Here is a 57671-nt window from a genome sequence, read left to right as displayed (position 1 = left end):
AGACATAAGGCATCGCGGTCGGCATCGACTGATTTTTCCGCTTGATAGCGTGTGGAGCGCTAGAATTGCCGGCTTTGCCCGCTTCGGGCGCGCGACAAGGCAAAATACGGGTTTTGCGCGTGTAGAACGCGCCGCCGACCGGATGAATCAGACTTTGGCGGCTTACCTGCCGCCGACCCTCGCAATGACGCATGACAACGGCCCAGCACGCCAATCTGGCAAGTGGAGCCCGCCGCATGCGGCACAGCAAGGACAGCTCGTCCTTTAACAGAGCCCCTCAGGAGCATTCATGAACGATTCGACCCCCTCTTTCCTCGGCAGGATTTCACTTGCCGTGAGTACGTTTTTCGGCATCCTCGGCGATGGCGAATTCGCCGCCGGAGTGCTGCGCCTGCGTAAGGGCACCGCGGGCAGCGCCGCTGCCGCGAGCGCCGCACCTCCCGCCGCCACGCCCGCGCCTGTCGCGGCACCGGCCCCCGCGCCTCAGCCGGCGCCCACGCTGAAGGAAGCGAGCCCGGACGCCGCGCTCCAGTTGCTCGGCCTGCTGCAACGCGACGCGCGCTTCATCGATTTCGTCGAAGAAGACATCAAGGGCTATAGCGACGCCGACATCGGCGCCGCCGCGCGCCTCGTGCACGCGGGCTGCCGCGCGACGCTGCGCGAGCATTTCACGATCCGTCCGGTGCGCGACGAAGCCGAAGGCAGCCGCGTGACGCTGGCCGAAGGTTTCGACGCCACCTCGATTCGCCTGACCGGCAACGTCGTCGGCAAGGCGCCGTTTAACGGCAGCATCAGCCATCGCGGCTGGCGGGTCGACGAAGTGCGTCTGCCGAAACTGGCCGGCAGCCATAACGCCAAGGTGATCGCACCGGCCGAGGTGGAGCTATGAGCGACGCGCGTTTTTCAATCGGTATCGATCTGGGCACCACGCACTGCGCGCTGTCCTACGTGGACACCACGGCCAGCGACGGCGAAAAGACCGCCCAGGGCGTGCTGCCGATTGCCCAACTCACCGGCCCCGGCGCGATCGACAACCTCGATCTGCTGCCCTCCTTCCTCTACCTGCCGCACCCGGACGAACTCGCCTCGGGCGACCTGTACCTGCCATGGACCGGCCAGCGTGAATTCGCGGTCGGCGAATTCGCCCGCAGCCGCGGCGCGGCCACACCGATCCGGCTCGTGTCGAGCGCCAAGAGCTGGCTGTGCCATCCAGGCGTCGACCGTCGCGCGGCAATTCTGCCGAACGATGCACCGCCTGAAGTCGCACGCGTCTCGCCGCTCGAAAGCTCGGTGCGCTATCTGACGCACCTGCGCGAAGCGTGGGACCACGCGCATCCGGACGCCCCGTTCAGCCAGCAGGACATCACGGTGACGATCCCCGCGTCGTTCGATCCGGCCGCGCGCGAGTTGACCGCCGAAGCCGCCGAGGCCGCCGGTTACGGCCGCATGACCCTGCTCGAAGAACCGCAAGCCGCGCTGTATAGCTGGATTCAGAAGAGCGGCGGCCAGTGGCGCAAACAGGTCAAGGTCGGCGACATCATTCTCGTGGTCGACGTGGGCGGCGGCACGACCGACCTCTCGCTGATCGCCGTGGTCGAGCGCGACGGCAATCTCGAACTGCATCGCGTCGCGGTCGGCGAACACATTCTGCTGGGCGGCGACAACATGGATCTCGCGCTTGCTCACGTCGTGGCGCGCAAGCTTGCAGCGCAAGGGACCCAGGCCGACGCGTGGCAACTGCGCGCCCTCACCTATGCCTGCCGCTCGGCGAAGGAAACGCAGCTTGGCGACCCGTCGACGGATACCGTGCCGCTCGTCGTGCCGAGCCGCGGTTCGAAGCTGATCGGCGGTTCGATCCGCACCGAGCTCACGCGTGCGGAGTTGACCCAGACGATTCTCGAAGGCTTCTTCCCGCAGGTCGACAGCGCGGCGCGCCCGGTGAGCCGCGCGCGTGCCGGCCTGACGCAGCTCGGCCTGCCGTATGCGCAGGATGCGGGCATCACGCGGCATCTGGCGGCCTTCCTCGGCCGTCAGGTGGGTGCGCTCGCCGAGCTCGAAGGCTTGCGCGAGATCGCCACCGCGGAAGGTGCGACCTTCCTGCATCCCACCGCCGTGCTCTTCAACGGCGGCGTGTTCAAGTCGCCGCTGCTGGTCGAGCGGATCATGGGCACGCTCCATGGCTGGCTCAGCGCCGAAGGCGCGCCGCAAGCACGCCTGCTCGAAGGCGCGGATCTCGATCTCGCCGTCGCGCGCGGCGCGGCCTATTACGGCTACGTGCGGCGCGGCCAGGGCGTGCGCATTCGCGGCGGCACCGCACGCGCGTACTACATCGCCATCGAATCGGCGATGCCCGCCGTCCCCGGTCTCGAGCCGCCGGTGCAGGCGCTGTGCGTCGCACCGTTCGGCATGGAGGAAGGCACGGACGCCGAATTGCCGGCGCAGGAGTTCGGGCTGGTCGTCGGCGAGCCGGTGCACTTCCGCTTCTTCGGCTCGTCGGTGCGCCGTCAGGATCAGGTCGGCACGCTGCTCGACTTCTGGGGCCCGGAGGAATTGCAGGAGCTCGAAGAAATCCAGGCGACGCTGCCGTCCGCCGGCCGCACCGCCGGTGAAGTCGTGCCGGTCAAACTCCATGCGCGCGTCACGGAGGCCGGTACGCTCGAACTCGAAGCCATACCGCGCGGCACCGACGAACGCTGGAAGGTCGAGTTCGACGTGCGCGGCAGCGCCAATGCATGACCGAGATGAAGCGCTACCGCGTCGGCATTGATCTCGGCACCAGCAACACGGTGCTGGCGTATGCCGCGCCGGGCGATCCCGCGGCGGGCGATCCCGCGGCGGGCGATCCCGCGGCGGGCGATCCCGCGGCGGGTTCGCAGGACATTCGCGTGTTCGAGATCGATCAGCTGGTGAGTCTCGGCGAAGTCGCCGCGCGGCCGCTCCTGCCTTCAGTACGGTATCACGCCGCGCCTGACGAGCTGAGCACGGGCGATTTGCAGTTGCCCTGGCGCGCGGCCGATGGCTCGGACGCTAGCGCGCCAGGCCAGGTAGATCAGCCGGTCGTGATCGGCCGGCTCGCGCGTACGCTCGGCGGCCAGGTGCCGGGGCGGCTGGTAGCGAGTGCAAAGAGCTGGCTGTCGCACGCGTCGGTGGACCGGGTCGCGCCGATTCTGCCGTGGGGCGCCGCGGACGATGTCCGCAAGGTCTCGCCGGTCGAAGCCAGCGCGAGCTATCTGGCGCACGTGCGGGCGGCCTGGAACCAGCGCTTTCCGGATGCGCCGCTCGAAGCGCAGGACGTCGTGCTGACGGTGCCCGCTTCTTTCGACGAAGGCGCGCGCGCGCTGACGGTGGAAGCGGCGCGGATGGCGGGCCTGCCCACCTTAAGGCTGCTGGAAGAGCCGCAGGCCGCGTTCTACGACTGGCTGTTTCATCATCGGGACAGCCTTGCAACTGAACTGTCGGACACCCGGCTCGTGCTGATCTGCGACGTCGGCGGCGGCACCACCGACCTCACACTGATCGAAGTCCGCATGCGCGACGGCGAGCCGGAGCTCACGCGTATCGGCGTGGGCAACCATCTGATGCTCGGCGGCGACAACATGGATCTCGCGCTCGCGCATCGGGTCGAGGCGCGTTTGCCTCAAGCGGGCAACGAGCGCCAGCGTTTGTCGGCGGCGAGTCTGTCGCAACTCGTCGAACGTTGCCGCGGCGCGAAGGAACAACTGCTCGGCCCGCACGCGCCGGAATCCGCTTCGATCACGCTGCTCGGCGCGGGCTCGAAGCTGATCGGCGGCGCGCGCACGGCGCAGGTCACGCGCGAGGAAGTCGAACAGATCATCGTCGACGGATTCTTTCCGGCGGTGGCATCGCACGAACGGCCCGGAAGGCCGCGCGGTGCGATCGTCGAGTTCGGCCTGCCCTATGCCACCGATGCGGCAGTGACGCGTCATATCGCGGCGTTTCTGAGCCGTTTCGCAGCGCAGTCGCGTAAAGCGCTGGATTCCTCTGCCGGTTCCTCCGCGCATTCCTCCGATACAGCCGAAGCTCAGGACGAGTCCTTGCCGGTACCCGACACGCTGCTGCTGAACGGCGGCGTGTTTCGCGCCGAGGCGCTCACGCAGCGCCTGTCCAGCACCTTGGGCACATGGCGCGGCGAGCCGCTCAATGTTCTGCACAACGACAATCCGGACGTCGCCGTGGCGCGCGGCGCGGTCGCTTATGCGCTCGCCCGCGCGGGCCAGGCGCCGAAAATCGGCGGCGGCTCGGCGCGCAGTTACTTCCTCGTGCTGGACGACACCGGCGCGGGCGAACGCGACGCCGAACCGGCGCAACGCGGCATCTGCCTGCTGCCGCGCGGCACCGAAGAAGGCCACGAGATCCGGATCGAAGACCGCACGTTCGCACTGCGCCTCGGACACCCTGTGCGCTTTCACCTGGCCTCTTCAAGCGCGGACACGCTCTACCAACCAGGCGAACTTGCCAATCTTGCGCAAGGCGACTTCGTTCGGCTGCCACCCATCGCGACGATCGTGCAAGCACGCGGCGCGAGCACGGTGCGTGGCGAAACCGCGGTACAGATCGCCACCTCCCTTACGGAAGTGGGCACGCTCGAAGTCCACTGCATCGAGCTCGACAATCCGGCGCAGCGCTGGCTGCTCGAATTCCAGTTGCGCCACGCAGACGCCGAGGCGAGCGCCCAGGCGAACCTGTCGGCGGATCCGGCGCAAGCCCGGCACCCCGCGCTCGGCGAAGCCATCGACCATATCGACCGCTGCTTCGGCTCGCGCGCGCAAAAGGTCGACCCCAAGGAAGTCAAACGCCTGCGTTCGCAACTCGAACAGCTGCTCGGCGCGCGCGAGGGTTGGAACAGCGCGCTGCTGCGCGAACTGTTCGGTGCGCTATGGGAACGTGCGCGCCGCCGGCGGCGCTCGGCGGACCACGAACGCTTGTGGCTGAATCTGGCCGGCTATTGCGTACGGCCGGGCTTCGGCTATCCGCTCGACGAATGGCGCGTCGCGCAACTCTGGTCGCTCTTCGACGACGGCATCCAGTACGTCAACGACAGCCAGGTCTGGTCGGAATGGTGGACGCTATGGCGCCGCGCCGCGGGCGGCCTCGACGAAAGCGCGCAGCTGCGCGTGCTCGACGCGATGGCCTATCTGCAAACAGCCGCGCAATCGCGCCATAAGCTGCCGTTCGACGTGTCGAAAACCGGCTTCACCGACATGGTCCGGCTCGCTGCATCGCTCGAACGCATTCCGGTCGAACGCAAGATCGAGCTCGGCGAGTCCGTGCTCACGCGGCTGAAGAAGCCCGCGGAAAACCATCAGAGCTGGTGGGCGGTCGGCCGCATCGGCGCGCGGCGGCCGTTCTATGGCAGCGCGCATAGCGTCGTGCCGCCGGACATCGCGGCACAGTGGCTGGACGCAATCCTCGCGCTCGACTGGAAGAAGGTCGACCCCGCGGCATTCGCCGCCGTGCAGATCGCCCGGATGACCGGCGACCGCTCGCGCGACCTGCCCGAGGCGTTGCGCCAGACGGTAGTGCGCAGGCTCGAAACGGCCAATGCGCCGCGCGCGTGGATCACGATGGTCAGCGAGACCGTAGAGCTCGATGACGCCGACGAAGGCCGGGTGTTCGGCGAATCGCTGCCCGCCGGGCTGAAGCTGATCGCGGCAACGCCGTGACGGCTCGAGCAATTCGTCAGGGACGGTGAGCGGATCGTGCTCGACGCCGCGCGCAGCACGGTGAGACCCACCGAAGCCCGCGCGTCGACAACTTAAGGCCGCTCGCCTCGCGCCAGGCGCGCATCGATCTCACGCACGACAGGCATCAGATCGGCAACGCTATCGATCACGTAATGCGCCCCGGCGGCCTGCAACTTCTGGATCGCCGCCTTGCGCCGCCATGCAAATTCATCCGGCGCCAACGCTTTGACATCCTCCTCGGCCATGCCAAAAGCATTGCCGCTCACGGCGACACCCACCGCCCACGTGCCGCCGTTGATGCCCTCCTCGATGCCGACCTCGGTGTCGTCGACCTTGATCGCGTCCCTGGCGCGCCACACACCCAGTTCCGGCAACGTCCTGTAGATCATGTACGGCGACGGGCGCCCTTCCGGCGTGTCACCGGTGCACACAATACTATCCGGCGAAAAACCCTGGGCCGCCGCGCCCGGCACGATCTCGGCCATGATTTCGCGCGTATAGCCGGTGGTCGTGCCAATCCTGATGTCGTCGCTGCGCAGCGCGCTCGCCACGTCCGCCACGCCCGGAATCACCGAACTGTAGCTCGCGGCCACCGCGATGTTTTTCGGCACGAAAACGTCGTACACCGCGTCGATGTCCGCTTCGCCCGGCGCGCGGCCATACTTGTCGGCCCATGCTTGCGACACGCGCGGAAGCGCCATCAACGCGGCGATATGCGGGCGCTTGGCCATACCCATCGGGCCGCGTGCTTCGTCGATCGTGATCGACACGCCGAACTGCTCGAACGTCTCGACAAATGCGCCCATCGGCGCCAACGAACCATAGTCGACCACCGTGCCGGCCCAGTCGAAAATCACTGCTTTTACGTGTTTCATTTACTTCGATACTCAGGAGGTTGTAAAGCGCGCGCGGCGCGCCGCGCGTATATATGGCTGTGTACGACTGCTTGTGGGGCCAAGACTTGATCCGTGCATCACCGATGCGCGGCCCACGCGCCACGCGCCCAGGCCGCCCTGTTCACGCCGCTTCGGCCAGCGTCTTGCGTTCTTCGATCGCCATCGCCGGCGGCGCGGCGTGGTCGACGCCCATCGCCTGCAACGACTGCGCACAGGCCTGCACCACGCGGCGCATCACATGCTCATCCACCTGACCGATGCAGCCGATGCGGAAGCTGTCCACTACGGTCAGCTTGCCCGGATAGATGATGAAACCCTGCTCCTTCATCAATTCATAGAAGCGCTCGAACTTGAACGACGGATGCGCCGGCGCGAAAAACGTCACGATGATCGGCGAGCGCCAACGCGCGCTCAGCAACGGCTCGAAACCGAGTTCATGCATGCCCGCGACCAGCACGTCGCGGTTATTCGCATAACGCGCGAGACGCCCGGCCTGGCCGCCTTCGAGCTTATGCAGACGCAATGCCTCGATAAACGCAGCCACCGTATGCGTCGGCGGCGTGAAGCGCCATTGGCCGGTGCGGTTCATCACGTCCCACTGGTCGTACACGTCGAGCGAGAGCGAATGGCTGCGGTCCTTGGCCTCCTGCAACGCGCGCTTGCGGGCGATCACGAAACCGAAGCCGGGCACGCCCTCGATGCATTTGTTCGCCGACGACACGAAGGCCTCGCACGGAATCTGGCGCACATCGAGCGGCACCGCGCCGAATGCGCTCATCGAGTCGATCAGCAGCTTGCGGCCTTTTTTCGCGGTGGCGGCGGCGATTTCTTCGATCGGATTGAGAATGCCGGAGCTGGTCTCACAATGCACCGCGACTACGTGAGTGATGCGCGGATCGACGTCCAGCATGCTTTCGACTTCGGCGCCGCGCGGCGGCAGGTAGTCGCCCTTGTCGAGCACCGTGCAGGCACGGCCGAGATAGCCGAGGGTGGTCGCAATGCGCTTGCCGTAGGCGCCATTGGCCAGCACCAAGGCGTGGCCGTCGCGCGGAATCAGGCTGCCGAGCATCGCTTCGACGCAATAACTGCCGCTGCCCTGGAGCGGCACGCAGTCGTACTCGCCCGCGGTATCGCCGGCAATCTCCAGCAGGCTGCGGCGCAGCTGGGCGGTCATTGCGCGGAAGTCGCCGTCCCACGAGCCCCAGTCGCGCAGCATCGCTTCCTTGGTCGAGAGCGCCGTGGTCAGCGGTCCCGGGGTCAACAGATACGGCTCGCCTCTCGCCGGCGCGGTGCAGGTCACGGTTGACGGCATTGCGGACACTGCCGGGGAACTGTCGATCGCGCTTTCCATGTTCGGAATCTCCGATATCGCTGTTTCGGTGCTTGACACAGTACAGAAACGCTGCCCATCGGTAAAATCGATATAATTGATGAAGGTATCGTAAAAACTTATCTATCGACGAGGCAAACGTGCAATACGCGCAATTGCGGGCGTTTCATGCGGTCGCGGAACATGGCGGGTTTTCCAGGGCGGCGCAGGCGCTGTCGCTTACGCAGCCGGCGGTGTCGGATCACGTGAAGCGGCTCGAGCAGGACTTCGGCGTCAAATTGTTCGAGCGCGGCCCGCGCGGCGTCGAAACCACCGAACTCGGTCTGCGCCTTTTCAGCGTGACGCGGCAGATGCTCAGTTGCGAGCGCGACGCGCGGCAACTGCTCGAATCGGCGGGTGGGCTCGAATCCGGCTCGCTCTCGCTGGTCGCCGACGCGCCCGATCTGGCGGTTGCGTTGATCGGCGCGTTTCGCAAGCTGCATCCGGGGATCGTCGTGACGCTCTCGATCGCCAATGCCGCGGACTGCATGCAGCGTGTGCTGTCGAGCGCGGTCGATGCCGCCATTACCGCCGCCCCGCAGGTGCATAGCCGGCTCGAGTCGCGCGTGCTGCGGCGCGATCCGCTGGTGGCGATGGTGCCGGCAAGCTATCCAGTGGCGAAAAAACGCAAGCTGAGCTACGCGGAACTCGTGCAGCAGCCGATGATTTTTCGCGAGCCGCAATCGGTCACGCAGCAGTTGCTGGAGATCGAACTGGTGCGCGAGTCGTTGCAGGTCGAACCGGTGATGTATGTGGACGGGCGTGAAGCGCTGGAGGAAGCGGTTGCGCAAGGCATGGGGGTGGGCGTGATCGCGCGCGCCGAATTTAACGAATCGCGGCGGATCAGGATGATTCCGCTTCAGGATTGCCAGGTGCAGATGATCGAATCGCTCACGCGGCTCGCCGGGCGGCCGGGGTCGAATCTGTTGGATGCGTTGTTTGCTGTGGAGTTGACGGGCGTAGCCGTGACGGTTCAATCAACGGCTCGATGAACAGCTCTAACAACAGCTCCAACAACAGCTCCAACAACAGCTCCAACAACAGCTCCAACAACAGCTCTAACAACAGCTCTAACAACAGATGGCCGACGTTATGTTCGGCCGGATATACGTTGCGCCGCTGAGCCCGCTTCGGCGGCTAACGGCGAATCGAACGCGCTCGATTCATTCGACGTGCGCATCATCCGGCACGTGTTGATACGGATTGCGCTTGTCCGCTGACCTCGAAAGCGTCCGCGCGGACTCTCTGCCACGTTATCGACGACACGCCCGCTCACCGGGCAGCGCAGCTAGGCCGCAGCGGCACCGCCAGGTTGGCGGATGGCTAGGCCGCAGCGGCACCCCCAGGTTGGCGGATGCCGCGATTGTCGGCCAAGTAGCTGGATTGGTCGCAATAAATGCCGCGCGGGTCGTACAACGCGCACGGCCACGACGTGAAGTGCGCCACCGAATCATGCACGTATTCCGCCAGCAATCCGTCCACCGCGGATGGCACTGCGTTTTGCTCATCCCACGCAGCAAGAATCTGTTCTTCATAGGCGCTTCGTGGACGCGGTGCCGGTGGCGGCCAGTCGCGGCTGCCGGCGCGCGGATCGACGGGGTTGCGCAGAAACGCGACCCGCTGCACGAGGCGGCGCTGCTCGGCAAGCAGTTGCCGCGCCTGTTCTTCAGGACGGGGCGGGACGTCATAGACCCACCTGTTGGGCGAGCAGGCGGGATGATCGCTATCGGTGGCGGGTGGCACGCTCGCGCAGGCTGTCCGACTGACCTTGCCATAGAGCTGCCCGAGTACGCGCGTGTCGGTGGACTGCCGGGTCATCATGCTGCGCCACTGAAAGTTCAGACGGCGATGGGCCTGGATCAGTGATTCCACGTCGCTGCCGCTCGCAGCAGGCAGGGCCGCCATGTAGCCGCGATACAGGCTCACCACCGGATCGTCGTCCGGCAGTGTGTAATCCTCACGAAAGTCTAGCGTCAACTGCTCCGGCAATCGCAGCGGTACGCCAGCACGCAGGGCCTCGGCAAGCATATGGCGCAGCGGGATGCGCGACAGCCGGTTGCTGCGGCCCTGCTCGTCGGGTGCATAGCCGCCGCCCACGTCCGAATGCACGCCGGGGTAGACGACTTCCTCGCAGTTGGCGGGATAGGCGCGGTCTACCCGCACGGAGTCGAGTGGAAATGCCTGTCTTACCTCGTGCGCGGCGACGTAATGCACGCACCGCTCCACTTCGGGCGGGATCGCCAGTTCCGCGCCCCAATCGAGATGCAGTGCGGGTCCGCCGACCGACGCGACCGTATCGAACAGGCCCATGAACCTGATACGCAGCGGCACGCGCTCGCCATCCGGCGCTTTCCACCGCAAGCCACCATCGGTGCGCTCGCACCGGGTTTCAATCAGTTTTCGCACGAAGGCACGCGCCTCAGTAGCTCCACGCGAGAAGCCGAAGATGGCGAGGCTGATGAACTGCATGTATTTCCATGAAGGTGGACTCCACTCGCGTTCGAGGATTTGGGAAAACTCGGCGAGCGCAAACTTGATGCGCATGTCGCCACCGGCGCCCAACCCGAGTCCGAGCATGCCGCCCTGATCATCCTCGAGTGTGTCGGTGTAGCCCATGATCTTACGAATCTTGAACGGTGTGCCAACGCCTGGAATGTAGGTTGGCGAAGCGCCTCGTTTTTGCCGGTCGTCGACAGCGGTGCGATAGAGTTTGGCCACATTCGACAGCCGGTTAAGTGGAGTGTCCCGCTCCAGATTGTTATTGGTGCCGTCGAAGAAGAAGCTGAGCTTGGGATACAGGCGGCATTTGGCGTCTTTGAAAGAGTGCGGGCCGTCTTTGTTATCCGGGCGAAAGAGTTCACCAATGAGCTTGTCTCCGCCCTGACGGGCGGCCAGCTTGAATTCCTGGTCGGCAATTGGTGCGCCGGCTTGGCGAACAGTCATTGGCTCTCCTGTAGTCGTGGGTTACTTGTCGGCGCAGCCCAATCTGGAGGGCGAAAACGCAAGTTCTGCCTTGTCGAGGTCACGCAGAATCACGCAGACGTAGGCGTCGTCCTTCATCGGATCGTGATCGCTGTGCGGGCCGCTTGCCGGGAAACGGGCGACAACCGTGCGCTGTTCGCGGAGCTTCGTAATGGCCTTGGTCTTCGGATCTTCTTTGGCGCCCCACGTCCACGTGACTGTGACGGGTTGGCTCCAATCCTTAAGACCCGGGTAGCAGCAGGCGGCGGCTCCGCCACCTGCATGGTCGGCGACGTCTCCCGCCCAGTACTTGTCGATAAAGATGTTAAGGAAGCTCTGCACAACTAGCTTTGAAGCGTTACCTTTCACATCGAGCGCAACCTCGGCGTTCAGATCTTTGTTGGTGAGCTGATTGCGAGGGGTTTTCCGCGCTCCGGAGCGCTCCAACCAGACATATGGCCTTCATCGGCCCGGTGTTTCAAGCTTTGCGCAAAGCTCTGCGAGCCATCCATAAATTGCCCAAAGCAAACAGCGTGGTGATCTGGGCGATGTTCTTCGGCAAACCACGATAGCGCGTCTTCATGTAACCGAACTGCCGCTTGAGGATGCGAAACGGGTGTTCGACCTTGGCCCGAATACCCGCCTTCAGGCGTTCGATCTGATCGTATATCGCGTCCAACGAATCACTCAGATCCAGTTTCCTGCGCTTTGCCGGTCGCATTGCAACATGCCAACGCACCGCCTCAGGCTCACAACGCTTTTCGATACCCTGATATCCGGCGTCCGCGTACACATCCGTTTCTTCACCATGCAGCAACGTCTGGGCTACGGTAATGTCGTGAACATTGGCCGCCGTTCCAATGACCGTATGGACCAGGCCCGAATCGGCGTCCACGCCGATATGCATTTTCATCCCGAAGTACCAGTTGCCACCTTTCTGCGTTGATTGCATTTCAGGATCGCGCGTGCCGGAGCCATTCTTTGTCGAACCGGGCGCGGCGATCAGGGTGGCGTCGACTGCCGACCCAGCCTTAAGCATCAGGCCTTTCTCCGTCAGGATTTCATTGACCAGCGCCAGCATTTGCACCGCCAGACCGTGCGTTTCCAGCAGATGGCGGAACCGGAGAATCGTGCTTTCATCCGGCAAGCGGACCATCCCGCCGTCGAGACCCGCGAACTCGCGATACAGCGGCACGTCATAGAGTGCCTCTTCCATGGCAGGGTCTGACAGACCGAACCATTGCTGCATGAAATGAATCTGCAGCATCGTCGCAATCGGGAACGGCGGCCGACCGGTTTTGCCCGTGGGATAGTGCGGCTCGATCAGCGCAATCAGCTTCAACCAGGGCACAACGCGTCGCATCTCATCGAGAAATTCCCGCTTGCGCGTGCGCTTCGTTGACAGATCCAGACCAAGACCAAGTTGCGTCATTACACTGCTCCCCACCTAATTGGCTCTGCTTCCAGGATAGCTCAGCAGCAACGCAATGCCAGGACTTTTGCAGACCTTCCTTAACGGCGTAACGGTCCGTATGATTGATCGGCACCATCGCCATCGCCGCGCCCTCTCCGGCAAATGGGTCATCAGGCAGTCCGGATCCCGCGCAAGCCGACAGGGTCAGCAATGCGCCAATGGCCAAACCGCTCACGCATCGAGAAAGTCCAGTTCCCTTGCCATAACGCATGCAGCGATGTCGGGAAATCGTCTTCAGTTGGGTTGTCATTCACCGTCCGGCCAATAAACAAAGGTTTATCGGATGCTGACCGGGCACGGATCAGATATCACCGCGAGCCCCATAAAAGGCATCCAGTATCAGCGTCCATCGTTCAACGTCCGAATATATAGAGGACTTCTATCGCAAAAAAGTGAATTCGCAAGTTGATTCGGTACGTTCGCGTCTGGACGCACGACCAGCACCGCGATCTGCAACGCAACGCGCTGGGCACGACCGGGTGCGAGCGCGTATTTGAGAGTTACTGATCAGCGCAGCCTGAAGCTGTAGGCGAGAACGCAAGTTCTGCCTTGTCGAGGTCACGCAGGATCACGCAGACGTAGGCGTCATCCTTCATCGGATCGTGATCGCTGTGCGGGCCGCTTGCCGGGAAGCGGGCAACCATCGTGCGCTGTTCGCGGCGCTTCGTGATGGCCTTGGTCTTCGGATCCTCTTCGGTGCCCCACGTCCACGTGACTGTGACGGGTTGGCTCCAATCCTTAAGACCCGGGTAGCAGCAGGCGGCGGCTCCGCCACCCGCATGGTCAGCGGCATCTCCCGCCCAGTACTTGTCGATAAAGATGTTAACGGCGTAACGGTCCGTATGATTGATCGGCACCATCGCCATCGCCGTGCCCTCTCCGGCAAATGGGTCATCGGGCAGTCCGGTTCCCGCGCAAGCCGACAGGGTCAGCAATGCACCAACGGCCAAACCGCTCACGCGTCGAGAAAGTGCGCCTCCCTTGCCATAACGCATGCTGCGATGTCGGGAATTCGTCTTCAGTTGGGTTGCCATTCACCGTCCGGCCAATAAACAATGATTTATCGGATGCTGACCAGGCACGGATCAGATATCACCGCGAGCCCCATAAAAGTCATCCAGTATCAGCGTCCATCTTTCGACGTCCGAATATATAGAGAACTTCTATCGCAAAAAAGTGAATTCGCAAGTTGATTCGGTACGCTCGCGTCGGGACGCACGACCAGCACCGCGATCTGCAACGCAACACGCTGGACACGGCCGGGTGCGAGCGCGTATCGATGTGAGAACGCGGCGACGGAATGCAAGTACAACCCGTTTCAAATGCAAGCGCCTACGACTTACCGGTCGTCGTCGCGAATCGACGATGCATGCCGGCACAGCGCGCGCACCTCGACATCCATATACGGAAACAGTGGCAACTGGCTCAGCACGTCGTGCAGATGCGCGGGGCTTTCCACGTCGAACACGCTGATATTCGCGTAGCGGCCGGCGATGCGCCACAGGTGCCGCCACACGCCCTCCTGCTGCAGTTTCTGCGACATCGCTTTCTCATCAGACTTCAAACGCGCGGCGCGCTCGGCGTCCATGTCGGGCGGCAGGTTGACAGTCATCTCAACGTGAAACAGCATGCTTGTGCTCCTTTTCTGATCGGTAATACAAAACCCTGGCTTGCCGGAAAACTTCGCCGCGCAGCCAGGGTCGATAGATTCATGCGGTACGTCTGTGCCTTTCAGGCGTCAGCGCTTTATGCTTCCGCGCGCGGGCGCTCCACTTCCGCGCCCGGCAAACTGTCGCGCTCGGTGAACAGCGTGAAGTCGAAATCGATCAGCGCGAACTTGTCCTCCACGCCATAGGGTTTTCCTTCCGCACCCTCGGCCTGCTTGACGGCCGGCACGAGGCCGTCGCGCGTGGCGAACGCGAAATCGTCCCACAGATACGGATCGCCGTCGATGTTGATCTGCGTGGTCAGCTTGCGGAAGCCCGGCGCCGAAATGAAGAAGTGAATATGCGCCGGACGATGCCCATGACGGCCCAACTGATCGAGCAGCAACTGCGTCTGCCCTTGCGGAGGCACCGAGTAACCCACCGGCACCACGCTGCGAAAGCTGTACTTGCCTTCGGCATCCGTGCGAATCGAGCGGCGCAGATTGAAGGCCGGCTGCGACTTGTCGAAGTACGAATAGTTGCCGAGGTGATTCGCGTGCCACACTTCAACCAGCGCATTGGCCAGCGGCTTGCCGTCTTCGCCGAACACGCGGCCGCGCATCACCAGCGTCTGACCGGAATCGGTGCCGTCATCGAGTCGTGCATGCCCCTCGGACACGGGCGCGCCCGCCACATACAACGGTCCCTCGATGGTACGCGGCGTGCCGCCTTCGATCCCCGCCTTCGCTTCGGCTTCGTCCATACGCAGATCGAGAAAATGCTCGAAGCCGAGGCCCGCGGCCAGCAGACCGAACTCGCCGCTCTTGCCCGCGTCGCCGAGATAATTCAGCGCGGTCCAGAATTCGGCCGGCTGCACGTCGAGGTCTTCGATCGTGTAGAACAGATCGCGAACGATGCGGTTGACGATCTGTTTCGTGCGCGGATTGCCTTCATGGGTGGCGCTGTCGTTGATCTTCTGCAACAGCGCGTCGATGGCTTGCTTGTTCATGGGGTATCTCCTTCGTTTAATGGTCTTGGCAGCTAACTGATGAACCGTCAGTTCGTGGTGACGCTTGCGCCCTTGCGCGTATCGCGCCGCAAGCGATCGATCTTGTCCCAGTCGAGCGCGATGCCGAGACCAGGTCCTGATGGAAGATGCAAAGCAAAATTCTCGTAGCGCAGCGGTTCAGTGAGAATATCTTCGGTCAGCAGCAACGGCCCGAACAGTTCAGTGCCCCACTTCAGTTCGCCGAAGGTGCTGAATAGCTGCGCCGAGGCGATCGTGCCCACCGCGCCTTCGAGCATCGTGCCGCCGTACAGGTCGATGTTGGCCGCGAGTGCGATCGCCGCCACATCCGCGGCGCCAGTCAGACCGCCCGATTGCGCGATCTTGACGGCGAAGACATCGGCCGCGCGCGCGCTGGCGATGGCGAAGGCATCGGCCGGACCGTGCAACGCCTCATCCGCCATGATCGGAACCTGAGCGAGATCGGTCAGACGTTTGAGGCCCGCGCGATTTTCCGCGGCGATCGGTTGCTCGATCAGTGCGATTCCGGCGTCGGCGAAACGCTTGCCGGCCCAGATCGCTTCGGATTCGGTCCATGCCTGGTTCACGTCGACCCGCACTTCACCCCGTCCTTGCAGCGCTTTCTGAATGGCCACGACGTGCGCAACGTCGTCTGCAACAGCACGCGAGCCGATCTTCAGTTTGAACACGCGATGCCGCTTCGCTTCGAAAACACGTTCGGCCTCGTCGATATCGCGGGTCGTGTCGCCACTCGCGAGGGTCCACGCCACGTCCACCGAATCGCGCACGCGGCCGCCGAACAGCTCCGACAAGGGCACGCCGAGACGCTGCGCCTGGGCATCGAACAAAGCGGTTTCAACCGCCGATCTGGCAAAGCGGTTGCCCTGAAACAGCGCGCGCAGCTTCGCCATCGCCGCGCCGGGACGGGTCGCGTCCATGTCCTTGAGCAGCGGCGCAAAGTACGTATCGATGTTGACCTTGATACTCTCCGGGCTTTCCTCGCCGTACGCGAGGCCGCCGATGGTGGTGCCCTCGCCCACGCCGACCACGCCGTCGGCGCAGCGGATGCGCACCAGCACAAGCGTCTGGCAGTTCATCGTCGCAACCGAAAGCCGGTGTGGACGAATCGTCGGCACATCGACGAGAATCGTCTCCACGCTCTCGATCTTCACGGGTGTTGCTATCATTCGTTACCTCCTGACCTGCATTCCTGAGAGCACATAGTAGAAAGAACCCGCGAAGCAGTCCAAGACCGATTCCGACTACTTCCATACCTTAGGGGTATGCATGGAACTTCGCCAACTCCGCTATTTCATCGCGGTCGCCGAAGAGATGAACATCACGCGGGCAGCTAACCGCCTGCATATGACGCAGCCGCCGCTCAGCCGCCAGATCCAGCAGATCGAGGAAAGCGTTGGCCTCGCGCTATTCGAGCGCGGCTCGCGGCCGCTGCGTCTGACCGAAGCCGGCCGGATTTTCTATGCGCAGGCGAAGCGCCTGATCGGCGAAGCCGACGAACTCGCCCCGCTCACGCGACGCCTCGCGCAACTGGCCGAGCGCATCGTGATCGGCTTCGTGCCGTCCACGCTCTATGACGCGCTGCCCACCGTGATCCGCGCGTTTCGTGAAGCTGCGCCGCATATCGAGTTGTCGCTGATCGAAATGTTCACGATCGAGCAGCTCGCCGCCCTCAAAGGCGGCCGTATCGACGTCGGCTTCGGCCGCTTGCGTTTCGACGATGCGCAACTGGCGCGCGAAGTGCTCGTCGAAGAACGGATGATTGCCGCATTGCCGCAAGACCATCCGCTCGCACGCCAGAAGAAACCGCTGACGCTTGCCGCGCTCGCGCAGGAAACGCTGATCGTCTATCCGAGCACGCCGCGGCCGAGCTATGCGGACCAGCAGCTATCGGCAATGCATGACCATGCGCTGGAACCCAAAGCGATTCATGAAGTGAGGGAATTGCAAACCGCGCTGGGGCTGGTCGCGGCGCAAGTCGGCGTGTGTCTCGTGCCGCAAAGCGTGGAGGGCTTGCGCGCGCATGGCGTGGTGTACCGGCCGCTTCCAGGCGTCAATATCGCTTCGCCGATTATCATGAGCCGCCGCCTGCAGGACGAGTCGCCGACTACTACGTTGCTATGCTCGCTAGCGCGGGAGTTGTTCAAACGGGTTTGAAGAGCGGCGTGCGGCGGCCCCCATCTCAACGCTCGTCGAGCCGCCGCACCGCCGCACGATATCGGCCATCAGATTGCGCACCCACACGTTGCCCTCGTCCTGATCGATCCAGCGCGATATGCCGGCCCACTCCCTGGGCGCGAAACGCGTCGTCGAGCGCGTAGTGGCTATGCTCGACCGACGTGATCTGCACGTGCGACGCGTCCAGAAACACCTTCATGCGCTTTCGCTCATTGCGCGGGCGTCGCCGAAAGCGGTTCGAGCCCGGTCCTCGAAATCGCGGGCGCCGCGTCCGGCGACGACAGAAAATGGATCAGCGCCGCCGCGCCTTCCGGATTTTTCGCATTGGTGGCGATGCCCCCGGAGAACACCGTATACCTCTGCACTTCTGCGGGCAAACTGCCAACCACCGTCACCCCCTTCACCGGCAACAGTTCGACGACCTGCTGAAGTCCGATCTCAGCTTCTCCATTCGCGACGGCATCGGCGACCTGCACGACTGGAATCATGCGGCTCTTGCTCGTCATCAGCCCCGCGATGCCAAGACGCCGGAACAGTTCGCCACCGACATAGACGCCACTCGGGCTGTCTGGATAGACAACCGACTTCGCTGCGAGCAGCGCTCGCCGCAATGCGTCGGGCGAGCTGATATCCGGCTTCGGCGTCCCTTCGCGAACCACCATACCGATTGCCGAGCGTGCGAGGTCCGCCTTACTGTCAGGCAAGACCTTGCCGGCATTGATCTGTTCGTCGAGCGCATACCCGACCACGATCAGCACGTCGGCCCACTCGCCGCGCGCAAGCCGCACAGGGATTGCATTCGATGCCGTACCTACGGCGGGCCCCCAGACGGTGATTAGCTTACGGCCGGTCGCCGCCTCGAATTGCGGGCCCAGTTCGCGATAGGCCGACGCAAACCCGCCCGAAATCATTACCTTGACCTCGTCTGCCAATGCGGCCCCGCTTCCCAATAGCGTGCCCGCCAGGCAGAACGCCAGTGCGCGAATCCACAGCTTGCGGATGGTCACGGCCCCACCCCAACGTCGATCGGATAACCCAGTCCGGATATGCATCGAGTCCGGATGCCCGTCATCATGTTAGTCGGCATCGAGCGCGGCAGCGAGACTACCGCAAACCCGCCCAGCCGGGCCCCCGAACCCATGCATACCATGCCTCCATCCCTTCCCCGCTCTGCGCGGAAACCTGCAACACCTCAATCCGCGGATTGACCCTCCTCGCGTACCCGATGCACCGCTCAACATCAAACCGCAGGTACGGCAACAGATCTATCTTGTTCAACAACAACAACGAACAAGCCCGAAACATATGCGGATACTTGATCGGCTTATCCTCACCTTCCGTGACGGAAAGAATCAGCACCTTGGCTCCTTCGCCAAGATCGAACAACGCCGGACACACCAGGTTGCCGACGTTCTCGATCACCACAACCGAATGCATCGGCGGATCGAGTTGCGTCAGCGCGCGCGACGTCATCTCCGCATCCAGATGACAACCCGTCCCCGTGTTGATCTGAACCACACGCGCACCGGTGGCGCGAATGCGCTCGGCGTCGTTGAGCGTCGCCTGGTCGCCTTCAATCACCGTTAGCGGCAACGTCTCGCATAGATCGTGAATCGTACGTTCAAGCAAAGTGGTCTTGCCCGCGCCGGGCGAACTCATCAGGTTCAGCGCAAGAATCGAACGGCTCGCCAGCCAGCCGCGATTGCGCTCGGCCAGCAACTGGTTCTTCGCCAGAATGTCCTGCTCCAACGTAATCGACGTGACATGTGCGCTCTCTTGAGCATGGGTATGTTCGTGCGCGTGGTCGCCGTCCTGCGAATGCTCATGCGCATGTGAGTGCTCGACTACGCCGTCCTGCAAATGCTCATGCTCGTGGAGGTGCGAATGCTCGTGGTCGTGCGAATGCGAGGGGCCATGCGGATGCGAGTGGCCGTGCGAATGCGCGTGGTCTCCCGGATGCTGCGAGTCGTGTGAATGCGGTTGGCCATGCATATGCGAGTGGCCATGCGGATGCGGGTGTGCATGGCCCTGCTCATATTCGCTCACTCGCCGATATGCCGGTTCACGCGCACCGGGTGCAACGCCATCCTGTGTGGCCTGTGCTTGCGATTGCGCCTGGTCTGCCTCCTCCGCATCCAGATCGGTCACCGCCGCGCCCTGCGTATTCGAGCATCCGCATGTCGTACACATCACACCACCTCCATCTGCCGGATCTTCAACTGCTGCCCCGAAATCAGTTCGAGATTGTCGCTTCCGCATTCGCACTGCCCAAACGGCACATCGATGTCGAGCGTCTCGCCACACGCAAGGCAACGTGCCTGCCCAGGAATCTCGATGATCTCCAGGGTCGCGCCCTCCACCGCCGTATCCTTCGCGCAGACGTCGAAGCAAAACCTGATCGCGTCCGGCATCACTGCCGACAATTGCCCGATCTCCAGCGTCACCCTTCTGACCCGCGCGCCGTTGGCCTGCTCCGCGCAAATCTCGACGACGCTGTTGGCAATACTCAACTCATGCATGGCGCGCTCCTCCAGCGGTCAGCAGATGCGCGGCAATTGCTCGCCCACCAGCATATCGACGATGCGCTGCCCGCCAAACGCCGTCTGCATGACGACGAGACCGTCCGCGCCCAGCTCGCCTGTTTCCACCGTGCCGATTGCGGCCGCCTCACGCCCCGCCGGATGCGCACGCATAGCTGCGAGCACCCGCTCGGCGGCATCGGCCGGCACCACGGCCACCAGCTTGCCTTCGTTGGCCAGATACAGTGGATCGAGGCCGAGGATCTCGCACGCGCCCTTGACCTGCTCGCGTAACGGCAGGTCCGCTTCACGCAACCGTATCGTCACGTTCGAACTCCGTGCGAATTCGTTCAACACAGTCGCGACGCCACCGCGAGTCGCATCGCGCAAGCAATGAATCCGCGGGCACGCGTCGAGCATCGCCGCAATCAGGCTGTTGAGCGGACCACAATCGCTTTCTACATCGGCTTCCAGTGCGAGTTGCTGGCGCGCCACCAGAATCGCCGCACCGTGATCGCCGAGATAACCGTTGACGATCACGACGTCGCCAGGACACGCGTGGCGAGCCGAAATCGACACGTCGCGCCGCACCACGCCGATGCCGGCGGTGTTAATGAAAAGTTTGTCCGCACAGCCGCGTTCAACCACTTTGGTATCGCCGGTCACGATCGCCACGCCCGCTTCGAGCGCGACCCGCTGCATGCTCGCGGCGACACGCCGCAAGACATCGACGGCAAGACCCTCTTCGATCACCATCGCGCACGAGAGATATAAAGGCGTCGCGCCGCACACCGCCAGATCGTTGACCGTGCCCGACACGGCCAGGGTGCCGATGTCACCGCCTGGAAAGAACAGCGGATCGACTACGTAGCTATCGGTCGTAAAGGCAAGACGGTCCCCATGCGTGGCGAGATCGGCGAGCGTGAACACAGCCTGATCCTCCAACGCGGCGAGCGTGGGATTGTCGAAGGTCGACACGAAAACGTCTTCGATCAGATCGCGCATCGCGCGGCCGCCGCTGCCATGCGCCAGATTGACCGAGACGTCTCGTACGCGGCGACGTGCCGTGGCCTGCAAAGGATCGGACGCCCGGTCGTTCATGAATGGCCTCGCATGGCCGGCGTAGCGATCGCATCGTCTATCAGACCAGGCACGGACTCGGATTCAGCGGCCACGCCGTCTGCGCCGAGGCTCACTGGCGCCAACATACCGGCTGATTTCACGCTTTGCCGCGCAACGCGCCGTTCGTCGATCCGTGACGTATCGATGCGCCCATAGTTGTAGTAGGCCGCGCATGCGCCTTCGCTCGACACCATCAGCGAGCCGAGCGGCGACTCCGGCGTGCAGGCGGTGCCGAACACCTTGCATTGATGCGGCTTGATCACGCCCTTGAGCACCTCGCCGCATTGGCATGCTTTCGGGTCGGCGATCTTCAGGTTCGGCACATCGAACTTGCGCTCCGCGTCGAAGGCGGCGAACGTCTCACGGACCCGGACACCCGAATGATCGATCGAGCCGAGTCCGCGCCATTCGAAAAACTCGCGCGTCTCGAACACGCGCGTCACCGCCGACAACGCCTGCGCATTGCCGTCTTCCGTGACGACCCGGCCGTACTGGTTCTCCACCTCGCAGCGTCCTTCTTCGATCTGCCGCAACACCATCCACATCGACTGCAATATATCGAGCGGCTCGAATCCCGCCACCGTGATCGGTTTGCGATAGTGCCGCGCAATGAACTCATAGGGCCGTGTGCCGATCACCATGCTGACGTGCCCCGGGCCGAGAAAACCGTCGAGGTGCAAGTCGGGCGAATCGAGAATCGCCTTGATAGTCGGGATGATCGTGATGTGATTGCAGAACAGCGAGAAATTGTGGATCTGTTTCGCTTGCGCTTGCAGGACCGTCATCGCGGTGCTGGGCATAGTCGTCTCGAAGCCGAGTCCGAAGAAGATGACCTCCCGGTCGGGGTTGAACTGCGCGATCTTCAACGCGTCGAGCGGCGAATAGACCATGCGCACGTCGGCGCCGTCGGCTTTCGCTTTCAGTAGACTCTTCCTCGAACCCGGCACCCGCATCGCATCGCCGAAGGTCGTGAAGATCACTTCCGGACGCTCGGCCAGCGCAACGCAATCGTCGACGCGGCCCATCGGCAGCACGCACACCGGGCAACCGGGACCATGCACGAACTCCACTGCATCGGGCAGCAATTGCTGGATGCCATAGCGGAAAATCGTATGGGTGTGGCCGCCACACACTTCCATGATTTGCAGCGGCCGTTGTTTGGCGCGCTCGATGCGGGACACCAGCGCGCGAATTTCTTTCTCCAGCGTTTTCGCTTTGTGCGGGTCGCGAAACTCGTCGACGTATTTCATGGCGCACCTCCTTGCGCTGAACCTGCAAGGCCGGCCGAACCGGCGAGGCCGCCGCGGTCGTCGGCAAGCAGCGTATGCACGAGGTCCCACAGAATGTGATAGATCGCGACATGGGTCTCCTGGACGCGATGAATGCTGTCGCTCCGCACCACCAGACAATGGTCGACAGCGGCGCTGGCCGCCATCCGTCCGCCATCGTGGCCCGACAGCCCGATGGTCAGCAGGCCGATCTCTTTCGCTTTCGTAAAGGCGGTCAGCAGGTTGTCGGAATTGCCGCTGGTCGACACGCCGATCAGCGCATCGCCACGCCGTCCTTGCGCCACCAGTTGCCGCACGAAAATATGGCTGAAGCCGACATCGTTGCCGACCGCCGTCATCATGGCCACGTCGGCCACCAGATTGATCGCGGTCAGCGCGGGACGGCCCGTGGTCACCGGATGCAGAAACTCGACGGCGATATGCGCGGCATCGCAGCTCGAACCGCCATTGCCCATGGTGAAGAGCCGGCCGTCGCGGCGGTACATTTCGGCTATCGCATGGGCAATCCGCACCACCGCCGGACCGTTTTCGTCGAAGAAGCGTCGTTTGGTGTCGACGCTGTCCTGCGCTTTCAGACGCACGGAATCGAGCAACGCCGCGTCGAGCTTGTCCGCGTCCTGGCGCGCGCCGTGCAGGAACGGATACAACGCCTGCAGCGATTCATGTTCGGGCATGCCGGTCTCCGTTAGCTTCCGATCACGCATTCATGGCGCACTGCGCAGTCCGTCGCGCAAGCCGCCCCGCAGTTCGCCTGTCTCGGCCATGTCTTCCATCTCGCCCTGCGCGACGCCCAGTTCACGCAATAACGCCAGCGTGCGTGCGGCTTCCTGCTCGTCGAGCCGGCTCATCGCAAAGCCCACGTGCACCAGCACCCATTCGCCGACGCACGCGCTCGCCGGCCGTCCCTCGTCGATCACGAAGGCGATATTGATCACGCGCCGCACGCCGCCGACGTTGACGAGCGCGAGATCGTTCGCCGCGTCGGTCACTTCGACGATCTGTCCTGGGATGCCCAAACACATGTTGCTCTCCCTTTAACCCGCTTTTTTGCGCCGCTACTTCCGCATCACTATGTTTGCTTGACGACTCAAACACCCGCCTTCAAAAGCCGTGGCGTTGCTGCGCCGCCGCTACCGCCGCCTGCCCTAGCGACAGACCGCCGTCGTTGGCCGGCACCTGGCGGTGCGTCAGCACGCGAAAACCCGTTGCGCCGAGCCGCCCGGCTACCTGTTCGAACAGAATGCGATTCTGAAAAACACCGCCGGACAATGCCACGCTGCGCGCATCGACAGAGCCTGTCAGCAGGTCGGCCAGGCACTCGGCCATGCGCACGATGGCGATGGCCAGCCCCTTGTGAAACCGCGCCGCGATGACCGGCACGGATGTACCGCGCAACACGTCGTCGAGCAAGGCCTCCCACATCGGCCGCGGCTCGATGCAACGCAAACCGTCAGGCATGGTGCTGACGATCTCGAACGGATACGCGTCGGCGTCGCCGTCGTCTTGCAGCGCATGCCGATCGACCAGCGTTTCAAGCTCGATCGCCGCCTGCCCTTCATAAAGCACGCGCTCCCGGCACACGCCGAGCGTCGCCGCCACGGCATCGAACAGGCGGCCCACGGAGCTTGCCAGCGGACTATTGACGCGTTGCGCGATCATCGTATCGAGCGCGGCACGGGGGCGGCGGCTCAGGAACTTCTGCACGTCAAGCCCGGCGTATTGCCGCGTAAAACCACGCCAATCGAATGCCGCCATCAGATGCGCATAAGCGTTGCGCCACGGTTCTTCGATGGCGCGTGTGCCACCGGGCATCGCGACCGGCTTGAATGTGCCGAGGCGCGTGAAGCCGCGATAATCCGCCAGCATGAATTCGCCGCCCCACAGCGTGCCGTCGTCGCCATAACCGAGACCGTCGAGTGCGATACCGAGCATCGGCAGCGCATCGAACGCGACGCCGTTTTCCGCCATGCACGCGGCGAGATGCGCGTGATGATGCTGAACCTCGACCACGGGAACCTGCCACGTTTGCGCAAGGTCGTAGCCGATTTTGCGCGACAGATACTCGGGGTGGAAGTCGAGCGCCACCGTCTGCGGTTCATGGTCGAACAGGCGCAGATACTGCGCCACCGAACGGCGGTAGTCCGCATAAGTCAACGCGTCTTCCAGATCGCCGAGATGGTGCGAGACGATCGCCTGAGCATTGCGTGCAAGGCAGAAGGTGTTTTTGAGCTCACCGCCCATTGCCAGCACCGCCGGTGTTTCGGAAAAACCCTCCGGCAACAGCAACGGCGCCGGCGCGTAGCCACGCGCGCGCCGCAACACGCGCGGTTCGCCCTGCACCACGCGGGCCACCGAATCGTCGACCCGGCGTGCGATATCGCGGTCATGCATCAGAAACACATCGGCAATGCGGCCGAGACGCGCGCGGGCATCCGCGTTGTCGATGCACGGCGGCTCGTCGCTGGTATTGCCGCTGGTCACCACGAGCGCTGAGTCGATCGACTCCATCAGCAGGCGATGCAGCGGCGTAGACGGCAGCATGAAACCGAGTGTGCCCACCCCCGGTGCAACGCTTGGCGCGACGCACTGCGCACCGTCGGCTTGCAGAATGACGATCGGTCCGGCCGCGCTATGCAGCAGGGCCACCTCTGTTGGGGCGGGCGTGCAATAGCGGCGTATCGCCTGCAGATCGCGCGCCATCAGCGCAAACGGTTTGCGCTCGCGCCGTTTCAGTTGACGCAAACGCGCCACCGCGGCTTCATCGCAAGCGTCGCAGGCAAGCTGAAAGCCGCCCAGCCCTTTGACCGCGACAATCGAGCCGTGGCGCAACAGCAGGCTTGCCGCGCGACAGGGATCGTCGCCGTCAGCACGCGCTCCGTGCCGGCCTTCCAGCCAGACACGCGGGCCACATACCGGACACGCGACCGGTTGCGCATGAAAGCGCCGGTCGGCGGGATCCTCATACTCGGCGCGGCATGCGTCGCACAGGTCGAACGCCGCCATGGTCGTATTGGCGCGATCGTAGGGAATGGCCTGAACGATCGAAAGGCGCGGGCCGCAATGCGTGCAGTTCGTAAACGGATAACGGTAACGCCGGTCCGCCGGCGTGGCGATCTCGGCGGCACAGTCCGCGCAGATCACCGCGTCAGGCGTGACGCCCGTCTGCACATTGCCGGTCACGCTCGCCACGATCCGGAAATCGCTGGCCTCGGCCGCTTCACTCAGCTGATGCCGCTCGATCGCGTCGATGCGCGCGAGCGGCGGACACTCGGCGCTCAGGCTTTCGATGAAACGTTGCAGCGTCCACGCATCGCCCCACGCATGAATCAGCACACCGTCGCTATCGTTGCGCACGTCGCCGACCACGCCGCATGCATGCGCGAGCCGCCACACGGTCGGCCGGAAGCCGACGCCTTGCACCAGTCCGCGCACACGAATTTCCTCGCCGACCGGTCCGGGGACCGCAGGGCGTGGAGGCGAAGACTGTCCGGCAGGCTGTGTATGCATGTTCATGGCCACCTCCCTGGCTGTTACCGTCTACATGTTGCGGATGCGGATATAGCGCTTGATGTCCTTCATATTCGCGAGCACACCGAGCACCAAAGCCGGCAACAAGAGGTACTTCAGAAAGCCTTTCATGACGCCTCCCACTTCAGTTATTTCACACCATATCCGTGACGGCCCACCGCCTCGCTGCGCAGTCGTCTGGCGACTTGGCCACTCAGGCAGCGCGTATGGACGCCCACTCGACCGGCTGACGGCCCGATCGCTCAAGCGGCCCGTGCGGACAACCGCTCCATCCTTGCCATCACAAGCGTCACAGCGAGTTCGACCGCCTGCTCGACCGCCGCAGCCACCGTGCCGCTCAATCCCATCCTTCCTTCGTCGCCGTTCTCGAAGCCGAAGTCTTGCGGCTCGCAACCGAGCACGACGACGTCCTCGCAACCGCCGCCCAGCATCCGCACCGTTTGCAGCACTTTGACCGGATCCATTTCGTGCGGCGACAACAGGATCGGCATCGCATACGGATCGCCTGGCTCGCCGCCAACGGGTTCTTCAACAGACGGCTCGATCACATACAACGTGCCCGGGGCACCACCGCGCTGCATCGTGTCGATCAGAATCGCACTGTCCACGCCATCGAGCAGCGCATAGCAAAGATCGATGCCGCGAATCCCGAAGTCCGCGATGCTCACCCAGCCGGCAAATGCCGGCAACTCACCGGCCGCCAGTTTTTCCCGCAGACGGCGCACCACTTCGACGCCGAAGCCATCGTCGCCGAGAAACACATTGCCGATGCCCGCCACCAGAACCGCACTCATGCGTGGCCTCCTTTATGACGGGACGGACGCGACGTGTTGACCAGCGGCTCGATCTCGTCCGGGCCGAAGAAGAAGCGATGGCCGGGCATGCGCTGCATGCCGAAGTCTTTGCCGGGGTCGTCGTCGACTGTCACGGCAACGTGCACGTGATCGTCGAAATCGCGCTCGATCGATTCGATCGTGGCAAGCATGCCGCTTAGCGCGATATCGAAGATGTCCGCGCGGCCGCGTGGGTGCAAGCGCACCTGATCGCCAATCCGAATCTCGACGCCCGCCACCCGCACGCAAGCAAGATGCGGCCGCGCGTCGAGTTCCGCCCACGGCGACACCGGCATGGCGGGCGCTGCCAGCGGCGAAAATGCGCCGACGCTTGCCGCATCGAATGCGCGCACCTGCCGCAAGGTGCCATGCAGCTTCTCCATCTGCTCGACGCCGAGGCTTTCGGTGCGTGCAAGCAAGGCACGCGCGCGCTCGTCGGTGGCGATCATTTCGCGCTTTTCGTCGTCGGTCATGGTGAGAATGCGCAGCGTGAGAATCTCGTCGATCTCCGTCGAGTCGAATAGATCGCCAGCGCTTTCAGGCGCAATCTGCGGGAAATCGTAGAGAATGATCGGCGAGGCAAGCATCGTGTCGGGCTGTTGTTCATCGCCCACCAATACCGGCCACACGCCGATATTGCGGCTCGCGGCAGCAGCCTCCACCAGGTCGGCGGGCGGATCGATCGACGAAATCCACGTGCCGCCCTCGATGGTCAACACCGTATGACAGGACACCAGCGCATACAGCGAAGCCGCATCCCGCTTCAGGCCGCTGGCATTGTCGAGCGGCGTCTCGTTGACGATGCGCACCTTTACGCGATAAACCCCGGCCGCCACGCTGGCGGCGCTCAATTCGACGTGGCCTTGCAGCGCAGCCCGGGTACGGCGCAGTGCGCCGCGCAGCGTGCCTTGCTTGTCGGCGAGCGGTTCGAGCTCGCTGGCAGCGTCGAACGAGAATGCAATCTGCATGGGTGCGTCAAGCAATTCGCCGACCACCAGAACCGGCACGGCGATGTGCCGCTCAGCCGCTTCCTGCCATGGGGTATAGCGCCGTTCGCCGACATCGAGCACGGGCACGCTGCGCCAGGCCGGCTCACCCGACTCCGGCCGCGCGGCGGCCCCCTCCGCCACGTCGAGCACCATCCGTTCGATCACCTGCAGAAAACCGGGCCGCACAGCCACGCGGGTGCGCGGGTCGCCGCGCAGCAGACACTCGGTCTGCGTCACCCACGGATCGCTGCCGGATGCCTCGGCATAGGCGCGCGGATACACGCCGCCGAAGGTCCAGCGTTGCCGGTTCTTGACCGAGGTCGGCCGGTACGGATACAGCATGTAGCCTTCGTACAGCACCGCCTGAACCACGCTTTCGACCGCGTTCACGATATGTCCTCCTCGCCGCCGTCGAGCAGGCTCGTCACCGCCTGCTCCCAGCTCGTGAGACCCCGTCTGCTTTTGTATCGCGAGAGGCGATCGAACACATGCCGGTGCAAACACAGCCACGCGCCGTTCGGGTAGTAGCGGGTCATCATGTCGCGCCATAGCGCAACCGGTAGCCGGTACGCCGCCTCCTTGTGCCACGGAATCGGCGCGGCCTGCAACGCGCCGCCTGCCTCGCGATAGAACACCGTGCCGCTAAATTGCAGCATCAGCGGAATCTCGCCTTCTTCGAGGCCGTGAAAATATTTGGTTGCGGCCACATTGAAATCGTAGCTGCACGGCACGGGCAAATCGAGCGTGCATTCGCCGGTGAACGGCGGTGCGATCGCCGTGGTATGCGTCCATAGCAGCGTGCGCAGCGTTTCACCCCAGCGCGGCGGCGAGCCGAACAGGTCATCGAGTCCGTATTGTTCGGCGGGCACGTAGCGGCGCCTGGTCGCTTCGATCTGGATCTGGCATTGCAGGGTAATGCTCGCAATCTCCTCCTGCGCCGGCGTATTGACGATACGGAGCCTGAACGTCAGCAGCGGCGCTGCGGCGAACGGCACGACTTCCGCCAACTCGACAGTGAACCCGAGATCAGGCATGGAGCAGGCCCTCCGGCACCCGGCCATGGGTCTTCAGCGCGGCGAAGAAACGATGGATCGAATCCCACGCTTCCTTGCCGCCAGACAGTCCGCGCCAACGTGCACGGATCACGCCGGTCAGCGCGTAACACTGGTCGATCGGCACGCGGTAATAATCGCGCGCGCCTTCGCTGCGGTTGACCAGCAGCGCTTCGACGTCGGGTTGCAGTTGCGCGAGCAACGGATTCCCGGCGACCAGTTCGTCCCACGCCTGCAAGTCCAGCAGCGATTGCGTGCCACCGGCGGGTCCGGGATACAGCGCGACGACACGCTGTGCCTGGCTATCGTGCAAGAAGAAAGCGATATCGATGGGAATCGCCAGCGCGTCCCATTGCGCATCGCTCATGCGAAAGCCGTCGAGATAATGCGCCTCGCGCGGCACCGGACGATAGCGCGCATTCTGCTGACTGCCGAACAGCAGCGCGCAAGCACGGCAACAGCAATACAACTGCCGTTTGGCGGTTTCGAACAGATGGGGATGATCGGCTAGAAGCGGCAGGCCGCACAACTCGCACTGCATGTCGTCGGCCTTGCGCACGAAATGGCGCAGCCGCGCGACCCAGCCGCGTGTCGTGGCGGCGGGTGTCATTGTGCGCCGGCCTCGGTCCGGCTTGCTACCTCATTTGCCACATCATTCGCTACCTCCGTTCGATGCGGCACAAAGCGCAGTTCATGCACATTGACGTCCGGCAGACCGGCGATCTCGACACGCATCGCTTCGGGCGCCGCTTCGAAGATCGAGCGTTCGATTTCCTGCTGCAATTCGCCCACGGAGTTGTGCTTGCCCTGCAGGCGGCCTGCGACTCGCACACGCACGGCCTCTTCTGCCGCGTCCAGCAGTTCGATCTGGATGCCCTGGGCGCCAAGCAAGGGGCGCATCTTTTCGACCGCGCGCGACACGCGCGTCGGCAGATCCTGCGGATGCAAACCGTGCAAAAGCAGCAACGCCGACACGCCGGCGTCGCGCTCGAACGCTGCGACCATGGCGTCGTCTATCACGCCCGCCTCCGCCACGATCTCCATCAGTCGTGCGAGGCCGTTCGCATGCAGATCGAGGACGACTTGCAGCAGTTCCTTGGCAGACTCACGCGCGCGCGGATCGTCGAGCGCTTCCAGCGCCGCAATCAGTTCGTCGATGCGGCGTTGCTGGGCGGCGACCGCGCGTTCGCCGCTCACGTGTGCGCTCCCTGCATCACACCGAAGGTCGGCGAGTGCGACGTATCGATCGTCTTGCCATTGCCGACGTACATATGCACGCCGCACGGCAGACACGGATCGAAGCTGCGCACCGCACGCATGATGTCGATGCCCTTGAATTTGTCCGGCCCGTTCTCTTCGAAGATCGGCGTGTTCTGCACCGCGTCTTCATAGGGCCCAGGCGTGCCGTAGATATCGCGCGGATTGGCGTTCCAAGGCGTAGGCGGATACGGGTGATAGTTGGCGATCTTGCCGTCGCGGATCACGAGGTGATGCGAAAGCACGCCGCGCACCGCTTCATGGAAGCCGCAGCCAATGCCCTCTTGCGGCACCGTGAAGTCGCTGAACGTGCGGGTGCGCCCCGCGTGCAACTCGGCCAGCGCCTGCTCGGCAAAGTACAAAGCGGCCGCCGCTGAATACGCCTGAAAATAGGTGCGGGCGCGATCGCGTTCAATCGCATTGCTCCACTTCGGAATCTTCCATTCGAATTCGACTTCGGGCTTGAGCGCGGTCTTCGGCAAATAGATCTTCACGCTGTGGCCGGTCGCCTTGATGTAGCCGATGTCGACCAGACCCGCCAACGCGGTGGCCCACAAGCGTGCGATCGGTCCACCGCCGGTATCGAGCGCGAGATGGTCGCCCGTGCGCTTGTCGAGCCAGCGCGGCGACATCACCCACGTGTAGTTGCCGTCGAATTTGCGCTTCTGCGGACGCGGCAGCGTGGTCTGATTCCACGGATGCTTGCGGTCCACCGGATTGCCGAGCGGGTCCTGCTTGACGAAGGTTTCTTCGTGATCCCAGTCGTCGTAAAAGGAACTGCCCAGCAGGATGCGGATGTTCAGGTTGATATCGACGAGGTCGGTCGTCACCAGTTCGCCGTCCACCACCACGCCCGGCGTGACGAACATGCCGCGGCCCCATTGCGTCATCGAGTTGTAGTTGTAGTCGCACACGTTCGGGTCCTGGAACGAACCCCAGCAACCGAGCAGAACGCGGCGCCGGCCGACTTCTTCGTAACCCGGCAGTGCTTCATAGAAGAAGTCGAACAGATCGTCGTGCAGCGGCACGACTTTCTTCATGAACTCGACGTACTTCATCAAACGCGTGATGTAATCCGTGAATAGCTGAATGGTCGGCACCGTACCCACACCGCCCGGATAGAGCGTCGACGGATGCACGTGACGCCCTTCCATCAGGCAGAACATCTCGCGCGTATAGCGGCTGACCATCAAGGTCTCGCGATAGAACTCGCCGGTGAACGGATTAAGCGCGGTCATGATGTCCGCAATGGTTTTATAGCCGTGCTTGTCCGCGTTCGGCGCGGGCGTTTTTTGCGCCTTGTCCCATACGCCGGGATTGGTCTCCTTGACCATCCTCTCGCAGAAATCCACGCCCACCAGGTTGTCCTGGAAGATGTTGTGGTCGAACATGTATTCGGCCGCTTCGCCCAGATTGACGATCCATTCGGCAATCGCCGGCGGCTTCACGCCGTACGCCATGTTCTGCGCGTACACCGAACAGGTCGCGTGATTGTCGCCGCAGATCCCGCAGATGCGGCTCGTGATGAAGTGCGCGTCGCGCGGATCTTTGCCCTTCATGAAAATGCTGTAACCACGAAAGATCGACGAGGTGCTGTAGCACTCCGCCACGCGGCGGTTCGCAAAATCGATCTTGGTGTAAATCCCCAGACTGCCGACGATCCGCGTAATCGGATCCCAGTTCATTTCGACCAGCTTGCCCGGCGCTGCCTGGGTGCTTGCGGTCGCTTCAGGTGCGGTACTAACGGCCATGACCTTCTCCCTGCTGACAAGTCGAATTCCGCCAACTGCGCCGCCAGATCAGCGATGGTAGCCGGTCGTGAGTTTCGCCCCGTTGTGACGCCATTTCGGCTCGTCGTTGAGCGTGTTGTTGGTCAGCTTGCGCAGGCTGCGGATCAGCGGACCATAGCTCTTGATGAGATTCGACGACAGCACCGCTCCCGGCGGCTCATCCATGAACGGCATGAACTTGTCGGGAAAGCCCGGCATCGTGCAGCCGATGCAGATGCCTCCCACATTCGGACAACCGCCAATGCCGCCCATCCAGCCGCGTTTGGGCACGTTGCACTGCACGACGGGTCCCCAGCACCCCAGCTTGACGATGCAATTCGGGCTGCCGTATTCGCTGGCGAAGATCGCCTGTTCGTACGAGCCCGCGCGATCGCAACCGTCGTGAACGGTGCGTGTAAACAGCCATTTCGGCCGCAGTGCCTCGTCGAGCGGAATCATCGGCGCGAGACCCGCCAGCTGATAAAGCAGGTAGAGCAGCGTCTCCATGAAGTTGTCCGGCTGCACCGGACAGCCTGGCACGTTAACGATCGGCAGGCCCGCTTTCGACTTCCAGTCCCAGCCGAGATAATCGGCGAGGCCCATGCAGCCGGTCGGATTGCCTTCCATGGCGTGAATGCCGCCGTAGGTCGCGCAGGTGCCCGCGCCGACGACGGCCAGCGCGCGCGGCGCAAGCCGGTCGAGCCATTGCGGAATCGTGATTGGTTCCTGCGTATCGGGGTCGGTGCCCAATGCGGCCCAATATCCTTCGCGATTGATACGTTCGTTTGGAATCGACCCTTCCATCACCAGCACGAAGTTCTCAAGTTCGCCGCGCGCGGCCTCGTGAAACGGCTTGAGAAACTCGTCGCCGTTTTCATACGCCAGTACGGGGTTATGTAAATGCACCTTCGGCAAGCCGGGGATCGCACCGAGAATCACGTCCTCGATGCTCGGCTGAGTCGCCGCGGTAATCGACACCGAATCGCCGTCGCAGCCGAGGCCCGCGGTGATCCAGATGATGTGCACTTCCTTGAGCGCCGGCGCGTGCTGAGTCTTGCGCCCATAGGGGACGTTGTCTGCTTCTGCCATGATGTGTCTCCACTGCGAACCACGTTCTTTTTAGGTCAGGCAAAGATACGTGGCGAGTGCCCCACGGCAGTCACGTGTCCAGCAATCGATCGGTAATAATTCCGCACAATGCGGTTAAAAGGATCTAATTTGCTGCATGTATTGTTGGGGATGGGTGCCCACCGTGATGAGCCCGAAAAACTTAATCGAGTATAGTTCAGCGATACGAAATACCCCAGTTTCGTAACCTGATCAGGAAACAGGGTGCAGCGGATTGGCGCCGATAGTCGCGCCTTTTGCAATTCTCTGACGATAGCCTTTCAGGGTTCATGCCGTCGCCCGCGTAAGCGCCATGCATCAGCATCCGGGCGACGCTGATGCAGCGCGTCACTCACTAGCTCGGACTACTTCACATCGAACGCATAATCGCCATGCGTGCGATGCCCGTCGGAAGCGACAGCCACCCAATGCACGGTGTAGTGACCGGCTGCCAGCGGCGGCAGCGGCACCGCGATCGCCGCGGCGTTATGAGCATCAACCACGGCCTTCTCCGTATTGACCTGCTTGCCGCCCGCGTCGGTGACCGTGAGCGAGCTGAAGGCCGGCTCGAGCGGCCCGTCGAAGACAATCCTGATCTGCGCGGGCGGCGCCACCGTCGCGCCGGCACCCGGCTCCTGCTTCTGCGGAAACACATGCGCAAAGGCAGCGCTTGCGAAAGCAAGCCCGGCAATCAGCATCGGCAACTTCGCCGCGGCACGCACCCAACCCTGTCGATCGTTGTTCATCGCTGGCTCCTGTTTTACTGGAAGAGAGGTTTGCCGATCGTCGTCGGCGCGACGTCGTCGAAGAAGACGTGGGCCTGCACCAGAATACCCACGTGCGAGCCGCTTGCGCGGTTGAGCGGGATTTGCGCTTCAACGCCGAACTGGCCATAGCGGTTGATCCAGATGAAGCCTGGATTGACTGTGCCGGTTGTCTGCCCCTGGCTTCTGGAGAGCGGGATTTCCACCAGTGGAATGACGTTCGCCAAGGGCTGGGGCAAGCCGACGTCATGCACGTGCTGTTGCAGATACGGCAAGCTGTATTGCACCGTGAAGCCGTAGTTGAACGCATTCGGCTGTCCCGCGCCGGTGGTCAGGGCGGGCCCGGCTTCACCCGTGATCGCGATCGGCCGCAGATAGGCGAGCGGCGCGGGAAGATCGCCCATCCCCTTGCCCGCATAGAGCGTTGGCGAGATCGTCGAGAAGTTGTTCGCGATCGCGCGGCTTCCCGTGCCGCCGAGTTCGGCATTCACGCCGACCGAGGTCATGAACTCGTGTTCATCGTTGACGTACAGCAGGTACTTCAAGCCGACGCCGAAATTGTCGAAGCCACGCGCCTTCGGATTGTTTTGCATCGTATAGGTGTCGTCGATGGACACCGCCAGCCTCGGCGTAATCAGCTTGTCGTATTCGAAATCGAAGGTGTTGATGCTTTGATCGCCGTTATCGCCGGGCACGCGCTGGTGGCCGTATTGCAGGTTGGCCTCGTCGCCGACACCGGGATCGTCGACGGCCATCGTCGACGGAAAGACGCGATCACCCGCAATGGCGTGGGCACTAGCGAATGAAGGAGCGAATAGAAATACGCTGGCGGCAGCCGCGGCGAGCGACGCCGCGCACAACGGTTTCCCGTTGCGCGTTGCTGGGGTTTGCATGGTTCATCCTGTTCATGGGTCGAGACAATGCCGGCGCGCGACGTCGGCAAGACGTGCGGCGGCATCGCGATGCAGTCACGGCATCGCAACGGTGTGACTCGAATCAGGATACGAACGGCGGGGCGCGCGGCTGTGCAAATGTGAGCGGTTCAACGCGCTGAACGCTCTCGAAGCGGGTCGCGACGGAATGCTCAAGCGCGCGGACGGTGACGAAGAACAGCGCTTCGACGCTGGGCACCACCGGCATGTGGGCAAGCAGGCTGCAATAGCCGCAGGCGTCGCCGTCGGACATGGCGGCGTCCTGGGCGTGCTTGCTGGCGGGTGGATTCGATGCCTCGTGCTGCATCGCGGGCATGGATGCCACGGCGTCCATTGAAGCCATGTCCGTCGAAGCCATGTCCGTCGAAGCCATCGCCGGCATGGAAGCCATCGAGGGCGTCGAGCAATGCTCGCCTTGCATTCCGCTTTCGCCGCCACTGCGCCCGGCGAGCGAATGCGAGATCGTAGGCGCGAGCGTTGCCATCAGGATCGCAAACAATCCCAGCCAACTGCCGATCTTCTGATGGAACCGACTCAATTTGCGCCCGGCGACACGATTGGAAACTGTCGCGAATTATGCCATGGCGCCCCACGCATCCCGACGCGCAATGCACCGCTTATGCCGGACATTTCACGTTTGCGCCACGGACAGTGGACAATGCCTGATCCCGGCTACCGGCATGGAGTGTCCATGAAAGAGCAGCGTCCGCGTCTCCCGCATTTGCCAAGCGATCATTCGCATGTGGAGTGGCGCGATCACACCCTGTCTTACGCCATCGTGGCCACGCTTGTCGTGGTGACGGTCACGCTGATCGTCTGGCTGGTCGATCCGGCGCCGCCGAAAACCATCACAATGAGCGCGGGCCCGCACGACAGTTCGTTCCTCGTCACCGCGGATCAGTACAAGAAGATCCTCGCCCGCAACGGCATTACGCTGAACGTGCTGGAATCCGACGGCTCGGTGCAGAACCTGCATCGTCTGCTCGACCCGAAACAGCATGTCGATCTCGCGCTCGTGCAAGGCGGCGTGGCCGATGGGCTCGATACGTCATCGCTGATGTCGCTCGGCAGCGTCTTCTATATTCCGGTGGTGGTGTTCTATCGCGGCACGGGTATCAGCGAGCTTTCGGAACTGGAAGGCAAACGGATTGCAATCGGCCGCGAAGGCAGCGGCACGCGCCGCCTCGCGCTGAAACTGCTGGAAGCAAACGGCATCGAACCCGGCGGCGCCACCGTGCTGGTGCCGAGCGACGGCTTGCAGGCCGCCACGCAACTCGTGGCGGGCGACGTCGACGCGGCAATCCTGAACGGCGACTCGGCCACGCGCGGCTTGATGCTGCGGCTCCTGAAAGTGCCCGGCATCTCCGCGATGAATTTCGACGAAGCCACCGCGTATACGCGTCTCTTTCCCTATCTCGAGGAGCTCGACCTGCCGCCCGGCGTGCTGGATCTCAAGCGCAGAATTCCGCCCGAGACCATTCATCTGATCAGTCCAACGGTCGAACTCGTGGCCCGGAGCAATTTGCATCCGGCCATTTCCGACTTGTTGATCGAAGCTGCACAGGAGGTGCATGGCATGCCAGGGCTGTTGCAGCACGCGGGGGAGTTTCCGAAGCCGGTTGCCCATGAATATCAGATCAGCGAAGACGCGCAGCGCTACTACAGGACCGGCAAGAGTTTTCTATACCGCGCGCTGCCGTTCTGGCTCGCAAGCATCGGCGACCGCACGCTCGTTCTGCTGCTGCCGATGGCGGTTCTGCTGTTTCCGGCGATGCGGCTGATCCCGGCGCTGTACCGCTGGCGCGTGCGCTCGCGCATCTATCGCTATTACGGCGCGCTGATTGCGATCGAGCGCGGCGCGCTCGCCGACTCGACCGAGGAGGAGCGCAAGCAGCTTTTCGCGGAGCTCGATCAAATCGAGGCGTCGCTTAACCACTTGCGTATGCCGTTGGCATACGCCGACGCGTTCTATGTGCTGCGCGAGCACGTCGGCTTCGTGCGCGGCCGGCTGGCGGCGGCGCAAGGCAGCCACCCCTAGACGGGGCGGCGGGCCGCTTTATGCTTCGGCGGCGGCCGACGGCGCTGCCGGCGGCGTTGCCGATACAGCGGCTGGGGCGTCTGTCGAAGTAGCCTGCGGCTGGCTCTGCGCGCCAACTTGCGGGGTGGCCTCAGCTTGCGGGGTGGCCTCAGTGTGTTCTGCTGCGTCAGCAGAAGCGACCGCGGCGCCGGAAGCGGACGAATCCGACGAAGCATTGGCGGACGCCTCAGCCGACGAAGCTGCCGCTTTCGCCGCACCCCTGCCTGCACGATGCGCCTGCAGACGCTGCGCGCCGGCGGCTTCCTGCGCCGTCACCTTGCCTGCTTCGCCCCCCGTCAGATCGACGCGCGCGGCGCCTTCGACGAGACACTTCCAGTAGCGGCTGCCACGGCACCAGGTTTTGATTGCATCGCGCAGTTCAGCTTCGCTCAGCGACAGTTCCTTCGCGTGAGCCACGAGGTCCTCGAAGATGCCGACCTTGAGCGGCAGCTTGGGCGCCGGATTCTTCGGGAATACATTGGGGAAGCGCTTTTGCAGTCTCCCGATCGATTTCACCACCGGGTCCACTGGCCTTGCGTCGGGCACGGGCCTGGCCTCTGCGGCTGGCCTGGCCTCGGCGGCCGGCTTGTGAGCGGGCGCGGCACGGCGCGGCGGCGGCGGCTTGCGCGCGGGCTTCGCAGCAGGCTTCGCACCGGGCTTGGCGACGGGCTTGGCCGCAGGTGCAGCTTCGGCGCGTGCCGCCGCCAGTTGCTTCTTTAATTCAGCGAGTTGTTCGAAACCCATAGCGCACAATCAATCGAGAAAGACAAGATTGTAGCAGCGTGTTGCAACATGCTCCTGACATGCGGCGAGGCACTGCGTGCCGGCGGTGGTGCATCTGGAATCCGTGCCCTCGCACATTCAGCGTGAGTGACCAGGCAGTCATACTTCCCGCAGCGCTGCGCGCGCCGTCGCGGTACTTCCCAAAACCAATCTCGTTCGTCGATCGAGCGCGACATCGTCGAGCCCGATGCGCCCGGTGTTACTCGCCTGTGTTCGCGGCGATGAAGTCCTTCACGCGCTGCACGTCCGCCGGCAGTACTTCGTATCGCTGCGGCAGCGATTCCAGACCCGAAAACGCAGCCGGGCGCTCCGGTTCGCGCAGCAACGCCTCGCGAATCGTTTCGCCAAACTTGATCGGTTGCGCCGTCTCCAGCACGATCATCGGGATGCCCGCCTGCAAATGCTCGCGCGCCACCTTCAGGCCGTCAGCCGTGTGCGTGTCGATCATCGTGTCGTAGCGCTCGAAGACGTCGCGGATCGCGTCCACACGGTCCTCGTGGCTGCTGCGGCCCGACACGAAACCGAATTCCTTCACGCGTGCAAAATCGCCGCTCGCCGCGAGGTCGAAACCGCCCTTCTCTTCCACGTCGCGGAACAGTTGCAGCACGCGCGCCGGGTCGCGGCCCAGCAGATCGAACACGAAACGCTCGAAGTTCGAGGCCTTCGAAATGTCCATGCTCGGGCTGCTCGTGTGGTACGTCTCAGCCGCCTTGCGCACCCGGTAAATACCCGTGCGGAAGAACTCGTCCAGCACGTCGTTTTCGTTCGTGGCCACCACCAGCTTCTCGATCGGCAGACCCATCATGCGCGCAATGTGACCCGCGCAGACATTGCCGAAATTGCCCGACGGCACCGTGAACGAGACGCGCTCGTCGTTCGACTTCGTCGCGGCAAAGTAGCCCTTGAAGTAGTACACAACCTGCGCCACGACGCGCGCCCAGTTGATCGAGTTGACCGTGCCGATCTTGTACTTCGCCTTGAACGCGTGGTCGTTCGAGACCGCCTTCACAATGTCCTGCGCATCGTCGAACACACCCTCGACCGCGATGTTGAAAATGTTCGGGTCCTGCAAGCTGTACATCTGCGCGGTCTGGAACGCGCTCATCTTCTTGTGCGGCGAGAGCATGAACACGCTAATGCCCTGTTTGCCGCGCATCGCGTATTCCGCTGCACTGCCGGTGTCGCCCGACGTTGCGCCCAGAATGTTCAGCGTCTCGCCGTGCCTTGCCAGCGCATATTCGAAAAGGTTGCCGATCAACTGCATCGCCATGTCCTTGAACGCGAGCGTCGGACCGTTCGACAGTTCCAGCAGCGACAGCGGCGCGCCGTTCTCAACGCCCAGCGTTTTCAACGGTGTGATCTGCGCGGCGCTTTCGTCGTCGCGCACATTGCAGTACGTCTCGGCCGTGTAGGTCTTGCGCGTCAGCGCGCGCAGGTCCTCGGCGGGAATGTCGTCGCTGAATTTCGACAGGATCTCGAAGGCGAGATCCGCGTACGGCAACGTGCGCCAGCGCGTCAGTTCGTCAGCCGTGACGCGCGGATAGTCGGCGGGCAGGTACAGGCCGCCATCTTTAGCTAGACCGCCCAGCAGAATCTCGGAAAACGTATGGCGCTCGCCGGCTCCGGCGCCGCGCGTAGAGAGGTAGTTCATAGTTCGGCCTAGTTCAGCGCTTCCATGCGCAGCTTCGTGACTTGCGAGACAACGGTCTTCAGCGCTTCGATCGTCTTGATCGCCGCGTTGACGTTCTTTTCAACCGTTTCGTGCGTAATCAGGATGATGTCGGTTTCGCCCTTGCCGTTCGCATCGACCTGCTCCGATTCCTTCTGCAGCAACGCGTCGATCGAAATGCCCCTATCCGCCAGAATGCGCGTGATGTCGGCCAGCACGCCCGTCACGTCCGCCACCCGCAGACGCAGGTAGTAGCCGCTCGTCACTTCGTCGATCGGCAGGATCGGCGTGCTCGACAGGCTGTCAGGCTGGAACGCCAGATGCGGCACGCGATGCTCCGGGTCCGCCGTATGCAGACGCGTCACGTCGACCAGGTCGGCCACCACGGCGGAGGCCGTCGGCTCCGCGCCCGCGCCCTTGCCGTAGTACAGCGTGGAGCCAACCGCGTCGCCGTGCACGACGACCGCGTTCATCGCGCCTTCCACGTTCGCCAGCAGGCGTTTTTCCGGAATCAGCGTGGGATGCACGCGCAATTCGATACCCTTGTCCGTACGGCGCGAGATGCCGAGCAGCTTGATGCGGTAGCCAAGTTCTTCAGCGTATTTGATGTCGATTGCAGCCAGCTTGCTGATGCCTTCGACGTAGGCCTTGTCGAATTGCACCGGCACGCCGAACGCGATCGCGCTCATGATCGTCGCCTTGTGGGCGGCGTCCACACCTTCGATGTCGAAGGTCGGATCGGCTTCGGCGTAACCCAGGTCCTGCGCGGCTTTCAGCGCGGTCGCGAAGTCGAGCCCACGGTCGCGCATTTCCGAGAGGATGTAGTTCGTCGTGCCGTTGATGATGCCGGCAATGTACTGGATGCGATTGGCCGTGAGCCCTTCGCGCAGCGCCTTGATGATCGGAATGCCGCCCGCCACCGCCGCTTCGAACGCCACCATCACGCCGTTGGCGCGCGCCGCTTCGAAAATCTCCGTGCCATGCACGGCGAGCAGCGCCTTGTTGGCCGTGACCACATGCTTGCGGTTGTTGATCGCGCGCAGGACGAGCTCGCGCGCCACGCCCGTGCCGCCGATCATTTCCGCCACGATATCGATCGACGGATCGTCGACCACCGCGTTGAAATCATCCGTCAGCGCCACGGTGCCAGCTTCACTGCCGAGCGCCGCGGCCGCCTTGGCGGGATTGCGCACGGCAATGCGCGCGATCTCAATGCCGCGGCCCGCGCGGCGTTTGATTTCTTCCTGATTGCGGCGCAGTACCGTGAAGGTGCCGCTGCCTACCGTGCCGAAGCCCAGCAGTCCAACTTTGATCGGTTCCATGCAGCGTGTGTTTTCGAGTAAATGATTAAAAGGAAACTGGGGCTGGCCGCGGCGCGTGCCGGGCGCGCCGTCCATCTCAAGCCGTGTGGCGTTTGCGGTAGCCGTCGAGGAAGCGCGCGATCCGGTTGATCGAATCCGCGAGGTCGTCCACGTTCGGCAGGAACACAACGCGGAAGTGATCCGGCGTTTTCCAGTTGAAACCGGTGCCTTGCACCAGCAGCACGCGCTCTTCCAGCAGGAGGTCGAGGATGAACTGCTGGTCGTCCTGGATCGGATAAATCTTCGGATCGAGGCGCGGGAACATGTACAGCGCCGCCTCGGGCTTCACGCAGCTCACGCCGGGGATGGCCGTCAGCATGTCATACGCGAGTTCGCGCTGTTTGTACAGGCGCCCGCTCGGCAGGATCAGGTCGTTGATGCTTTGATAGCCGCCAAGCGCGGTCTGGATCGCGTACTGGCCGGGCACGTTCGGGCATAGGCGCATCGAGGCCAGAATGCCGAGCCCTTCGAAATAGTCTTTGCCATTGCGGCGGTTCTCGCCGGTCAGGCCCGAAATAAACATCCAGCCGGCGCGGTACCCGCACGAACGGTAGCTCTTCGAGAGGCTGTTGAATGTGACGGTGAGCACGTCTTCGGAGAGCGCGGCCATCGACGTGTGCTTCTTGCCGTCGTAGACGATCTTGTCGTAGACCTCGTCGGCGAAGATCACGAGGCCGTGCTGGCGGGCGATCTCGATCAGGCCGAGCAGCAGTTCGTCCGAGTACAGCGCGCCGGTGGGGTTGTTCGGATTGATGACGACGAGCGCACGCGTGTTCGGCGTGATTTTCGCGCGGATGTCGTCCAGATCCGGCATCCAGCTGTTCGATTCGTCGCAGATGTAATGCACCGGCGTGCCGCCCGACAGGCTGACGCCGGCGGTCCACAGCGGGTAGTCCGGTGCGGGCAGCAACACTTCGTCGCCATCGTTCAGGAGGCCTTGGAGCGCCATCACGATCAGTTCGGAGGCGCCATTGCCGATGTAGATGTCGTCCAGTTCGACGCCATGCACGCCCTTTTGCTGCGTGTAATGCATGATCGCCTTGCGCGCGGCGAACACGCCCTTGGAATCCGAGTAGCCGGACGAACCCGGCAGATTCAGGATCATGTCCTGGATGATTTCATCCGGCGCGTCGAAGCCAAACGGCGCGAGATTGCCGATGTTCAGCTTAATGATGCGGTGGCCCTCTTCTTCGAGCCGCTTCGCATGTTCGAGGACAGGCCCGCGAATGTCGTAGCAGACATTCAACAACTTGTTGGATTTGAGAATCGGTTTCACGGCGGGCACTTCATCCTGTTGATGGGCTTGGGCGAACCAGCGGGGGCGAAAAAACGGGACCCCGGCAAGTCCGCCGATATGGGGGATTATGACGCGGCAGGCCCGCCGGACACGGATCGAGCCGCCAGACGCGGATTGGGCCGGCTTTCCGGGCTGGCTAGGCGCGCGTCCGGCGGATTGCGCCGGCGCAGCAGCCAGACAGACCAAAAAGCAGACCCAAAGCAGATAAAAAACAGTCGAAAATCCGACGAAAAGCGGGCAAAACCAAGGCAGGTAGCCGATAGGCCTCGCTCATGTTCTCAGCGCGGCTTATGACAGCACATGAGGTGGCACTTGAGCGAGGGGCGCCGCAAGGCGGCTAAAAAGTTATAATTTAGCGGATTTTGGCCTGCTTCCGCAATGCACCAACCGCAACGGCAAGCCTTTTCGGCCGCTTCTGTGCCATTCGCGTGTCCCACTCGCGTCAAGCGGCCCTGATTCCGTTCTGCCCGGTCAGGCCGCCAACACGCATGATGTCTCACGACGACTTCGGAAAACGAATTTGAAATTACATCAGGATTCCAGCGGCGCCCTCAATACCGTCACCGGCTACGGCGCCGACTATGTCGAAATCAATCTGGTGCGCCATTCGGGCAGCATTCTCGTGCTGCCGGACGCGCCCGTCATCCCATGGCCCGTCTCCTCGTTCGACGACCTGAGCGCCGAACACTTCGCGATGCTGGTGGACGCCGCGCCCGAAGTGGTCGTGTTCGGCAGCGGTGAACGGTTGCGCTTCCCGCATCCGCGCCTGATCGCGGCGCTCACCGCCAAACGCATCGGCGTCGAAACGATGGACTTCAAGGCCGCCTGCCGCACCTACAACATTCTGATGGCCGAGGGCCGCAAGGTCGCGGCCGCGTTGCTGATCGAAGCGTAACGGCCGCCGGCTCCCTCGACGCACCAATCGCCATTTCCGAACAACAACGCAACGCCGCCTGCGCGGCGTCGCCAAAAAGGTTGAAATCCATGAACGATACGCCGACGAGGCTACCGCTCAATCGCTCCACGATCCTGCTGCTGGTGCTGGCCCTCGCCGTGATCTGGTTCGTGCCGCTCGGCTGGCGCCATCTGCTGCCGAGCGACGAAGGCCGCTACGCCGAAATGGCACGCGAAATGTTCGTCACCGGCGACTGGATCACGCCGCGCTACAACGGCTACAAGTATTTCGAGAAGCCGCCGCTGCAAACCTGGGCGAACGCGCTGACGTTCGCGTGGTTCGGCATCGGCGAATGGCAGGCGCGGCTCTACACCGCGCTGACGGGCTTTGCCGGCGTGCTGCTGATCGGCTTTACCGGCGCGCGCGTGTTCAACGCGGCGACCGGCGTGTTCGCGGCGATCGTGCTGGCTACGTCGCCGTACTGGAACCTGATGGGCCACTTCAACACGCTCGACATGGGCCTGTCGTTCTGGATGGAACTGACGCTCTGCACGCTGCTGCTGGCGCAGCGCCCCAGCCTGCCGACCGCCAACGTGCGGGCATGGATGTGGGTCTGCTGGGGGGCGATGGCGCTGGCGGTGCTGTCCAAGGGACTCGTGGGCATCATCCTGCCGGGTGCGGTACTGGTGCTGTACACCCTGGCCGCACGCGACTGGGCCGTGTGGAAGCGCCTGCATCTGATCGGCGGCCTGATCGTGTTCTTCGCGATCGTCACGCCGTGGTTCGTGCTGGTGCAGCAGCGCAACCCGGAATTCCTGAACTTCTTCTTCATCGTTCAACAGTTCAAGCGCTATTTGACGCCTGAACAGAACCGCCCGGGGCCGTTCTATTACTTCGTGCCGGTGCTGCTGGTCGGCTTCCTGCCGTGGTTGTCGGTGACCTTCCAGAGCGTGCGCCACGCGTGGCGCCTGCCGCGCCAGCCGAACGGCTTTGCGCCGGTCACGCTGATGCTGGTGTGGACCGCGTTCATCTTCCTGTTCTTCAGCGCATCGCACTCGAAGCTCCTGTCCTACACGCTGCCGATCGCCCCGCCGATCGCCCTGATCGTCGGCATGTATCTGCCGCTCGTCACACGCGACCAGTTGCGCCGCCATCTGGCCGGCTATGCGCTGTTTCTGGTCGTAGCCGCGTTTGCCGCGCTGTTCATGTCGCGCTTCGGCAATGCACGCAACCCGACTGAGTTGTATGTCGAATACCGCACCTGGGTGCTGGCGGCACTCGGCGTCGCCTTCGTGCTTACGCTGGCCGCGCTGTGGCTGAACCGCCGCAGCCGCGCTGGCACGCTCGGCGCCGTCGCGAGCTTTGGTGTGGCGTGGCTGCTGCTCGGTACGATTGCCGGCACGGGTCACGACGTGTTCGGCCGTCTGAGCTCCGGCGCGCCGCTCGCGCCCGCGATCAAGGCCGAGATCGCAAAGTTGCCGGCCGATACGCCGTTCTACTCGGTCGGCGTGCTCGACCACACGCTGCCGTTCTATGTCGACCACACGATGATCATGGTCGAACATCCCGACGAACTGGCGTTCGGCGTGTCCGTCGAACCGCAGAAATGGGTGCCGTCGATCGACGCGTGGATCGATCGCTGGAAGGCCGAGCGCTATGCGCTCGCGCTGATCCCGCCGCCGACTTACGACCGGCTGCTCAAAGAGGGGCTGCCGATGCAGGTGATCGCGCGCGACTCACGCCGGGTGGTGGTGGTGAAGCCCGTGGCGGTGCCCTCGCCCACATCCGGTGCAGCAGCACAGAGCGCACCCGCGCCAGTGGAAAAACCACAACAATGACCCCATCTGAGGAACCGACCGTTCGATGAACCCGATTTCCCTCTTTTGCATCCTCGCCGGCGTCACGTTGAACGCCGGCGCGCAATTGCTGCTCAAAGCCGGAACGAATGCCGTTGGACACTTCGATTTCTCCCGTGCGAACATCCTGCCCATCGCCTTCCGGCTCGCAACGCAGCCACCGATCATCGGCGGGCTGGCCTGCTACGTGATCAGCGTGGGCGTTTGGGTGGTCGGACTCTCGCGGGTGGACGTGTCGATTGCCTATCCGATGTTGTCGCTCGGATACGTCGTCAACGCGTTCGCGGCGTGGTATCTATTCGGCGAAGTGTTGTCGGCACAGAAGCTGGTAGGGATCGGCGTCATCCTGATCGGCGTCGTCGTCGTGGCGCGCAGCTAGGCGCGCCATGCCCCGGCCGCGCTGCGCCGGGCACGATTTATTACCGTTTATTGCCGGCACCGGTGCAAGCGCAGCGACAATACCGGCGGCAACAGATGCGCTAAGCCGGGCACCGTCGCCGGCTAAGTAAAACGTAAGGTTGGCCGTGGTAGGTTTGGCGGTTGCGCCCTTTTTTAGCCGTAGCCTTGGGTTTGCGCGTAGTTTGTGATCTACTTCGCGCCCTCCGGGTTGTGCCCCTTTCAATCGAGCGAAGCATTCATGAGCCAGTCACCAGTCCCGTTTTTGCCGTTTGTCAAACCTGAGATCGATGAAGAAACGATTCAGGGCGTCGTCGACGTGCTCCGCTCCGGTTGGATCACGACCGGCCCGCAGAACCAGAAGTTCGAAGCGGCGTTGTCCGAGTTCTGCGGCGGCCGCCCGGTGCGCACGTTCAATTCCGGCACCGCGACGCTCGAAATCGGGCTGCGTATCGCGGGCGTGGGCGAAGGCGACGAAGTCATCACCACCCCCGCCTCGTGGGTCGCGACCAGCAATGTGGTCTATGAAGTCGGCGCGACGCCGGTGTTCGTCGATATCGACCCGGTGACCCGCAACATCGACCTGGACCTGCTGGAAAAGGCCATCACGCCGCGCACCAAGGCGATTATTCCGGTTTACCTGTCGGGGCTGCCGGTCGACATGGACCGGCTGTATGACATCGCTCGCGCCCACAAGCTGCGCGTAATCGAAGACGCCGCGCAGGCGTTCGGCTCGACGTGGAAAGGCGAGCGCATCGGCAGGCTCGGCGATATGGTCTCGTTCAGCTTTCACGCGAACAAGAATCTGACCTCGATCGAAGGCGGCGCCCTGGTGCTGAACAACGAGGAAGAAGCGATCCTCGCCCAGAAGTACCGCCTGCAAGGCATCACCCGCACCGGCTTCGACGGCATGGACTGCGACGTGCTGGGCGGCAAGTACAACCTGACGGACGTCGCCGCGCGTGTCGGCCTCGGTCAGCTGCCGCATCTGGAGCGTTTCCTTGCACAGCGCAAAAAGCTCGTGCGCGCCTATTTCGCTGGACTCGAAGGCGGCGCGGCGCTCAAGCTGGGCATCGGCCTGCCGCTTGCCGACTTCGAGAACAGCAACTGGCACATGTTCCAGATCACGCTGCCGCTCGAAAAGCTGTCGATCGACCGCGCCGGCTTCATGGGCCTGTTGAAGGAACGCGGCATCGGTTCGGGCGTGCACTATCCGGCGATTCACCTGTTCTCGCTGTACCGTGCGCGCGGCTTCAAGGAAGGGATGTTCCCGCACGCGGAGCGCTTCGGCGCCACCACCGTCACGCTGCCGCTGTTCACGCTGATGAACGAGGGCGACGTGGAGCGGGTCTGCCGCGCGGTCAACGAAATTTGCGAACAATACGGAAAATAAGCGGAAATGAGTTATTCGGAACATCGCGCCGTCGCACCGGAAGTGTCGATCATCATCCCGGTGTACAACGAGGAAGCCGGGCTGGCCGCGCTGTTCGCGCGCCTCTACCCGGCGCTCGACGCGCTCGGCACCGGCTATGAAGTGATCTTCATCAACGACGGCAGCCGCGACAAATCCGCCGCCCTGCTCGCCGAGCAGTTCCGCGCGCGGCCCGACACGACCCGCGTGATTCTGCTGAACGGCAACTACGGCCAGCACATGGCGATTCTGGCGGGCTTCGAGCAATCGCGCGGCGAGATCGTCATCACGCTCGACGCCGACCTGCAGAATCCGCCGGAAGAAATCGCCAAGCTGGTCAACAAGATGCGCGAAGGCTACGACTACGTCGGCACGATCCGCCTGCAACGCCAGGACAGCTTGTGGCGCCGCAAGGCCTCGCGCGCGATGAACCGTCTGCGCGAGCGCATCACCCGCATCAAGATGACCGACCAGGGCTGCATGCTGCGCGCGTACAGCCGCCACATCATCGACACGATCAATCGCTGCGGTGAGATCAACACCTTCATTCCGGCGCTCGCATACACCTTCGCGCAGAATCCGGTCGAGATCGAAGTCGCGCACGAAGAGCGTTTTGCCGGCGAATCGAAGTACTCGCTTTACAGCCTGATCCGTTTGAATTTCGACCTGGTCACCGGCTTCTCGGTCGTGCCGCTGCAATGGCTGTCGTTCATCGGCGTGATCCTGTCGCTCGGGTCCGCCGCGCTGTTCGTGCTGCTGCTGATTCGCCGCTTCATCATCGGCGCGGAAGTGCAAGGTGTGTTCACGCTGTTCGCTGTCATCTTCTTCCTGCTTGGCGTGATCATCTTCGCGTTGGGCCTGCTCGGTGAATACATCGGCCGGATTTATCAGCAGGTGCGCGCGCGTCCGCGTTACCTGGTGCAAACGATTCTCGAGCAGCGCGACGGCGCCACCGTGACCGAAGCGCCGCGTCAGACGGTGGTGCAGGCCGTGCAAGCCGCGCCGTTGGTCGATCAGGGCCCGAATCCATGAAGCCGCGCGCCGTCGTATTCGCGTATCACAACGTCGGCGTGCGCTGCCTGCAGGTGCTGCTCGCGCGTGGCGTCGAGGTGGCGCTGGTCGTGACGCATGAGGACAGCCCAACCGAAAACATCTGGTTCAGCAGTGTCGCCTCGGTTGCGGCCGGGCACGGCATTCCCGTCGTCACGCCGGCCGATCCGAAAAGCCCGGAATTGCGCGCCGCGGTGAGCGCCGCGCGCCCGGACTTCATCTTTTCGTTTTACTACCGCCACATGTTGCCGGTCGATCTGCTGGCGCTCGCCGCACGGGGCGCTTACAACATGCACGGCTCGCTTCTGCCGAAGTACCGTGGCCGCGTGCCGACCAACTGGGCGGTCATCCACGGCGAAACCGAAACCGGCGCGACGCTGCACGAAATGGCCGCCAAGCCCGATGCGGGCGCGATCATCGCGCAAACGCCGGTGCCGATCCTGCCCGACGACACCGCCGCGCAAGTGTTCGACAAGGTCACGGTGGCCGCCGAGCAGACCCTGTGGCGCGTGCTCCCGGCACTGCTCGCGGGCGAAGCGCCGCATCTGCCGAACGATCTGTCGCACGGCAGCTACTACGGCGGGCGCAAGCCTGAAGACGGCCGGATCGACTGGACGCAAGCCGCGCAGCAAGTCTACAACCTGATCCGGGCGGTCGCGCCGCCCTATCCCGGCGCGTTTACCGATATCGCAGGTCACCGTTTCATCATCGCCCGTGCGCGCCTGGCTGCGCCCGGCGCGCTTCGCTCGGATTTGCCGCCGGGCCTGCACGTAAGCGATAATGCCGTTTTCGCGATATGCGGCGACGGTCGCTCGATCGCCATCCACGAATTGCGGCACCAGCATGACGGCAACGAAACCGTTATCACCCCGGCCGAATTCGCCCAGCTCATCCAAACTCCCCGTCATTCATGAAAACCGAAGGTTTCGCTAAAAAAGTCCTGATTCTGGGTGTGAACGGCTTCATCGGCCATCACCTGTCCAAACGCATTCTTGAAACGACCGATTGGGAAGTCTTCGGGATGGACATGCAGACCGAACGTCTCGGCGACCTCGTCAATCATGAGCGGATGCACTTCTTCGAAGGCGACATCACGATCAACAAGGAGTGGGTCGAGTATCACATCAAGAAGTGCGATGTGATCCTGCCGCTGGTCGCGATCGCCACGCCCGCCACGTACGTGAAGCAGCCGCTGCGCGTGTTCGAACTCGACTTCGAAGCGAACCTGCCGATCGTGCGTTCGGCCGTCAAGTACGGCAAGCACCTCGTGTTTCCGTCGACCTCCGAGGTCTACGGCATGTGCACGGACGAGCAGTTCGATCCGGAAGAATCGCAACTGTCGTACGGCCCGATCAACAAGCCGCGCTGGATCTACGCGTGCTCCAAGCAGCTGATGGACCGCGTGATCTGGGGTTACGGCATGGAAGGCCTGAACTTCACGCTGTTCCGTCCGTTCAACTGGATCGGCCCGGGCCTCGATTCGATCTATACGCCGAAGGAAGGCAGCTCGCGCGTGGTCACGCAGTTCCTCGGCCATATCGTGCGCGGCGAGAACATCAGCCTCGTGGACGGCGGTGCGCAAAAGCGCGCGTTCACGGATATCGACGACGGCATCGGCGCGCTGATGAAGATCATCGAGAACAAGGACGGTGTCGCCACGGGCAAGATCTACAACATCGGCAACCCGACCAACAATTTCTCGGTGCGCGAGCTCGCGCACAAGATGCTGACGCTGGCCGCCGAATTCCCGGAATACGCCGAGCTGGCCAAGAAGGTGCAGCTGGTCGAAACGTCCTCGGGCGCGTACTACGGTGCGGGCTATCAGGATGTGCAGAACCGCGTGCCGAAGATCGACAACACGATGCAGGAACTCGGCTGGGCGCCGAAGTCGACCTTCGACGAAGCGCTGCGCAAGATTTTCGAAGCGTATCGCGGCCACGTCGCCGAAGCGCGCGCCCTCGTCGAACAGCAATAAGGCCTGATCCTTGGCTCGTATCGTCCTGAAGATCGACGTCGACACGCTGCGCGGCACCCGCGAAGGCGTGCCGAATCTTGCTCGCATCTTCGACCGCTTCAAGGCGCGTGCCACTTTCCTCTTCAGCCTCGGGCCCGACCACACCGGCTGGGCGATGCGCCGCGTGTTGCGGCCGGGCTTTCTGAAGAAGGTGTCGCGCACGTCGGTGGTCGAACATTACGGCATCAAGCAGTTGATGTACGGCGTGCTGCTGCCGGGGCCGGACATCGGCGTGAAAAGCGCCGCGGAAATGCGCGCGATTCATGAAGCCGGTTTCGAATGCGGCATTCACACGTGGGACCACGTTTACTGGCAGGACAACGTGCGTTCGCAAGACCGCGAGTGGACCGAGAAGCAGATGCAGAAAAGCTTCAACCGCTTCGTCGCGATCTTCGGCACGCCGCCCGTCACGCACGGTGCGGCCGGCTGGCAGATGAACGGTCACGCGTTCGAGCAGATCGACGCGTGGGGCATGCACTACGCGTCCGACGGGCGCGGCCATTCGCCGTATCTGCCGGTGGTCGGCGGCCGGCAGCTGTCGCACGTGCAGATGCCCACCACGCTGCCCACGCTCGACGAAGTGCTCGGCGTGGATGGTGTCGATGAGCACAACGTCGCCGCGTGGATGTTGAAGCACACCGAAAACAATCCGCATGATCAGGTGTTCACGCTGCACGCTGAACTCGAAGGACAAAAGCTTGCGCCGATTTTCGAACAGCTGCTGGAGGGCTGGCGCGCGCAAGGCCATAGCTTCGCGACCATGGGCGATTACTACGCCACGCTAGACCGCAGCACGCTGCCATCGTACCCTGTTACGTGGGGCGAAATTCCAGGCCGCTCCGGCGAGTTGATTGTCCAGTTCTGACTGGCCAGGCTACAGCCGGCCGTGACGGCCCGGCCGCCGCGCGAGCGGCCACCACGCGCCAGTCGCCCTCCCCAGAACCCTCGATGCCAGGCCTGCGCCGCAGCAGTTGCAAGTGCAAGTACTGCGACGTCGGCCATTACAACCGGAGAACCTCGTGCCCATCGCAGTCGACCAACCCATCCCCGACTTTACCGCCCCCGCTACCGGTGGCGAGATCACGCTGTCCAAGCTGCGGGGCAAGAAGGTGGTGCTGTATTTTTATCCGAAGGACAACACGCCGGGCTGCACAACCGAGAGCCTGGAATTTCGCAATCTGTATCCGAAGTTCAAGAAGGCCGGCGCGGAGATTGTTGGTGTGTCGCGTGACACCATGCGTTCCCATGACAATTTCAAGGCAAAGCTCGAACTGCCATTTCCGTTGATCTCGGACCCCGAAGAAACCTTGTGTACGCTCTTCGGTGTCATGAAATTGAAGAAAATGTATGGCAAAGAAGTACGTGGGATCGAACGCTCCACGTTCCTGATCGACGCCGAAGGCGTGCTGTGCCAGGAGTGGCGCGGCGTGAAAGTGCCAGGGCATGTCGATGACATTCTGGAGGCTGTACAAGCGCTTTGAGGCGCGTTATATTGGGTTCCAATGAGTGCCTGTCCACCCCACACTTTTCGTAACTGCGCCAGACTTGACGGCCGTTTTTCCGGGTCCGTGGAAGTTATGAGGCGCAACGCGATAACCGAAGGCGAGCCGCTTGTCCCGTACGCCGGGGCGGCGGCTTTTTTAATTGCGCGCGGCCGTTCGTTCACTCGGCCACGCGCTTCCGTTAAGGAGCCGATCGAAGACCAGGCGAACCGGCATCTCTAGACCGAATGCGCGCCTCCGGGCGCAAACTGCGTGCGCACTCACTGGCACCAGCAGAATGCGACAGGCGGCGCACGAAATGTGACCCGATTATTTCGAGGGAAACCATGCCTTTGCCTACCCCCCCCAGCAAGCTCGGCAATCTCCTGCCGCCTGACGAATACAAGGCCAAAGCCGCCACGCCGGCGCGCTCCGCCGTGAAGAAACAGGCAGTCGAAGGGGAATCCGCGGAGTCGGCCGATTACGGCCGCGCGAACGTCGCCACGCCGATGGCGCATGCCGCCAATGCGGCGACCACTTTGCGGCCCGTGCCGGCCTCGCCGGCTTCCTCTATTGCGTCCGCGTCCGCCGCCGGGCAAGCTGCACCGGCGCCCCGCAGCCGCAAATCGAAGCAGACCGCCGCCTTGCTGCAACCGGTGCCCGCTGCGCGTCCGCAAACCGAGCCAGCGGCTGAAGCCACACCCGCCGCCAAATCGCAGCCGGTCGTCGCGCGCACGCCAAGCGCGAAAGACCCGGCCGCAGGCACGCCCGCAGCCGCAGCACCCAGCACGCGTGGCACCAGCAAGAAGCGCGGCGCGTCCACTGGCCCGCTCGAAGTCCAGAAGCTCTTCGTGCTCGACACGAACGTGCTGATGCACGATCCAAGCTGCCTGTTCCGTTTCGAGGAACACGACGTCTATCTGCCGATGATGACGTTGGAAGAACTCGACAACCACAAGAAGGGCATGTCCGAAGTCGCGCGTAACGCGCGCCAGGTGAGCCGCACGCTGGACGCGTTGGTGGCGAACGCCGGCAACATGTCGGACGGTATTTCGCTGGCGCGTCTCGGCAGCCGTGAGGCATCCGGGCGCCTGTACTTCCAGACCAAGCTCACCGCCATCGAGCCGGTCGAAGGCCTGCCGGAAGGCAAGGCCGACAACCAGATTCTCGGCGTGGTACGTGCGCTGCAGCGCGACCGGATGGATCGCCAGGTCGTGCTGGTGTCGAAAGATATCAACATGCGCATCAAGGCGCATGCGCTCGGTCTACCCGCAGAAGATTACTTCAACGACCAGGTGCTCGAAGACAGCGATCTGCTGTACTCGGGCATCCGCGCGTTGCCTCAGGATTTCTGGACCAAGCACGCGAAGGGCATGGAAAGCTGGCAGGACACCAAAACCGGCACCACGTATTACCGTGTGACGGGTCCGCTGTGCGCCTCGATGCTGGTCAACGAATTCGTCTATCTGGAGCCGCAGAACGGCGAGCCGACGTTTCATGCGCTGGTGCGCGAACTGAACGGCAAGACGGCGCTGCTGCAAACCTTGCGTGACTATGGCCACCACAAGAACAACGTGTGGGGCATTACGGCGCGCAATCGCGAGCAGAACTTCGCGCTGAACCTGTTGATGAATCCGGAGATCGACTTCGTCACGCTGCTGGGTCAGGCCGGTACCGGCAAGACGCTGGTCGCGCTCGCGGCCGGCCTTGCTCAGGTGCTCGACGACAAGCGCTACAACGAGATCATTGTGACGCGTGCAACGGTGCCGGTCGGTGAAGACATCGGCTTCCTGCCGGGTACGGAAGAGGAAAAAATGCAGCCGTGGATGGGTGCATTCGACGACAACCTCGAAGTCCTGCAGAAAACCGACGACGCCGCCGGCGAATGGGGCCGCGCCGCCACGCAGGAACTGATCCGCTCGCGCCTGAAGGTCAAGAGCATGAACTTCATGCGTGGCCGTACATTCGTAGACAAGTATCTGATCATCGACGAGGCGCAAAACCTGACGCCGAAGCAGATGAAGACGCTGGTCACGCGCGCCGGTCCGGGCACGAAGATCATCTGCCTGGGCAATATCGCGCAGATCGATACGCCTTACCTGACGGAAGGCAGCTCGGGTCTGACGTACGTGGTCGACCGCTTCAAGGGCTGGGCGCACAGCGGGCATGTGACGCTGGCGCGCGGCGAGCGTTCGCGCCTCGCGGATTACGCGTCGGAAATTCTTTAAGTCTTCAACGCCTTAGTTTTGTTTTGCCATGAAACCGCGTCCGGAGCACTCCGGACGCGGTTTTTTCATTGGCCGCACGTTCCGCTCCAACCACACTTAGCGCGCAAACTTCAAGTAATTTGTCAGGAATTCTTGCCTGAGCCAGGTTCGCCGGGCTACCATCCCGAAATCGTCCGCCCTTACCGCTCACTTTGTTTTCATGCGCCGACTCGCTTTCTCGCTTCTGACCGTTTTGCTGCTCGCCGCTTGCGCCGGCGCGCCGCAAAAAACGTCGCGCGAGACAGGTTCATCGGTCGTGGTCACGAACGGCGCCTATCATGCGCCGCCGCCGGGCTTCCCGAATTTCGTCGACCACAGCATCGGCCGCGAGGAAATCTCCATTCAGGCGATGAGTCTGGTTGGCATTCCGTACCGTTGGGGTGGTAATACGCCCGATAGCGGCTTCGATTGCAGCGGATTAGTTCGCTACGTGGTGTCACGCGCCGCTTCCGTGGATCTGCCGCGCACGACTGCGGATATGAGCGGCCGCGGAGAATCCATCGAACCGGATGAGATCGCGCCGGGCGATCTGATTTTTTTCAATACCACCGGGCATGCGCATTCGCACGTCGGCATTTATGTGGGCAAGCTGCGCTTCGTCAACGCGCCGTCGACGGGCGGCACCGTGCGGCTCGACTACCTCACCAATCCGTATTGGGCCAAGCGCTTCGACGGCATTCGTCGCGTGGCAGCGCCAGCGGCGACACCGGCGCCGTTCGACACACCGAGCTATCAGGCTGCTGCGCCGACACCCGCGCCACAAGCTGATCCGTTCGAACCGCCTCCGCCCGGCATGAGCGTCGGGAAGATGCAGGCGCGTGCGGCAGGCGCTGTATCTCCGGTGCCCTTGCCAGCCACTCAAGCGAGTGCGTACGACGCCGCCGCAGGCACTACGAATCAGCAGACGGCGGCTGCGCGCTCTGAACCGCCAACGGTCGCCGCCCGTGCGCCGGATCCGATCGACGCCGCTGCCGATGCATTCGAACCGCCCCCACCCGTTTCAGTCGCCGCGCGCCAGGCTCAGCAGGCCCAGCAGGCCCAGCAAGCTCAGCAAGCTCAGCAAGCTCAGCAAGCTCAGCAAGCCGATGGGAACGCAGACGTGCAGATCATGCGTGCCTCGACGGCGTCGCGTGGAATCCCTGCCCCCACGCAAACCACCGACGACCCGATCGCACGCTTCGCTAACGGCAATTTCTAACGGCGCGGGCTTGTGGCTCGTGGCCCTGCCGCCCAGGATTAGTCACGTGCCGGCGCGCGGCCCCCGCACCTCGAGCCAGTCCATCCCCGCTGCGCTGCCGATCTGCTATCGTCATCGATATTCTTCCGACAGCGGGTGATGACGATGGATCTCGGGCTGAAAGACAAGGTAGTGTTGATCACGGGCGGCAGCAAAGGGATCGGGTTCGCCTGCGCCCGGGCGTTCGCCCTCGAGGGTGCGAAAGTCGCAATCGTTTCGCGCGACCCCGCCAATCTCGCGCGCGCTTACGAACAGTTGAAGCAGGAAGACCTGCACGTGCATCGGACCCGCGCCGACCTGCACGAACCACACAGTGCCGCGGACATCGTCGAGGAAGTCACCACTGCGGTCGGCCCCATCGACGTGCTGATCAACAGCGCCGGCGCAGCCCGCCGCTATGACCCGGAAACGCTGGACGCCGAAGCGTTCCGCGCGACCATGGAAGCCAAGTATTTCCCCTACATCTACCCGCAGCAGGAAGTGCTGCGGCGCATGGCCGAGCGCGTGAAGGCCGGCGACAGCGCCGCACCCGGCACGATCGTCAACATCATCGGTATGGGCGGCAAGATCGCGAGCGATATCCATATCGCCGGTGGCGCCGCGAATGCCGCGCTGATGCTCGCCACCGTCGGCCTCGCCCACTACTACGCGCGCTACGGCATCCGTATCAACGCAATCAATCCGGGTTCGACACTGACCGAGCGCGTCGAGGAAGCGGTCAAACTGGAAGCGTCGCAGCAAGGCATCGCCAGCGCGGACGCGTTAGCGCGCGGACAGGCTAAAGTGCCGCTCGGACGCTATGCAAAACCGGAGGAAATCGCTGATGTCGCGCTGTTTCTGGCGAGCCGCCGCGCGAGCTATGTGACGGGCGCAATCGTCCCGATGGATGGAGGCAGCACGCCGCTGATCTGAGCGGCGCGCTTTATCAGCTTTATCAGCTTTATCAGCTTTATCAGCTTTATCAGCTTTATCAGCTTTATCAGCTTTATCAGCTTTATCAGCTTTATCAGCTTTAGCGGCTTTACAGCGCGGACAGCCTGGCCGTTTGACAGCCTCGCGGTCCGCGCGCGCTTACAGGAAGCGGTGGCCGAACCACCAGGCAGCTGCGGCGAGCGCCGCGGAAGCCGGAATCGTCAGAATCCACGCCCAGACGATGTTGCCGGCCACCCCCCAACGCACCGCGCTCAACTTCTGCGTGGCGCCGACACCGACGATCGCGCCGGTAATCGTATGGGTGGTGGACACTGGAATACCGAGCCACGACGCCGTGAACAGCGTGATCGCCCCGCCCGCCTCCGCGCAAAAACCGCCGACCGGCTTCAGCTTGGTGATCTTCTGGCCCATCGTGCGGACGATGCGCCAGCCGCCGAACAACGTACCGATACCCATGGACAGATAGCAGCCACCGATCACCCACAGCGGCGGTGCGTCCGCGATCGACGAAGCGTAGCCGGTCGCGATCAGCAACATCCAGATGATGCCGATGGTTTTCTGCGCGTCGTTACCGCCGTGTCCGAGGCTGTACAGTCCAGCGGAGATCAGCTGCAAGCGCCGGAAGCGCCGATCCACTTTGCTCGGTGGCGTACGGAAGTAGATCCACGACACCGCGAGCATGAAGAACGAGCCGAGTACGAAACCGAGCAGCGGGGAGATGAAAATGAAGGCCACCGTCTTCATCAGGCCGTCGAAATTGAGCGAACCCCAGCCCGACTTGGCCAGCGCCGCCCCCACCAGTCCGCCGATCAGCGCGTGCGACGAGCTGGACGGGATACCGTAATGCCACGTGATGATGTTCCAGCCGATTGCCCCGACCAGTGCACCAAAAATGACGTAGTGGTCGACGATATGCGGATCGATCGTGCCCTTGCCGACCGTCTGCGCCACTTTCAGGTGGAACACGAAATACGCGACAACGTTGAACGCCGCCGCGAAAGCCACGGCCTGCTGCGGCTTCAGCACGCCGGTCGACACGACCGTGGCGATCGAATTCGCCGCGTCGTGGAAGCCGTTCATGAAGTCGAAAATCAGCGCGACGGCGACCAGGCCGGCGACGACCCAGATAGCGAGTTGTATCGATTGCATTATGCGTTTTCCAGCACGATGCCTTCGATGATGTTCGCCACGTCCTCACACTTGTCGGTGATCGTTTCGAGCAGTTCGTAAATAGCCTTCAGCTTGATCAGCGTCTTGACGTCGTCTTCTTCGCGGAAAAGCTTCGACATCGCCGAGCGCAGCACGCGGTCGGCTTCGGATTCCAGACGGTCGATGTCCTCGCACGCCTTCAGGATCTGGCTCGCCTGCTTCATGTCCGATAGCAGGCTGACGGCGAACTGCACACGCTCGGAGGTGGCCGTGCAGATATGCGCCAACTGGCTCGCTTCGGAGGTCACCGCCTGCACGTCGTACAGCGAGATAGCGGTGGCGACGTCCTCCATCAAATCGAGGATGTCGTCCATCGTGGTGATCAGCTTGTGGATCTCGTCGCGGTCGAGCGGCGTGATGAAGGTCTTGTGCAGCAGGTCGATGGCTTCGTGCGTGAGCTTGTCAGCGGCCTTTTCGGCCTTCTGCACGTTTTGCTTGTGGGTCTCGGCGTCCTGCAGGTTGTCGATCAGCAGCTCGAGTTCCCGGCTTGCCGAGACGATGCACGTTGCGTGCGCATTGAAAATTTCAAAGAACTTGCCCTCGGTGGGCATGAAACGACCGAACATTGGGATCCCGAAAATTGGTCACATTATGACTGACATAAAACCGCCACATTGTACCGTTCCGGGATCGATGCCGCACTTTTGAAAGCGTCGTTACGACAGACCCAGCCCTTATCCCAGCCGTTGCCCCTTTACTCGCTGTAGAAATTCTGCGCGCCGGCAAAATTGTCGAACTTCGTAAATTGGCCGTGGAACGTGAGCCGAACAGGGCCGATCGGACCATTCCGCTGCTTACCGATGATGATCTCCGCCGTACCCTTGTCGGGGCTGTCCGGGTTGTACACCTCATCGCGATAGATGAACAGAATGACGTCCGCATCCTGTTCGATAGCGCCGGATTCACGCAAGTCGGACATGATCGGCCGCTTGTTCGGGCGCTGTTCGAGACCGCGGTTGAGCTGCGACAACGCGATCACCGGTACGTCGAGTTCTTTAGCGAGACTCTTCAGCGAACGCGAGATTTCCGAGATTTCGGTCGCACGGTTTTCACCCGACGACGAACCGCTCATCAGCTGCAAGTAGTCGATGATGATCAGCCCAAGCTTGCCGCACTGGCGCGACAGCCGACGCGCGCGCGAGCGCAATTCCATCGGGTTCAAGCCGCCGGTTTCGTCGATGAAAATCTGCGCCTCGCTCATTTTCTGCACCGCGTGCGTGAGCTTCGGCCAATCCTCGTCGGTCAGGCGCCCAGTCCGCATGCGGTGCTGGTCGAGCCGGCCGACCGAGCCCAGCATACG

53 protein-coding genes and 1 pseudogene (1 of these 54 cut by a window edge) are annotated in these 57671 nt (G+C 63.1%); 18 read left to right on the top strand and 36 right to left on the bottom strand.

Annotated features, from left to right (window positions below; all coding sequences use genetic code 11):
• Nucleotides 1-289 precede the first annotated feature (289 nt).
• Genes AYM40_RS09650 through AYM40_RS09640 form a run of 3 tightly spaced genes read left to right on the top strand, consistent with a single transcriptional unit; the run spans nt 290 to nt 5684 of the window.
• Nucleotides 290-889 (top strand): DUF2760 domain-containing protein, encoded by a 600-nt coding sequence (locus AYM40_RS09650; protein WP_063496025.1) that lies wholly within the window; start codon nt 290-292, stop codon nt 887-889.
• Nucleotides 886-2736 carry an Hsp70 family protein gene (locus AYM40_RS09645; protein ID WP_063496024.1) on the top strand — a complete coding sequence of 617 codons (1851 nt, stop codon included), beginning with the start codon at nt 886-888 and terminating at the stop codon, nt 2734-2736. The genes AYM40_RS09650 and AYM40_RS09645 overlap by 4 nt, the downstream gene beginning before the upstream one ends.
• Complete coding sequence (locus AYM40_RS09640) at nt 2733-5684, top strand: Hsp70 family protein (RefSeq protein ID WP_181448412.1); 2952 nt, start codon at nt 2733-2735, stop codon at nt 5682-5684. Before AYM40_RS09645 ends, AYM40_RS09640 begins: the two co-directional genes overlap by 4 nt.
• Nucleotides 5685-5776: 92 nt before the next feature.
• Here AYM40_RS09640 and phnX read toward each other — a convergent pair whose 3' ends face one another.
• Together phnX and AYM40_RS09630 are read right to left on the bottom strand one after the other, a co-directional pair.
• Nucleotides 5777-6580 (bottom strand): phosphonoacetaldehyde hydrolase, encoded by an 804-nt coding sequence (gene phnX / locus AYM40_RS09635; protein ID WP_063496023.1) that lies wholly within the window; start codon nt 6578-6580, stop codon nt 5777-5779.
• Between the two features lie 142 nt (nt 6581-6722).
• Nucleotides 6723-7952, bottom strand: coding sequence for a 2-aminoethylphosphonate--pyruvate transaminase (locus AYM40_RS09630; protein ID WP_063496022.1), 1230 nt, complete (start codon nt 7950-7952; stop codon nt 6723-6725).
• A 119-nt stretch (nt 7953-8071) separates the two neighbouring features.
• Here AYM40_RS09630 and AYM40_RS09625 point away from each other — a divergent pair, with 119 nt between their 5' ends.
• On the top strand, nt 8072-8962 hold the full coding sequence (locus tag AYM40_RS09625; protein ID WP_063496021.1) for a LysR substrate-binding domain-containing protein: 891 nt from the start codon (nt 8072-8074) through the stop codon (nt 8960-8962).
• A gap of 331 nt (nt 8963-9293) precedes the next feature.
• On the opposite strand, the gene AYM40_RS09620 is transcribed toward AYM40_RS09625, so the two are convergent.
• The 7 genes from AYM40_RS09620 to catB2 all read right to left on the bottom strand — a co-directional run bounded on the left by AYM40_RS09620 (nt 9294) and on the right by catB2 (nt 16265).
• Nucleotides 9294-10913, bottom strand: a complete 1620-nt coding sequence (locus tag AYM40_RS09620) for a T6SS phospholipase effector Tle1-like catalytic domain-containing protein (protein ID WP_063496020.1) — start codon at nt 10911-10913, stop codon at nt 9294-9296.
• Nucleotides 10914-10934: 21 nt separating this feature from the next.
• Nucleotides 10935-11378, bottom strand: a complete 444-nt coding sequence (locus AYM40_RS09615) for a hypothetical protein (protein ID WP_063496019.1) — start codon at nt 11376-11378, stop codon at nt 10935-10937.
• Between the two features lie 31 nt (nt 11379-11409).
• Nucleotides 11410-12363 carry an IS5 family transposase gene (locus AYM40_RS09610; RefSeq protein WP_063495615.1) on the bottom strand — a complete coding sequence of 318 codons (954 nt, stop codon included), beginning with the start codon at nt 12361-12363 and terminating at the stop codon, nt 11410-11412.
• 542 nt (nt 12364-12905) lie between these two features.
• Nucleotides 12906-13439 (bottom strand): DUF3304 domain-containing protein, encoded by a 534-nt coding sequence (locus tag AYM40_RS09605; protein ID WP_236720929.1) that lies wholly within the window; start codon nt 13437-13439, stop codon nt 12906-12908.
• Nucleotides 13440-13744: 305 nt separating this feature from the next.
• Nucleotides 13745-14035, bottom strand: coding sequence for a muconolactone Delta-isomerase (catC, locus tag AYM40_RS09600; RefSeq protein WP_063496017.1), 291 nt, complete (start codon nt 14033-14035; stop codon nt 13745-13747).
• 116 nt (nt 14036-14151) lie between these two features.
• Nucleotides 14152-15060, bottom strand: a complete 909-nt coding sequence (gene catA / locus AYM40_RS09595; RefSeq protein ID WP_063496016.1) for a catechol 1,2-dioxygenase — start codon at nt 15058-15060, stop codon at nt 14152-14154.
• Nucleotides 15061-15107: 47 nt separating this feature from the next.
• Nucleotides 15108-16265, bottom strand: a complete 1158-nt coding sequence (gene catB2 / locus AYM40_RS09590; protein ID WP_063496015.1) for a muconate cycloisomerase CatB2 — start codon at nt 16263-16265, stop codon at nt 15108-15110.
• 100 nt (nt 16266-16365) lie between these two features.
• Here catB2 and AYM40_RS09585 point away from each other — a divergent pair, with 100 nt between their 5' ends.
• A complete protein-coding gene (locus AYM40_RS09585) occupies nt 16366-17253 on the top strand; it encodes a LysR family transcriptional regulator (protein ID WP_063496014.1) in 888 nt (295 codons plus the stop codon).
• Nucleotides 17254-17359: 106 nt separating this feature from the next.
• Here AYM40_RS09585 and AYM40_RS40145 read toward each other — a convergent pair.
• From AYM40_RS40145 to AYM40_RS09490, 20 genes and pseudogenes are all read right to left on the bottom strand, one after another.
• A pseudogene (locus tag AYM40_RS40145) lies at nt 17360-17464 on the bottom strand (LysR family transcriptional regulator); the annotation flags it as partial.
• Nucleotides 17465-17483: 19 nt separating this feature from the next.
• The gene (locus AYM40_RS09575) at nt 17484-18326 is read right to left on the bottom strand and encodes a substrate-binding domain-containing protein (RefSeq protein ID WP_063496012.1); all 843 of its coding nucleotides are present in this window, start codon (nt 18324-18326) and stop codon (nt 17484-17486) included.
• A 52-nt stretch (nt 18327-18378) separates the two neighbouring features.
• A complete protein-coding gene (hypB, locus tag AYM40_RS09570) occupies nt 18379-19464 on the bottom strand; it encodes a hydrogenase nickel incorporation protein HypB (RefSeq protein ID WP_063496011.1) in 1086 nt (361 codons plus the stop codon).
• A complete protein-coding gene (gene hypA, locus AYM40_RS09565) occupies nt 19464-19793 on the bottom strand; it encodes a hydrogenase maturation nickel metallochaperone HypA (protein WP_063496010.1) in 330 nt (109 codons plus the stop codon). The genes hypB and hypA overlap by 1 nt, the downstream gene beginning before the upstream one ends.
• 18 nt (nt 19794-19811) lie before the next feature.
• Nucleotides 19812-20894, bottom strand: coding sequence for a hydrogenase expression/formation protein HypE (gene hypE, locus AYM40_RS09560; protein ID WP_063496009.1), 1083 nt, complete (start codon nt 20892-20894; stop codon nt 19812-19814).
• Nucleotides 20891-22165 carry a hydrogenase formation protein HypD gene (gene hypD / locus AYM40_RS09555; RefSeq protein ID WP_082855025.1) on the bottom strand — a complete coding sequence of 425 codons (1275 nt, stop codon included), beginning with the start codon at nt 22163-22165 and terminating at the stop codon, nt 20891-20893. Before hypD ends, hypE begins: the two co-directional genes overlap by 4 nt.
• Complete coding sequence (locus AYM40_RS09550; RefSeq protein WP_063496008.1) at nt 22162-22878, bottom strand: D-sedoheptulose-7-phosphate isomerase; 717 nt, start codon at nt 22876-22878, stop codon at nt 22162-22164. Before AYM40_RS09550 ends, hypD begins: the two co-directional genes overlap by 4 nt.
• A 30-nt stretch (nt 22879-22908) precedes the next feature.
• Nucleotides 22909-23226 carry a HypC/HybG/HupF family hydrogenase formation chaperone gene (locus AYM40_RS09545; RefSeq protein WP_063496007.1) on the bottom strand — a complete coding sequence of 106 codons (318 nt, stop codon included), beginning with the start codon at nt 23224-23226 and terminating at the stop codon, nt 22909-22911.
• 79 nt (nt 23227-23305) lie between these two features.
• The gene (gene hypF, locus AYM40_RS09540; protein WP_236720927.1) at nt 23306-25717 is read right to left on the bottom strand and encodes a carbamoyltransferase HypF; all 2412 of its coding nucleotides are present in this window, start codon (nt 25715-25717) and stop codon (nt 23306-23308) included.
• A gap of 24 nt (nt 25718-25741) precedes the next feature.
• Nucleotides 25742-25843, bottom strand: coding sequence for a DUF6893 family small protein (locus AYM40_RS43670; protein WP_420488468.1), 102 nt, complete (start codon nt 25841-25843; stop codon nt 25742-25744).
• A gap of 131 nt (nt 25844-25974) precedes the next feature.
• Nucleotides 25975-26526 carry a hydrogenase maturation protease gene (locus AYM40_RS09535; RefSeq protein WP_063496006.1) on the bottom strand — a complete coding sequence of 184 codons (552 nt, stop codon included), beginning with the start codon at nt 26524-26526 and terminating at the stop codon, nt 25975-25977.
• Nucleotides 26523-27944 carry a hypothetical protein gene (locus AYM40_RS09530; protein WP_082855024.1) on the bottom strand — a complete coding sequence of 474 codons (1422 nt, stop codon included), beginning with the start codon at nt 27942-27944 and terminating at the stop codon, nt 26523-26525. Before AYM40_RS09530 ends, AYM40_RS09535 begins: the two co-directional genes overlap by 4 nt.
• Nucleotides 27941-28588, bottom strand: a complete 648-nt coding sequence (locus AYM40_RS09525; protein ID WP_063496005.1) for a DUF6084 family protein — start codon at nt 28586-28588, stop codon at nt 27941-27943. Before AYM40_RS09525 ends, AYM40_RS09530 begins: the two co-directional genes overlap by 4 nt.
• A complete protein-coding gene (locus tag AYM40_RS09520) occupies nt 28581-29216 on the bottom strand; it encodes a DUF5947 family protein (protein ID WP_063496004.1) in 636 nt (211 codons plus the stop codon). The genes AYM40_RS09525 and AYM40_RS09520 overlap by 8 nt, the downstream gene beginning before the upstream one ends.
• Nucleotides 29213-29803: a NifU family protein gene (locus AYM40_RS09515; RefSeq protein WP_063496003.1), complete on the bottom strand. Its 591-nt coding sequence runs from the start codon at nt 29801-29803 to the stop codon at nt 29213-29215. Before AYM40_RS09515 ends, AYM40_RS09520 begins: the two co-directional genes overlap by 4 nt.
• A complete protein-coding gene (locus AYM40_RS09510) occupies nt 29800-31614 on the bottom strand; it encodes a nickel-dependent hydrogenase large subunit (protein ID WP_063496002.1) in 1815 nt (604 codons plus the stop codon). Before AYM40_RS09510 ends, AYM40_RS09515 begins: the two co-directional genes overlap by 4 nt.
• Before the next feature lie 48 nt (nt 31615-31662).
• The gene (locus AYM40_RS09505) at nt 31663-32721 is read right to left on the bottom strand and encodes a hydrogenase expression protein HypE (RefSeq protein ID WP_063496001.1); all 1059 of its coding nucleotides are present in this window, start codon (nt 32719-32721) and stop codon (nt 31663-31665) included.
• Between the two features lie 383 nt (nt 32722-33104).
• Entirely contained in the window at nt 33105-33485 is a 381-nt protein-coding gene (locus AYM40_RS09500; protein ID WP_063496000.1) for a copper resistance CopC family protein, read from the bottom strand.
• A 14-nt stretch (nt 33486-33499) separates the two neighbouring features.
• Complete coding sequence (locus AYM40_RS09495) at nt 33500-34396, bottom strand: hypothetical protein (protein WP_148662145.1); 897 nt, start codon at nt 34394-34396, stop codon at nt 33500-33502.
• A 103-nt stretch (nt 34397-34499) separates the two neighbouring features.
• Nucleotides 34500-34919: a DUF2946 domain-containing protein gene (locus tag AYM40_RS09490; RefSeq protein WP_063497934.1), complete on the bottom strand. Its 420-nt coding sequence runs from the start codon at nt 34917-34919 to the stop codon at nt 34500-34502.
• Between the two features lie 207 nt (nt 34920-35126).
• Here AYM40_RS09490 and AYM40_RS09485 point away from each other — a divergent pair, with 207 nt between their 5' ends.
• Nucleotides 35127-36473, top strand: a complete 1347-nt coding sequence (locus tag AYM40_RS09485; protein ID WP_063495999.1) for a TAXI family TRAP transporter solute-binding subunit — start codon at nt 35127-35129, stop codon at nt 36471-36473.
• Between the two features lie 18 nt (nt 36474-36491).
• Here AYM40_RS09485 and AYM40_RS09480 read toward each other — a convergent pair whose 3' ends face one another.
• The 4 genes from AYM40_RS09480 to AYM40_RS09465 form a co-directional block, all read right to left on the bottom strand.
• Nucleotides 36492-37256, bottom strand: coding sequence for a ProQ/FinO family protein (locus AYM40_RS09480; protein WP_063495998.1), 765 nt, complete (start codon nt 37254-37256; stop codon nt 36492-36494).
• A 238-nt stretch (nt 37257-37494) separates the two neighbouring features.
• On the bottom strand, nt 37495-38946 hold the full coding sequence (gene thrC, locus AYM40_RS09475; RefSeq protein ID WP_063495997.1) for a threonine synthase: 1452 nt from the start codon (nt 38944-38946) through the stop codon (nt 37495-37497).
• Between the two features lie 8 nt (nt 38947-38954).
• Complete coding sequence (locus tag AYM40_RS09470) at nt 38955-40286, bottom strand: homoserine dehydrogenase (protein ID WP_063497933.1); 1332 nt, start codon at nt 40284-40286, stop codon at nt 38955-38957.
• A gap of 76 nt (nt 40287-40362) precedes the next feature.
• Nucleotides 40363-41610, bottom strand: coding sequence for a pyridoxal phosphate-dependent aminotransferase (locus tag AYM40_RS09465; RefSeq protein ID WP_063495996.1), 1248 nt, complete (start codon nt 41608-41610; stop codon nt 40363-40365).
• Nucleotides 41611-42142: 532 nt separating this feature from the next.
• Between AYM40_RS09465 and AYM40_RS09460 the strand changes: the two genes are divergently transcribed.
• The 12 genes from AYM40_RS09460 to AYM40_RS09405 all read left to right on the top strand — a co-directional run bounded on the left by AYM40_RS09460 (nt 42143) and on the right by AYM40_RS09405 (nt 55141).
• Nucleotides 42143-42517 carry an Mth938-like domain-containing protein gene (locus AYM40_RS09460; protein WP_063495995.1) on the top strand — a complete coding sequence of 125 codons (375 nt, stop codon included), beginning with the start codon at nt 42143-42145 and terminating at the stop codon, nt 42515-42517.
• 89 nt (nt 42518-42606) lie between these two features.
• Entirely contained in the window at nt 42607-44355 is a 1749-nt protein-coding gene (locus tag AYM40_RS09455; protein ID WP_063495994.1) for a glycosyltransferase family 39 protein, read from the top strand.
• A gap of 25 nt (nt 44356-44380) precedes the next feature.
• Nucleotides 44381-44752, top strand: a complete 372-nt coding sequence (locus AYM40_RS09450) for an SMR family transporter (RefSeq protein WP_063495993.1) — start codon at nt 44381-44383, stop codon at nt 44750-44752.
• Between the two features lie 258 nt (nt 44753-45010).
• Complete coding sequence (locus AYM40_RS09445) at nt 45011-46162, top strand: DegT/DnrJ/EryC1/StrS family aminotransferase (RefSeq protein WP_063495992.1); 1152 nt, start codon at nt 45011-45013, stop codon at nt 46160-46162.
• Between the two features lie 6 nt (nt 46163-46168).
• The gene (locus AYM40_RS09440; protein WP_063495991.1) at nt 46169-47212 is read left to right on the top strand and encodes a glycosyltransferase; all 1044 of its coding nucleotides are present in this window, start codon (nt 46169-46171) and stop codon (nt 47210-47212) included.
• Nucleotides 47209-48144, top strand: coding sequence for a formyltransferase (locus tag AYM40_RS09435; protein WP_063495990.1), 936 nt, complete (start codon nt 47209-47211; stop codon nt 48142-48144). The genes AYM40_RS09440 and AYM40_RS09435 overlap by 4 nt, the downstream gene beginning before the upstream one ends.
• A complete protein-coding gene (locus AYM40_RS09430) occupies nt 48141-49205 on the top strand; it encodes a bifunctional UDP-4-keto-pentose/UDP-xylose synthase (RefSeq protein ID WP_063495989.1) in 1065 nt (354 codons plus the stop codon). Before AYM40_RS09435 ends, AYM40_RS09430 begins: the two co-directional genes overlap by 4 nt.
• Nucleotides 49206-49215: 10 nt before the next feature.
• Nucleotides 49216-50109, top strand: coding sequence for a polysaccharide deacetylase family protein (locus AYM40_RS09425; protein ID WP_063495988.1), 894 nt, complete (start codon nt 49216-49218; stop codon nt 50107-50109).
• Nucleotides 50110-50263: 154 nt separating this feature from the next.
• A complete protein-coding gene (locus tag AYM40_RS09420) occupies nt 50264-50725 on the top strand; it encodes a peroxiredoxin (RefSeq protein WP_063495987.1) in 462 nt (153 codons plus the stop codon).
• Nucleotides 50726-51072: 347 nt separating this feature from the next.
• Nucleotides 51073-52953, top strand: coding sequence for a PhoH family protein (locus AYM40_RS09415; protein WP_063495986.1), 1881 nt, complete (start codon nt 51073-51075; stop codon nt 52951-52953).
• Nucleotides 52954-53152: 199 nt separating this feature from the next.
• Nucleotides 53153-54190, top strand: a complete 1038-nt coding sequence (locus AYM40_RS09410) for a C40 family peptidase (RefSeq protein WP_063495985.1) — start codon at nt 53153-53155, stop codon at nt 54188-54190.
• A 144-nt stretch (nt 54191-54334) separates the two neighbouring features.
• Complete coding sequence (locus AYM40_RS09405) at nt 54335-55141, top strand: SDR family oxidoreductase (protein WP_063497932.1); 807 nt, start codon at nt 54335-54337, stop codon at nt 55139-55141.
• Nucleotides 55142-55300: 159 nt separating this feature from the next.
• Here the strand turns inward: AYM40_RS09405 and AYM40_RS09400 are convergent, their stop codons facing one another.
• The 3 genes from AYM40_RS09400 to AYM40_RS09390 form a co-directional block, all read right to left on the bottom strand.
• Nucleotides 55301-56311, bottom strand: coding sequence for an inorganic phosphate transporter (locus AYM40_RS09400; RefSeq protein WP_063495984.1), 1011 nt, complete (start codon nt 56309-56311; stop codon nt 55301-55303).
• Nucleotides 56311-56937, bottom strand: coding sequence for a DUF47 domain-containing protein (locus AYM40_RS09395; RefSeq protein ID WP_063495983.1), 627 nt, complete (start codon nt 56935-56937; stop codon nt 56311-56313). The genes AYM40_RS09400 and AYM40_RS09395 overlap by 1 nt, the downstream gene beginning before the upstream one ends.
• A 128-nt stretch (nt 56938-57065) precedes the next feature.
• Nucleotides 57066-57671, bottom strand: partial view of a replicative DNA helicase gene (locus AYM40_RS09390; protein WP_063495982.1) — the 3' end only. It continues 780 nt past the right edge of the window; the window shows 606 of its 1386 coding nt (coding positions 781-1386); its start codon lies beyond the right edge, outside the window; its stop codon occupies nt 57066-57068.

The organism is Paraburkholderia phytofirmans OLGA172 (genome assembly GCF_001634365.1).
In the GTDB taxonomy this organism is placed as follows: Bacteria; Pseudomonadota; Gammaproteobacteria; order Burkholderiales; family Burkholderiaceae; genus Paraburkholderia.
The sequence above is the reverse complement of the archived record's forward strand: the minus strand, read 5'-3'. Positions and strand labels throughout refer to the sequence as shown.

Coding starts and splice junctions, on each gene's coding strand:
- AYM40_RS09650 (WP_063496025.1), top strand. CDS start 290: ATGAACGATTCGACCCCCTCTTTCCTCGGCAGGATTTCACTTGCCGTG.
- AYM40_RS09645 (WP_063496024.1), top strand. CDS start 886: ATGAGCGACGCGCGTTTTTCAATCGGTATCGATCTGGGCACCACGCAC.
- AYM40_RS09640 (WP_181448412.1), top strand. CDS start 2,733: ATGACCGAGATGAAGCGCTACCGCGTCGGCATTGATCTCGGCACCAGC.
- phnX (WP_063496023.1), bottom strand. CDS start 6,580: ATGAAACACGTAAAAGCAGTGATTTTCGACTGGGCCGGCACGGTGGTC.
- AYM40_RS09630 (WP_063496022.1), bottom strand. CDS start 7,952: ATGGAAAGCGCGATCGACAGTTCCCCGGCAGTGTCCGCAATGCCGTCA.
- AYM40_RS09620 (WP_063496020.1), bottom strand. CDS start 10,913: ATGACTGTTCGCCAAGCCGGCGCACCAATTGCCGACCAGGAATTCAAG.
- AYM40_RS09610 (WP_063495615.1), bottom strand. CDS start 12,363: ATGACGCAACTTGGTCTTGGTCTGGATCTGTCAACGAAGCGCACGCGC.
- AYM40_RS09605 (WP_236720929.1), bottom strand. CDS start 13,439: ATGGCAACCCAACTGAAGACGAATTCCCGACATCGCAGCATGCGTTAT.
- catC (WP_063496017.1), bottom strand. CDS start 14,035: ATGCTGTTTCACGTTGAGATGACTGTCAACCTGCCGCCCGACATGGAC.
- catA (WP_063496016.1), bottom strand. CDS start 15,060: ATGAACAAGCAAGCCATCGACGCGCTGTTGCAGAAGATCAACGACAGC.
- catB2 (WP_063496015.1), bottom strand. CDS start 16,265: ATGATAGCAACACCCGTGAAGATCGAGAGCGTGGAGACGATTCTCGTC.
- AYM40_RS09585 (WP_063496014.1), top strand. CDS start 16,366: ATGGAACTTCGCCAACTCCGCTATTTCATCGCGGTCGCCGAAGAGATG.
- AYM40_RS09575 (WP_063496012.1), bottom strand. CDS start 18,326: ATGCATATCCGGACTGGGTTATCCGATCGACGTTGGGGTGGGGCCGTG.
- hypB (WP_063496011.1), bottom strand. CDS start 19,464: ATGTGTACGACATGCGGATGCTCGAATACGCAGGGCGCGGCGGTGACC.
- hypA (WP_063496010.1), bottom strand. CDS start 19,793: ATGCATGAGTTGAGTATTGCCAACAGCGTCGTCGAGATTTGCGCGGAG.
- hypE (WP_063496009.1), bottom strand. CDS start 20,894: ATGAACGACCGGGCGTCCGATCCTTTGCAGGCCACGGCACGTCGCCGC.
- hypD (WP_082855025.1), bottom strand. CDS start 22,165: ATGAAATACGTCGACGAGTTTCGCGACCCGCACAAAGCGAAAACGCTG.
- AYM40_RS09550 (WP_063496008.1), bottom strand. CDS start 22,878: ATGCCCGAACATGAATCGCTGCAGGCGTTGTATCCGTTCCTGCACGGC.
- AYM40_RS09545 (WP_063496007.1), bottom strand. CDS start 23,226: ATGTGTTTGGGCATCCCAGGACAGATCGTCGAAGTGACCGACGCGGCG.
- hypF (WP_236720927.1), bottom strand. CDS start 25,717: ATGAACATGCATACACAGCCTGCCGGACAGTCTTCGCCTCCACGCCCT.
- AYM40_RS43670 (WP_420488468.1), bottom strand. CDS start 25,843: ATGAAAGGCTTTCTGAAGTACCTCTTGTTGCCGGCTTTGGTGCTCGGT.
- AYM40_RS09535 (WP_063496006.1), bottom strand. CDS start 26,526: ATGAGTGCGGTTCTGGTGGCGGGCATCGGCAATGTGTTTCTCGGCGAC.
- AYM40_RS09525 (WP_063496005.1), bottom strand. CDS start 28,588: ATGCCTGATCTCGGGTTCACTGTCGAGTTGGCGGAAGTCGTGCCGTTC.
- AYM40_RS09520 (WP_063496004.1), bottom strand. CDS start 29,216: ATGACACCCGCCGCCACGACACGCGGCTGGGTCGCGCGGCTGCGCCAT.
- AYM40_RS09510 (WP_063496002.1), bottom strand. CDS start 31,614: ATGGCCGTTAGTACCGCACCTGAAGCGACCGCAAGCACCCAGGCAGCG.
- AYM40_RS09505 (WP_063496001.1), bottom strand. CDS start 32,721: ATGGCAGAAGCAGACAACGTCCCCTATGGGCGCAAGACTCAGCACGCG.
- AYM40_RS09500 (WP_063496000.1), bottom strand. CDS start 33,485: ATGAACAACGATCGACAGGGTTGGGTGCGTGCCGCGGCGAAGTTGCCG.
- AYM40_RS09495 (WP_148662145.1), bottom strand. CDS start 34,396: ATGCAAACCCCAGCAACGCGCAACGGGAAACCGTTGTGCGCGGCGTCG.
- AYM40_RS09490 (WP_063497934.1), bottom strand. CDS start 34,919: ATGGCAACGCTCGCGCCTACGATCTCGCATTCGCTCGCCGGGCGCAGT.
- AYM40_RS09485 (WP_063495999.1), top strand. CDS start 35,127: ATGAAAGAGCAGCGTCCGCGTCTCCCGCATTTGCCAAGCGATCATTCG.
- AYM40_RS09480 (WP_063495998.1), bottom strand. CDS start 37,256: ATGGGTTTCGAACAACTCGCTGAATTAAAGAAGCAACTGGCGGCGGCA.
- thrC (WP_063495997.1), bottom strand. CDS start 38,946: ATGAACTACCTCTCTACGCGCGGCGCCGGAGCCGGCGAGCGCCATACG.
- AYM40_RS09470 (WP_063497933.1), bottom strand. CDS start 40,286: ATGGAACCGATCAAAGTTGGACTGCTGGGCTTCGGCACGGTAGGCAGC.
- AYM40_RS09455 (WP_063495994.1), top strand. CDS start 42,607: ATGAACGATACGCCGACGAGGCTACCGCTCAATCGCTCCACGATCCTG.
- AYM40_RS09450 (WP_063495993.1), top strand. CDS start 44,381: ATGAACCCGATTTCCCTCTTTTGCATCCTCGCCGGCGTCACGTTGAAC.
- AYM40_RS09445 (WP_063495992.1), top strand. CDS start 45,011: ATGAGCCAGTCACCAGTCCCGTTTTTGCCGTTTGTCAAACCTGAGATC.
- AYM40_RS09440 (WP_063495991.1), top strand. CDS start 46,169: ATGAGTTATTCGGAACATCGCGCCGTCGCACCGGAAGTGTCGATCATC.
- AYM40_RS09435 (WP_063495990.1), top strand. CDS start 47,209: ATGAAGCCGCGCGCCGTCGTATTCGCGTATCACAACGTCGGCGTGCGC.
- AYM40_RS09430 (WP_063495989.1), top strand. CDS start 48,141: ATGAAAACCGAAGGTTTCGCTAAAAAAGTCCTGATTCTGGGTGTGAAC.
- AYM40_RS09415 (WP_063495986.1), top strand. CDS start 51,073: ATGCCTTTGCCTACCCCCCCCAGCAAGCTCGGCAATCTCCTGCCGCCT.
- AYM40_RS09410 (WP_063495985.1), top strand. CDS start 53,153: ATGCGCCGACTCGCTTTCTCGCTTCTGACCGTTTTGCTGCTCGCCGCT.
- AYM40_RS09405 (WP_063497932.1), top strand. CDS start 54,335: ATGGATCTCGGGCTGAAAGACAAGGTAGTGTTGATCACGGGCGGCAGC.
- AYM40_RS09400 (WP_063495984.1), bottom strand. CDS start 56,311: ATGCAATCGATACAACTCGCTATCTGGGTCGTCGCCGGCCTGGTCGCC.
- AYM40_RS09395 (WP_063495983.1), bottom strand. CDS start 56,937: ATGTTCGGTCGTTTCATGCCCACCGAGGGCAAGTTCTTTGAAATTTTC.